At 73.8% G+C, this 57,671-nt stretch carries 28 protein-coding genes and 3 pseudogenes (1 of these 31 only partly in view); 23 read left to right on the forward strand and 8 right to left on the reverse strand.

Annotated features, from left to right (window positions below):
* Positions 1 to 397 precede the first annotated feature (397 nt).
* The gene (locus ACZ4K2_RS31525; protein WP_467478417.1) at positions 398 to 3,322 is read left to right on the forward strand and encodes a BTAD domain-containing putative transcriptional regulator; all 2,925 of its coding nucleotides are present in this window, start codon (positions 398 to 400) and stop codon (positions 3,320 to 3,322) included.
* On the opposite strand, the gene ACZ4K2_RS31530 is transcribed toward ACZ4K2_RS31525, so the two are convergent.
* Together ACZ4K2_RS31530 and ACZ4K2_RS31535 are read right to left on the reverse strand one after the other, a co-directional pair.
* On the reverse strand, positions 3,311 to 5,176 hold the full coding sequence (locus ACZ4K2_RS31530) for an FAD/NAD(P)-binding protein (RefSeq protein ID WP_467478419.1): 1,866 nt from the start codon (positions 5,174 to 5,176) through the stop codon (positions 3,311 to 3,313). The genes ACZ4K2_RS31525 and ACZ4K2_RS31530 overlap by 12 nt on opposite strands.
* The gene (locus ACZ4K2_RS31535; protein WP_467478422.1) at positions 5,173 to 5,658 is read right to left on the reverse strand and encodes a GNAT family N-acetyltransferase; all 486 of its coding nucleotides are present in this window, start codon (positions 5,656 to 5,658) and stop codon (positions 5,173 to 5,175) included. Before ACZ4K2_RS31535 ends, ACZ4K2_RS31530 begins: the two co-directional genes overlap by 4 nt.
* A gap of 195 nt (positions 5,659 to 5,853) precedes the next feature.
* Between ACZ4K2_RS31535 and ACZ4K2_RS31540 the strand changes: the two genes are divergently transcribed.
* The 5 genes from ACZ4K2_RS31540 to ACZ4K2_RS31560 are packed head-to-tail and all read left to right on the forward strand — an operon-like array spanning position 5,854 to position 12,447.
* Positions 5,854 to 6,810 (forward strand): amino acid ABC transporter permease, encoded by a 957-nt coding sequence (locus ACZ4K2_RS31540; protein ID WP_467478425.1) that lies wholly within the window; start codon positions 5,854 to 5,856, stop codon positions 6,808 to 6,810.
* Positions 6,811 to 6,818: 8 nt separating this feature from the next.
* Complete coding sequence (locus tag ACZ4K2_RS31545; RefSeq protein WP_467478576.1) at positions 6,819 to 7,571, forward strand: amino acid ABC transporter ATP-binding protein; 753 nt, start codon at positions 6,819 to 6,821, stop codon at positions 7,569 to 7,571.
* A 17-nt stretch (positions 7,572 to 7,588) separates the two neighbouring features.
* Positions 7,589 to 8,524: an ABC transporter substrate-binding protein gene (locus ACZ4K2_RS31550; protein ID WP_467478427.1), complete on the forward strand. Its 936-nt coding sequence runs from the start codon at positions 7,589 to 7,591 to the stop codon at positions 8,522 to 8,524.
* Entirely contained in the window at positions 8,524 to 9,597 is a 1,074-nt protein-coding gene (locus ACZ4K2_RS31555) for an LLM class flavin-dependent oxidoreductase (protein ID WP_467478429.1), read from the forward strand. Before ACZ4K2_RS31550 ends, ACZ4K2_RS31555 begins: the two co-directional genes overlap by 1 nt.
* Positions 9,598 to 9,630: 33 nt before the next feature.
* Positions 9,631 to 12,447: a helix-turn-helix transcriptional regulator gene (locus tag ACZ4K2_RS31560; protein ID WP_467478433.1), complete on the forward strand. Its 2,817-nt coding sequence runs from the start codon at positions 9,631 to 9,633 to the stop codon at positions 12,445 to 12,447.
* On the opposite strand, the gene ACZ4K2_RS31565 is transcribed toward ACZ4K2_RS31560, so the two are convergent.
* Complete coding sequence (locus ACZ4K2_RS31565; protein WP_467478436.1) at positions 12,414 to 12,806, reverse strand: winged helix-turn-helix transcriptional regulator; 393 nt, start codon at positions 12,804 to 12,806, stop codon at positions 12,414 to 12,416. The two genes, ACZ4K2_RS31560 and ACZ4K2_RS31565, sit on opposite strands and share 34 nt — an antisense overlap.
* Before the next feature lie 80 nt (positions 12,807 to 12,886).
* Between ACZ4K2_RS31565 and ACZ4K2_RS31570 the strand changes: the two genes are divergently transcribed.
* The 7 genes and pseudogenes from ACZ4K2_RS31570 to mhpA all read left to right on the forward strand — a co-directional run bounded on the left by ACZ4K2_RS31570 (position 12,887) and on the right by mhpA (position 37,977).
* A complete protein-coding gene (locus ACZ4K2_RS31570) occupies positions 12,887 to 13,687 on the forward strand; it encodes a shikimate dehydrogenase family protein (protein ID WP_467478438.1) in 801 nt (266 codons plus the stop codon).
* 151 nt (positions 13,688 to 13,838) lie between these two features.
* On the forward strand, positions 13,839 to 27,023 hold the full coding sequence (locus ACZ4K2_RS31575; RefSeq protein WP_467769988.1) for a type I polyketide synthase: 13,185 nt from the start codon (positions 13,839 to 13,841) through the stop codon (positions 27,021 to 27,023).
* A gap of 41 nt (positions 27,024 to 27,064) precedes the next feature.
* Positions 27,065 to 30,613 (forward strand): annotated as a pseudogene (locus tag ACZ4K2_RS31580) (type I polyketide synthase); the annotation flags it as partial.
* 270 nt (positions 30,614 to 30,883) lie between these two features.
* Positions 30,884 to 31,645: pseudogene (locus tag ACZ4K2_RS31585) on the forward strand (beta-ketoacyl reductase); the annotation flags it as partial.
* Between the two features lie 396 nt (positions 31,646 to 32,041).
* Positions 32,042 to 35,556, forward strand: a pseudogene (locus ACZ4K2_RS31590) (type I polyketide synthase); the annotation flags it as partial.
* A gap of 19 nt (positions 35,557 to 35,575) precedes the next feature.
* Positions 35,576 to 36,364: an arylamine N-acetyltransferase family protein gene (locus tag ACZ4K2_RS31595; RefSeq protein WP_467478443.1), complete on the forward strand. Its 789-nt coding sequence runs from the start codon at positions 35,576 to 35,578 to the stop codon at positions 36,362 to 36,364.
* Positions 36,365 to 36,444: 80 nt separating this feature from the next.
* Complete coding sequence (mhpA, locus tag ACZ4K2_RS31600) at positions 36,445 to 37,977, forward strand: bifunctional 3-(3-hydroxy-phenyl)propionate/3-hydroxycinnamic acid hydroxylase MhpA (RefSeq protein ID WP_467478578.1); 1,533 nt, start codon at positions 36,445 to 36,447, stop codon at positions 37,975 to 37,977.
* A gap of 176 nt (positions 37,978 to 38,153) precedes the next feature.
* Here the strand turns inward: mhpA and ACZ4K2_RS31605 are convergent, their stop codons facing one another.
* Positions 38,154 to 38,576 (reverse strand): YjbQ family protein, encoded by a 423-nt coding sequence (locus tag ACZ4K2_RS31605; RefSeq protein WP_467478444.1) that lies wholly within the window; start codon positions 38,574 to 38,576, stop codon positions 38,154 to 38,156.
* 129 nt (positions 38,577 to 38,705) lie between these two features.
* On the opposite strand from ACZ4K2_RS31605, the gene ACZ4K2_RS31610 reads away from it, so the two are divergent.
* Positions 38,706 to 39,782 (forward strand): NAD(P)-binding domain-containing protein, encoded by a 1,077-nt coding sequence (locus tag ACZ4K2_RS31610; protein WP_467478446.1) that lies wholly within the window; start codon positions 38,706 to 38,708, stop codon positions 39,780 to 39,782.
* 13 nt (positions 39,783 to 39,795) lie between these two features.
* Here ACZ4K2_RS31610 and mltG read toward each other — a convergent pair whose 3' ends face one another.
* Both mltG and ACZ4K2_RS31620 read right to left on the reverse strand, forming a co-directional pair.
* Positions 39,796 to 40,719 carry an endolytic transglycosylase MltG gene (gene mltG / locus ACZ4K2_RS31615; protein WP_467478448.1) on the reverse strand — a complete coding sequence of 308 codons (924 nt, stop codon included), beginning with the start codon at positions 40,717 to 40,719 and terminating at the stop codon, positions 39,796 to 39,798.
* A 43-nt stretch (positions 40,720 to 40,762) separates the two neighbouring features.
* On the reverse strand, positions 40,763 to 42,565 hold the full coding sequence (locus tag ACZ4K2_RS31620; RefSeq protein WP_467478451.1) for an ABC transporter ATP-binding protein: 1,803 nt from the start codon (positions 42,563 to 42,565) through the stop codon (positions 40,763 to 40,765).
* 114 nt (positions 42,566 to 42,679) lie between these two features.
* Here ACZ4K2_RS31620 and ACZ4K2_RS31625 point away from each other — a divergent pair, with 114 nt between their 5' ends.
* The 7 genes from ACZ4K2_RS31625 (at position 42,680) to ACZ4K2_RS31655 (ending at position 53,013) form a co-directional block, all read left to right on the forward strand.
* Positions 42,680 to 43,129 carry a MarR family winged helix-turn-helix transcriptional regulator gene (locus ACZ4K2_RS31625; RefSeq protein ID WP_467478453.1) on the forward strand — a complete coding sequence of 150 codons (450 nt, stop codon included), beginning with the start codon at positions 42,680 to 42,682 and terminating at the stop codon, positions 43,127 to 43,129.
* A 484-nt stretch (positions 43,130 to 43,613) separates the two neighbouring features.
* The gene (locus ACZ4K2_RS31630; RefSeq protein ID WP_467478455.1) at positions 43,614 to 45,188 is read left to right on the forward strand and encodes a M1 family metallopeptidase; all 1,575 of its coding nucleotides are present in this window, start codon (positions 43,614 to 43,616) and stop codon (positions 45,186 to 45,188) included.
* 309 nt (positions 45,189 to 45,497) lie between these two features.
* Positions 45,498 to 47,411, forward strand: coding sequence for an N-acetylmuramoyl-L-alanine amidase (locus ACZ4K2_RS31635; protein WP_467478458.1), 1,914 nt, complete (start codon positions 45,498 to 45,500; stop codon positions 47,409 to 47,411).
* A gap of 584 nt (positions 47,412 to 47,995) precedes the next feature.
* Positions 47,996 to 49,801 carry an ABC transporter ATP-binding protein gene (locus ACZ4K2_RS31640; protein WP_467478460.1) on the forward strand — a complete coding sequence of 602 codons (1,806 nt, stop codon included), beginning with the start codon at positions 47,996 to 47,998 and terminating at the stop codon, positions 49,799 to 49,801.
* Positions 49,798 to 51,618 (forward strand): ABC transporter ATP-binding protein, encoded by a 1,821-nt coding sequence (locus ACZ4K2_RS31645; RefSeq protein WP_467478462.1) that lies wholly within the window; start codon positions 49,798 to 49,800, stop codon positions 51,616 to 51,618. Before ACZ4K2_RS31640 ends, ACZ4K2_RS31645 begins: the two co-directional genes overlap by 4 nt.
* A 597-nt stretch (positions 51,619 to 52,215) precedes the next feature.
* Positions 52,216 to 52,686, forward strand: a complete 471-nt coding sequence (locus ACZ4K2_RS31650; protein ID WP_467478464.1) for a DUF5709 domain-containing protein — start codon at positions 52,216 to 52,218, stop codon at positions 52,684 to 52,686.
* Between the two features lie 63 nt (positions 52,687 to 52,749).
* Entirely contained in the window at positions 52,750 to 53,013 is a 264-nt protein-coding gene (locus ACZ4K2_RS31655) for a type B 50S ribosomal protein L31 (protein WP_467478467.1), read from the forward strand.
* A gap of 59 nt (positions 53,014 to 53,072) precedes the next feature.
* On the opposite strand, the gene ACZ4K2_RS31660 is transcribed toward ACZ4K2_RS31655, so the two are convergent.
* On the reverse strand, positions 53,073 to 53,867 hold the full coding sequence (locus tag ACZ4K2_RS31660; RefSeq protein ID WP_467478469.1) for a metal-dependent hydrolase: 795 nt from the start codon (positions 53,865 to 53,867) through the stop codon (positions 53,073 to 53,075).
* 145 nt (positions 53,868 to 54,012) lie between these two features.
* Between ACZ4K2_RS31660 and ACZ4K2_RS31665 the strand changes: the two genes are divergently transcribed.
* Entirely contained in the window at positions 54,013 to 56,526 is a 2,514-nt protein-coding gene (locus ACZ4K2_RS31665) for a DEAD/DEAH box helicase (protein ID WP_467478472.1), read from the forward strand.
* Between the two features lie 40 nt (positions 56,527 to 56,566).
* Positions 56,567 to 57,433 (forward strand): acyl-CoA thioesterase, encoded by an 867-nt coding sequence (locus ACZ4K2_RS31670; protein ID WP_467478474.1) that lies wholly within the window; start codon positions 56,567 to 56,569, stop codon positions 57,431 to 57,433.
* Here the strand turns inward: ACZ4K2_RS31670 and ACZ4K2_RS31675 are convergent.
* Positions 57,420 to 57,671, reverse strand: partial view of a DUF6397 family protein gene (locus ACZ4K2_RS31675; protein WP_467478476.1) — the final stretch only. The gene runs 1,131 nt beyond the window's last position; the window shows 252 of its 1,383 coding nt (coding positions 1,132–1,383); its start codon lies off the right edge, out of view — the gene reads right to left on this strand; it ends in the stop codon at positions 57,420 to 57,422. The two genes, ACZ4K2_RS31670 and ACZ4K2_RS31675, sit on opposite strands and share 14 nt — an antisense overlap.

Below are 57,671 nucleotides of genomic sequence, written 5' to 3' on the forward strand. Positions count from 1 at the left end.
CTGACGCACCGCCCGCACCCCGCCACCGCCCCGTACCGCGTCCTGCCGGGCCCGGTACGGGGCGGTGGGGGGGGGGGGGGCCGGGCGGCGGCGGGGCGCCCCCCCCCCCCCCCCCCCCCCCCCCCCCCCCCCCCCCCCCCCCCCCCGGCCGCTCCGCCCCCCTCGCGTGCCGCGACGCCGTCCCCCCGCCCCGCTCATGTGGTCCACGATGATTTTGAGCCAGTTGGCCGTGGACCGACAAGGGAACGCGCATGCGGCTTATTCTCGATGCAGGCATTCGTCGTCACGTACAGTCGCACCGGCGGGACTGACAGCCAGCTACAACCGAGCGGGGGTCCGGTGGTATGAGAAGCACTGGGGAGTATCGGTCATCGTCTTCCGGCGGACAGGGTGTCGGATGAGGTTCTCCATACTCGGGCCGCTGAACATCACCGACAAGGGACGTCCCGTCCCCCTGGGGAGCGTCAACCAGCGGGCGCTGCTCGGTTACCTCCTCATCCACGCGAACACCGTGGTGGCGACCAGCAGCCTCGTGCGGGCCCTGTGGCGGGAGGAGCCGCCGCCCACCGCGAGGAAGATCGTCCAGAACGCGATCTCCGGCCTGCGCCGCACCCTGGCCGAGCCCGACGGCGACCGCTCCAAGCTGCTGGTCACGCACGCGCCCGGCTACGTGCTGCGCGCGGACCCGGCGACGATAGACAACTGCGAGTTCCAGGAGCTGGCCGGGAACGGCCGGACCGCGCTGGCCGCCGGACGGTGGGACGAGGCCGACCGCCACCTGCGCAAGGCGCTGGCGTTGTGGAAGGGCCCCGCGCTGGCCGACCTCGTGGAGGACGGCTACGACTGGCCCGAGCTGACCGCCCTGCAGAACGCCCGGCACTCGGTGCTGGAGAACCGGATGGACGCGGCCCTCGCCGCGGGCCGCCACCTCGACGTCATCGCCGAACTGGAAGCCGTCGTCAGCACCGACCCCCTGCGCGAACGCCTCTGCCGGCAGCTGATGATCGCGCTGTACCGCTCCGGGCGGCAGGCCGAGGCCCTGCGCGCCTTCCGCCGCACCCGCGCCGCCCTGGTCGAGCAACTGGGCCTCGACCCCAGCCCGGAACTGCGGGAACTGGAGCGGGCGATCCTCGATCACGATCCCTCGCTGGTCAGCGGCGGCACGGCGATCCGCATGGCCTCGCAGGGCTCGCCGGCTCCCTCGCCCGCGGGCGGGGCCGAGGCCGCCGAGCCGTCCGGCCGGGGGGCCGCGCACGACACCGCGCCGGCCGCGGCCACCGCTGCCCGGCGGACGGCCGGTCCCTTCCCCGACCGTCCCGAGGAGGAGCACAAGCGGGTGACGGCCGTCTTCGTCCGCGCCGACACCTCGGGCTGCCGCGTTCCGCCCGAGGTGCTGGACCGCCTGCTCCAGCAGGCCAGTTCCGCCGTCCGGCAGCAGACGTGCTGGTACGGGGGACGGAGCCACGGCTCCGTGGGCCCGGTCATCCTGGCCCTGTTCGGCACCGCGCAGACCCAGGAGGACGACGTGCTGCGCGCGGTCCGGATGGCCCTGGACGTCGCCGACTACGCCGAGCAGGGGGTCCGTCTGCGGGTCGCGGTCGCCAGCGGGGAGGCCCTGGTCCTGCGGGCGCCCGCGACCGAGGCGGACGACGAGCCCGTGGACGTCGCCGGCGCCTTCATGGAGACGGGGCTCGGCCTGCTCCTGGAGGCCGCCCCCGGCGGCGTACGGGTCTGCGACAACACGCGGCAGGCCTGCGCGGAGCACTTCGGTTTCGTGACCACGGGCACGAGGCCCGGGCACGACGTGAGCGTGGCGCTGCGGCCCGCGCTGGCGAGCCGGACCCACCTGCCGTTCGTCCAGCGGGACCGCGAGCTGGAGCAGTTGCGCTGGTGGGTCGAGGAGGTCCGGCGCAGCAGGCGCCCGCACCTGGTGACCGTGCTCGGTGTGGCGGGCATCGGCAAGAGCCGGCTCATGCACGAGCTCCGCCGCGACGTCACCGAGCGGCCCGGGATGCGCTGCCTGGTGGGCTGCAACCGGGCGCTGGGGCCCAAGGAGCCGTACACCGCGCTGGCCAGTGTGGTGCGCTCCTACGCCGGGACGACGGACGACGACCCGGCGCCGAAGCAGAACGGCAGGCTCGACGCCGCGGTGACCGACCTCGTCGGCACCGGTCCGATCGCCGCCCAATTGGCCGAAAGGCTACGGCTGTTGTTCTGTGCGGTCTCCTCGGACGAGGAGAGCGGGCACGCGCTGACCGATCCGGAGCAGCGGCAGGCGGTGTTCGCCGCGTGGCGGAGGTTCGTGGAGGAGCTGGCGGTGCGCGAGCCGCTCCTCATCATCCTGGAGGACCTGCACCGGACCGACGACGCGCTGCTGGAGTTCGTCGGGGACCTCACCGAGAACGTCGGCAGCCTCCCCCTGCTCGTCGTCGTCACCGCCCGGCCGGAGCTGGTCAACCGCTCGCCGTACTGGGCGAGCGGGCGGCGCAACGCCACCACGATGAGCCTGGAACCGCTTTCCCGCACGGGCATCGAGGCCCTGCTGAGCAGCATCGCCCGCCCCGGACCGGGCGCGCACGGGGCCGAGTCGTACGCCACCCTGGCGGAACAGTCCGGCGGCAACCCGCTGTTCGCGCTGGAGTACGCCCGCATGCTGGACGGCTCGGCGGACGAGGACCCGTCGCGGTCGGCGTGTTCCCGTCCGCGGGCTTCCGGTGACAAGCCACCGGTGCCGCCCCGGGTGCACGACATCATCTCGGCGCGGCTCGACACCCTGCCGGCCGCCGAGAAGTCACTGCTCTACGACGCCTCCCTGTTCGGCAGCCCCTTCTACGAGCTGGAGCTGGCCGCGCTGAGCGACCGGGACCCCGAGGAGATCCAGGAGTGCCTCAGGTCGCTGGAGCGGCGCGAGTTCCTCCAGCGCTGCCGGCTGGGCCCTGAACTCGGCTCCATCGAGTACGACTTCGTCCACAAGGTCGTCGGCGCGGTCGCGTACTCGCGCATGTCCCACGCCCGGCGGGCGGAGAAGCACCGCAAGGCGGCGCAGTGGCTGGCGGACCACTCCAACCGGCCGCTGACGCTGCTGGTGCACCACTGCCGGCAGGCGGTGTGCCACACCCGGGACGCGAGCCTGCCCGTCGAGGACGCCTCCGCGCACGTCTGCGACATCCTCATCGGCGCGGGGCAGCAGGCGAAGCGGCGGCGGGTGCCGGGGGCGGCCCGGTACTGCTACCGCTCGGCGCTGGAGTTCTGCTCCACCGGGGACCCGCGGTGGCACTTGCTGCGGCGCCGGCTCTACGAGGACATGAAGTCACCCGTCTGACCCGGCCGCGGCCAGTGCGGCACGGGCCACCGCGTCGGTGAGGCGGGAGGAGACCGGGTCGGCGCCGGGGCGGGTGAAGTTCCCCCCGGCGAGGGCGGTGGTGAAGGGGCCGAGCGCGAACCTCCGCGGGTGCCGGCGGCCCGCCGCGTCCAGCACGGCACCGTCCCGGCCGTCCACCGCCGCCAGCCCGGTGCGGTGGCGGAACCCGTCCTCGGTGCCGCCGCTCTCCCACAGCCCGCCGCGCGCGTACAGGGACCTGAGCAGCGGGTCCCTGCTCGCGGGCAGGGCACCGACGGGCAGGCGGGCCTCGACCAGCGCGGTGGCGGTCACCGGAGCGCCGGGCACGGCGGGGCTGCCCGCCTCGAACCGGTCGCCGGCGGCGCGCACCCACATGCCGGGGCCGACGAACCGCACCACACCGGCCTCGGCGAGGGCGATCAGCTCGCGGATCCGGCGCGGCGGCGGGCCGCTGGCCAGGTGGTTGAAGAAGCCGGCCCACCATCCGTCCACGTCGGCCGCCCGCGAGCGGAGCGAGAGGCGCCCGCCGTCCAGCAGGGCGGGGAGCCGGCCGAACACCGACAACAGCCCGTGCACGGCGCCCAGGTGCGCGCTGTGGCGGGGGTCGGACCGGCGCTCCAGGGCGGTGCGCAGGTACCCGTGGACGCTGTGCCGCAGAGCGGTCCGGTCCGGGAACACCGTGCCGCCGAGGGGGCGGTCGAGGGAGGCGAGGTCGAGGACGTCCCCGGGGTCCACGACCGTCCGCCGCAGCAGAGCACGCAGCTCGGCGCTGTCCCAGGCGACCGCCGCGTACCGCCGTGCGAACTCGTCGGGGCCGCAGCGCACCCGGTCGGGGTGGGCGGTGAACAGTTCGTGGTAGTAACCCCAGCCGATCTCCTTGGCCGCGTGCGGCCACACGTCGCGGAAGAAGTCCAGCCGGCGGGGCGCCTCGCGCAGGATGCGCTCCGGATCGAAGAACCCGGCCGGCGGGGGCGGGGAGGGCAGCGCGTAGGCCGGCTTGGGCGGGAACGGCACACCGCGGCGGGAGCCGACGTACAGCACCGGCTCCTCGCCGCTGGGCAGGTACCGCAGGGTGTCCGGCCCGTCCTCGGTGTACCGGCCCCCGCGTCCCTCGGTGACCAGCACCATCAGGTCGACGAAGGCCAGGCCGAGGCCGCGCACGAGGACCCGGGCGCCGGGCCGCAGGACGGAGAGGTCCTGGTCGGCGGTGTAACCGGGCGGGAGGTGGCACAGTCCGTGGCGCTCGGCGTGGGCGGCCAGCGCCGCCTGCTCGGGTGAGAGTTCCACCTCCTGGTGGCCGACGGCGAGCACCACGGCGTCGGCCTCCACGGTCCGTCCGCCGGCGAGCACGACCCGCTGTCGCCCGCCGTGCTCGCGCACGTCGACCGCCCGGTCCCGGTGGTGGTGGAACCGGGTGCCGGGGGGCAGGCCGGCCACCGCCCGCTCGAACACCCAGGTGAGGTAGTGGCTCTGGAGGCGGCGGGTGGGGAAGGAGGTCTCGGACAGGTCCGCCAGTTCCCGGGTCACGCCGGGGTCGTCGACGTCCTGCCCCCGCTGCCGGGCCCAGTCGTGCAGCGAAGGGCCCGACCGGATCGGTCCGGCGCAGGTCACGTCGGCGCCGGTGAACATGGTGACGTGCGCGGCCATGGTGTTGAGCATCAGCAGGGGCGACTGGTCGTGCCGCCAGACCCGTCCCGGACCCGGCCGGCAGGGGTCGACCAGGTGCACCTCCAGGGGCCGGTCGCCGAGCAGTTCGGCGGCGTTGGCGCCCAGTCTTTCCAGTACGGAGACACCGCTCGGTCCGGCGCCGACGATCACCACCGTCACCGGCGTCACAGCGTCTTCTCGAAACACAGCGCGGGCTTGCCGTCGGCGGGCTCCGGGCGGCAGGGCACCCGGCGGTAGCCCGCGGAGCCGTACAGCCCGCTCGCCTCCGGCTGCCGGGGTCCGGTCGTCAGGCGGAGCCCGCGGTAGCCCAGCGCCCGCGCGGCCTGTTCCAGTTCGGCGAGGACGCGGCCGGCCAGCCCGAGTCTCCGGCGCCGCGGGTGGGTCCAGATCCGCTTCAGCTCCGCGGTCTCCCCGTCATGGCGGCGGAAGCCGCCGCCGGCCACGGTCTCGCCGTCGAGGGTCAGGACCAGGAAGCCGCCGTGGGGCGGGGCGAACTCGTCCCGGGCGGCGCGGCTCATCTCCTCGTGGGCCGAGGGCCCGTACCGGGCCAGGTACTCCTCGGTCAGGCCCTGGTGCAGCGCCGCGACCCGGGGGTCGTCGATCGGCACCCGGTGCACCTCGATCCGCGCCGCGTCCCACGTCGGTTCCATGCGCCCCAGTCGACCAACCGAAAATGCCCCGGTCAACCGCGCGGGAGCGCCCGGTAACCGTCCAGTGGGCGCGCCCATCGCCCGGTAACTCGGGGCGCACTGCCCGTCTGCGCCCGTTGAAAGGCGATCCGCGTTCTCTTTAGGTTCGTGAACGACCGGATCGGACCACACCATGTCGCAACGGGGGAAGTGCCGATGACATCTGCATCCTTTCGCGCCACCGACGATGTGGTGGACACATCGGGCCGCGCCGACGAGCTGCTGGCCCTGCGCCGGGTCCCCGCGCCGCGGCCCGGCCGCTGGCTCGCCAGCGCGTTCCTGCTGGTGCTCCTCGCCCAGTTCCTGCACGGGCTGCTGACCAACCCGGGCTGGGAATGGCCGGTGTTCCGGCAGTACTTCTTCGAGGACAGCATCATGCGGGCGCTCGGCCTGACGCTGGAACTCACCGCGTACGGCACCGCCCTGGGCTTCACGCTGGGGCTGGTGATCGCCCTGATGCGCCTGTCCGGCAGCCGGCTGCTGGGCTCGGTCGGCTGGCTGTACGTGTGGGTGTTCCGTTCCGTCCCGCTCATCGTCCAGCTGCTGTTCTGGTTCAACCTCGCCTACCTGTACGACCGGTTGTCGTTCGGGGTGCCGTTCGGGCCCGAGTTCACCTCCGTGCCGACCATGCACCTGGTCGGTCCCATGGGCGCGGCCGTGCTCGGACTGGCGCTCCACCAGGCGGCGTACGCGGCGGAGATCATCCGGTCCGGCATCATCTCGGTCGACCGCGGCCAGTTGCAGGCGGCCGCCGCCCTGGGCATCCCCCGCCGGCGCCAGCTCTCCCGGATCGTGCTGCCCCAGGCGATGCGGACCATCCTGCCGAACGCGTTCAACGAGCTGATCTCGCTGCTCAAGGGCACGTCGATCGTGTCCGTGATGGCCCTGGGCGACCTCTTCTACCAGACCCAGGTGATCTACGGCCGCAACGGCCGCGTGGTCGCGCTCGTCATGGTCGCGACGGCCTGGTACGTGATCCTCACCGGGCTGCTCTCCGTCCTCCAGTACTACGTGGAGAGGCGGTTCGCGCGCGGCGGATCCCGGGCCCTTCCGCCCACACCGTGGCAACGGCTGCGCGGCACGATCTCCGGCGCGGGGAAGGCGGCGCGGTGAACACCCCGATGGTCGAGATCGTCGACGTGCACAAGAGCTACGGCGCCACCAGCGTGCTCAAGGGTGTCGATCTGGTGGTGAACCCCGGCGAGGTCACGGTGCTGATCGGCCCCTCGGGCGCCGGCAAGTCGACCCTGCTGCGGATGATCAACCACCTGGAGAAGGCCGACCGCGGGCTGGTCCTGGTCGCCGGGGAGCTGATCGGGTACCGGCGCGCGGGCAACCACCTGCGCGAACTGCGGGAGAAGGAGATCCTGCGGCAGCGGACCAACATCGGGTTCGTCTTCCAGGACTTCAACCTGTTCGCCAATCTCACCGTCCTCGACAACGTGGCCGAGGCGCCCCGGTCCGCGCAGGGCCGTCCCGCCAAGGAGGTGTACCCGCTCGCCCGCGAACTCCTGGCGCGGGTCGGGCTCGCGGACAAGGCCCACGCCCATCCGCGGCAGCTCTCCGGCGGCCAGCAGCAGCGCGTCGCGATCGCCCGGGCCCTGGCCCTGGAGCCGAAGCTGCTGCTGTTCGACGAGCCGACCTCGGCGCTCGACCCCGAACTGGTCGGCGAGGTCCTGGACGTCATGAAGTCGCTGGCCGCCACCGGCACGACCATGATCGTGGTGACCCACGAGATGGGCTTCGCCCGGGAGGTCGCCGACCAGGTGGTGTTCATGGCCGACGGCCGGGTCGTGGAGCAGGGGCCGCCGCAGCGGCTGCTCAAGAACCCCGCGCACGAACGCACCCGCACGTTCCTCACCAAGATCCTGTGACCACACGGAGGAGAACAATGCGTCGTTTCCTGGCGGGTGGCTGGGTGTTCCTGCTCCTGCTGACCGGGTGCAGCGCCGGCAAGGAGACCGCGGCCACCGCGAGCTCCGGCCTCAACCTCAGCCCGCAGCAGAAGCGGATCACCGCCACCGAGGTCGACAAGGTCGCCGCGCTGGTCCCCGAGCGCGTACGCCGGAGCGGTGTCCTGCACATCGGTGGCACGATCGACAACACACCGCCGCTGAGCTGCTACGCGACCGACAACAAGACTCCCATCGGGTTCGAGCTCGACATCGCCGTCCTCGTCGCGGGGGTGCTGGGTCTGAAGCCGGACCGGGAGATCACCTCGTGGGAGAACATGTTCCTGGGCGTGGACAGCGGGAAGTACGACGTGGCGTTCTCCAACATCTCGGTCACCGAGGAGCGGATGAAGCGGTACGACTTCGCCAGCTACCGCCGTGACCGCCTCGGCTTCGAGGCGCGCAAGGGCAGCGACCTCAAGGTCCGCGGAGCGGCCGACCTGGCCGGCAAGAAGGTCGCGCTGGCCTCCGGGTCGACCCAGGAGAAGATCATGCTGAAGTGGAGCGCCGAGAACCGCGACGCCGGGCGCCCCGCGATCGACATCCAGTACTACCAGAAGGCATCCGACTACTACCTGGCGCTCCAGTCGGGGCGGGTGGACGCCTACGTCGGTCCCAGCTCCAGCGTCGTGTACCACGCGCGGACCGCCGGCCGCACCGAGCTGGTGGGCGTGGTGGACAGCGTGACGGACACCATCGACAGCCAGGTCGGCGCCATGAGCCGCAAGGGCGACGGGACGGCGAAGGCGGTCGCCGCGGCCGTGAACGAGCTGATCCGCGACGGCAAGTACCAGAAGGTGCTGGACCGTTGGGGACTGGGCGACCAGAAGATCCGCGAGTCGCTGGTCAATCCGTCGATCGGGGCGGGGGCGTGATGCGGACCCCGATGTACCTCGGGGCCGCGCTCGACGGCCTCGGCTCCCACCCGGCCGCCTGGCGCCTGACCGCCACCCCCGCCGAGGCGCTGTTCGACCCGGAACGCCTCGTGTCCCTCGTGCGGCTCGCCGAGCGGGGCGGACTGGACCTGGTCACCCTCGACGACCAGGTCCCCGCCACGCCGGAGCCGGGGCACGCCCACGGCGCCCTCGACGCCTGGCAGGCGCTCGCCGTGGCCGCCGGCCGGACCTCGCGCATCGCGCTGTTCCCGACCGGCGTGGCGCGGGGCGAACCGGCGGCGACGGCGGCCAGGGCGGTCACCCTGGACCGCATCGCCGGCGGGCGCGGCGGCTGGCGCCCCCGGGTGGCGCTCAGCGACGAGGAACGGCGCCGGGCCACCGCCGACCCGGAACGCTACGCCGCGTTCACCGAGGAACGCTTCGCCCACACCGACGAGTTCGTCGCCGCGGTCACCGCGTTCTGGGACAGCCGGCGGGAGGAGTCCGTGCTCGGCTCGCAGCCGGTCGAGCTGTCGGGACGCCACCTCACGGCGTCGGGGCACGCCCGGGTGCCGACGCCGCCCTCCGGTCCGCCGATGACGGCGGTGCTGGCCCACTTCAGCACGCCCTACCGGCTGGCCGCGCGCCATGCCGACGTCGTCTTCATCACCCCGTTCGGCCGCGCCGACGTCGACGCCGTCCGCGGGGAGCTGCACGGGCTGTGCGCGTCCCTCAGGAAGGAGCGGGCGCCGCTCACCGTCCTGGCCGACCTCGACGTGGTGGTCGCGCCGACCGAGTCCGAGGCGGTCGACCGCAGGGGCCGCCTCGACCGGTGGATACCCTTCGCATCCGATTGCGCCACGTTCACCGGGGCACCTGAACAATTGGCCGACCTCATGGAGGAATGGCACAGGGACGGCGGCGTCGACGGTTTCCGGATTCGTCCGGCGATGCTGTCCGAGGATCTCACCGCGGTGGTGGACACCGTGGTGCCCCGGCTACGGGAGCGGGGGCTGCTGGGAAACGCATCGGATATTCCACTGCGCACCCGGCTCCGTGGTGCCCCGGTCTGATTCCGCGTTGTCACGTTCATGTTGGGGGAAATCATGCTTTTACTGGAACGTGAGAAACACAAAACGCTTCTGAAGTCCCTCGTCGACGACTGCCTGACCGGCCGGGGACGGGTGCTGCTGATCGAGGGCGTGGCGGCGAGCGGCAGGACGGCCCTGCTGCGCCGGGCCGTCGCGGACGCGGAACGCGCGGGTCTGCTGGTCATGCGGGCCTCCTGCTCGCCGGTGGAGGAGGACCTGCCCGGCAGTGTCCTCAGCCAGCTCCTGCTCAGCATCCCGGCGCCGGGATCCCTGGCCGACCACGCGGTACCGGGCTACCACGAGTTCTGCCGGCAGATCCTGCGCCTGACGGCGCGCACACCGCTGATCGTCGCGGTCGACGACATCCACCACGCCGACGCCGAGTCGGCACGGAGCCTGCTGTACCTGGCCCGCAGGCTGGGAGCGGCCCGGGCGCTGCTGGTGGTGACCTCCCAGCGGGACGACGGCCAGGCGCCGCCCCTGTTCAGCGCCGAACTGCCGTGCGAGCCGGGGACCCACCGGCTGGAGGTGGAACCCCTCTCGGCGGACGGCACGGCCGCCCTGCTGGAGGAACGCCTCGGCGCGCGGCCCGACATCCCCCGGCTCGCGGCCGAGTTCCACCGGATCAGCGGCGGCAACCTCCGGCTGCTCGACGCGCTGGCCGAGGACGTCCGCCGCGGCGGCCGCACCGGCCGCGACCACGTCACCGCACGCGGGTACGGCGCGGCCGTCGTCGGGCTGCTGCGGCGCGGGGAGCCCGCCGTGCTGCGCACCGCGCAGGCGCTGGCCGTCCTGGGCGGGCGCGGCACCCCGGAGCGGGTCGCCCGGCTCACCGGCCTCGACCAGGAGACCGAGGCGGGCACCGGAGCCCTGACCGGGTCCGCGTCGGTGGAGCGCGCGATCGCCACGATGACGGCGACGGGGCTCCTGCGGGACGGCCGGCTGCCGCACCCGGCGGCCCGCGAGGCGGTCCTGTCCACCGTGACCGGTACCGAACGCGCCACCCTCAACCAGCGCGCGGCGCGGCTGCTGCACGGTCTCGGGGAACCGGCGCCGGCGGTGGCGCACCACCTCGCGCAGGCGCGCCGGCGGGTGGAGCCCTGGGCGGTGCCGGTGCTCGTCGAGGCCGCGGAACAGGAACTGCTCGCCGAGCGGAACGAACGCGCCTCCCGCTATCTGGAGCTGGCGCACGAGGCCTGCCCCGAGCCGGCCGGCCGCGCCGCCGTGCTGGCGAAACTGGCCGACGCGCGGTGGCGGGGCAGCCCGTCGGCCGCGGCCGGCCACCTGACGCCCCTGGTGGCGGCGGCGCGGGCGGGGGACCTGGGGAACGACTGCCTGCCCGACCTGGTGCGGCAACTGCTCTGGCACGGGCGGCACACCGACACCGTCCCGGTGCTCGGCCGGCTGCGCGAGGCGGCCTCCGCGGACGCCTCGCTGGCGCTGGAGGTGCGCCACCTCGACTCCTGGCTGGCCTTCTCCCACCCCCGCTTCGCGCACCGGCGGACCCAGGCTGCGGCCCGGGCGGCGTTCGGCGGTCCCCCGGCTCCCGGCCGGGCCCTGACGGCGCCGGCCGGGAACGACCCCTGGCTGGCGCTGGCCGGATCGCTGTGCGACCTGCTGGTGAGCGGCCGCAGCGGCGACCGGGCGAGCGCGCTGGAGCGGTCCCTGCGCGACCTGCGCGCCCGCGGCAACACGGCATGGGCCCACGAGACCGCGGCCCTGGCCCTGCTGGGCCTGCTCGACCTGGGCCGCTACGACCTGGTGCTCCAGCGGTGCGCCGCGCTGAGCGCCGCCGGCGGCGAGGACGAGGCGCCGACCTGGCACGCCGTGCTGGCGAGCCTGCGCGCGGAGGCGCTGCTGCGCCGCGGTGACCTCGATGACGCGCTGCGGGCGGCGCAGGAGGCCCTCACGCTGCTGCCGGCCCACGCCTGGGGGGTGGCCGTCGGGTTCCCGCTGGGCACGCTGATCACGGCGGCGGTGCGGTCGGGCGACACGGAGACGGCCGAACGGTACCTGGCGTTCTCACCGCCCGAGGCGATGTCCCAGAGCCGCTACGGCCTCTACTACCTGCACGCCCGCGGCACCTACCACCTCGCCGCCGAGCGGGCCTATGCCGCGCTCGCCGACTTCCTCGCCTGCGGCGACCTGGTCCCGGCCCTCGGGCTGGAGGCCGCCGCACCGGTCCCCTGGCGCACCAGCGCCGCCGAGGCGTGGCTGCGGCTGGGCAACGACGACCGGGCGCGGCGCCTGGTCCGGGAGGAGCTGGCCCGCTCGGACGCCTCCGGCGGCGACGGCAGTGCCCGCGGCCGGTCGCTGCGGATGCTCGCCGCGGTCAGCACCCCCGAGCGGCGGCCGCAGCTCCTGCTGGAGGCCGTCGAGCTGTTCGAGCAGTACGGGGAGCAGTACGAGCAGGCGCGGGGCCTCGCCGACCTCGGCTACGCCTACTCGGCCCTGGCCGACAACCGCCGGGCCCGCACGACGCTGCGCCGGGCCCGGTACCTCGCCACGTCCTGCGGGGCGGCACCGCTGGGCGAGGAACTGCTCGCCTTCCAGGGGGCCTCGGACACGTCGGCGCCCTGCGAGGACGACGGGAGCCGGCTCACGGAGGCGGAGCGGCGCGTCGCGCACCTGGCGGTGCTCGGCTACACCAACCGGGAGATCGCGGCGAAGCTCTACATCACGGCCAGCACCGTGGAACAGCACCTGACCAGGATCTACCGGAAGCTCGGCATCAAGCGCCGCCGGGACCTCCCGGCCGACCTGGGGACCACCACCCTGCACGGGCGGCCGCGGCACGCTCAGCGGCCGTCGACCAAGCGCTCCGCGTCGTAGGCGTGCCGCGCGGCCGAGATCGCCTCCCGGTGCCGGGTGGCCCAGTCCGTGAGCGAGAGGAGTGACTTATGCAGTTCCTGCGCCATGTCGGTGAGCCGGTACTCGACCCGGGGCGGCACCGTGGCGTACACCGTGCGGGTGAGCAGGCCGTCCCGCTCCAGGTTCCGCAGGGTGAGCGTGAGCATGCGCCTGCTGATGCCGTCGATCGACCGCTCCAGCTCGGTGAACCGCACCGGGCCGCGGGCCGCGGCGACGATGATCAGAATGCTCCACTTGCCGGCCACGCGGTCCAGCACCTCGCGCACCGGACATGCCTCGCCGACGATCTCGCGCGGCGCTTCCGTCTTCACCTGCGGCATGGGACAGCTCCTTCCCCCACCCCGCATGGTGCCAGCTCGGTGACCCCTGTTACAACCGCGTGCCCGGCCGGAGGCCGGAAGTGACCCGAACGCGGTTGTCGGGCTCGACCCGGCTGTACGCGGTCCTGGGCGACCCGGTGACCCAGGTCCGGGCGCCGGAGCTGGTCAACCCGGTCCTCGCGCGGCTCGGCGTCGACGCCGTGGTGATCCCCGTGCACGCCCCGGCGGAGCACCTCGCGGCCGTCGTGGGCGGCCTGGTCCGGGCGGGCAACGTCGACGGGCTGCTGGTCACCGTTCCGCACAAGGCCGCCGTGTGCGGCCTCGCGGACGAACTCGGCCCGGCCGCGGCGCTGAGCGGGACCGCCAACGCGATGCGGCGCGGCCCTGACGGCCGCTGGCTCGCCGACAACTTCGACGGGCTCGGCTTCGTGCGCGGGCTGGAGGCGGCCGGGCACCCCGTGCGGGGCAGCCGGGTGGTCCTGGTCGGCGCGGGCGGGGCCGGCAGCGCCGTCGCCGTGGCCCTGCTGCTGGCCGGTGCCGGACAGGTCTGCCTGCGGGACGTCGACGCGGGCCGGCTCGCCGGGCTGCTGGCGCGGCTCGGCTCCCGGTGGCCGCGGACCGTCCGGGCCGAGGCGCCGGGGGACCTGGAGGCCGCCGATCTCGTCGTCAACGCCACGCCGCTCGGGATGCGCCCGCGGGACCCGCTGCCGTTCGACCCCGTCGCCGTCCGCGGGGACGCGGTGGTGGCCGACATCGTCATGAAGCCCCACGAGACCGCCCTGCTGCGGGCCGCGGCGGCCGCGGGCCGGCGGGTGCACCACGGCATCCACATGCTGGAACAACAGGTGCCATGCTACCGGGAATTCTTCGGCTGGCCCTGAATTCGGTGAAAGCGTAGGGGGGACGATTTCTCCCGGCCCGCAGATCAGGGATTCCATAGGGGGTTTGTTAGGGGGGTCCGCTCTCCCGAATGCAGGCGAGACTCGAAGTCGCGCTCACGCGCTTCTCGCCGTGCCTAGGAGTGATTACCGGATGCTGCGCACAGAACTGATTCGGCCCCTGCCCGAGACCCTGATCGAACATGCCGCCCGACTCGGCGGGAAAATCGCCTTCGCCGATGCCCGACGTCAGGTCAGCTATGCCGAACTGGAGCTGCGGACGCGGTACATCGCGGGGCATCTGGCCGGGCTGCGCGTGCATCCGGGCGACCGCGCGGCGCTGTACCTGGGCAACTGCGTGGAGATGGTCGAGGGTTACCTGGCCCTCACCCGGGCGAACGTGATCGGCGTTCCGCTCAATCCGCATTCCACCGACGCCGAGCTGGAGTTCTTCCTCGCCGACAGCGGCGCCCGGGTGGTGATCACCGACGCCACCCGGGTCGAGCAGCTCAGGCGCGTGCTGGGCGAGGCCGAGCACCCCCGGATCGTCGTCACCGGCGACCGGCAGGTCCCGGCCGGGACGGTGGCCTTCGAGACCCTGGCCGGCTCGGAGCCGGAGGCCGGCGCCAGGGACGACCTCGGCCTGGACGAGGTCGCCTGGATGCTCTACACGTCGGGGACCACCGGGAAGCCCAAGGGGGTGCTGTCGACCCAGCGCAACTGCCTGTGGTCGGTGGCCGCCTGCTACGTACCGGTGCCCGAACTGACCGCCGAGGACCGGGTGCTGTGGCCCCTCCCGCTGTTCCACAGCCTGTCGCACATCGCGTGCGTGCTGGCGGTCACGTCGGTCGGTGCCACCGCGCGCATCACCGACGGCTACTCCGCCGACGAGATCCTGTCCGTGCTGCGCGAGGAGTCGCCTACCTTCCTCGCCGGTGTGCCCACCATGTACCACTACCTGGTGCAGGCCGCGCAGCAGCAGGGGGTGCGGGCCCCGGACCTGCGGGTCGGCCTGGTCGGCGGGGCGGTGACCACCCGGTCGTTGCGCGTCTCCTTCGAGGAGACGTTCGGCGTGCCCCTGCTGGACGCCTACGGCAGCACCGAGACCTGCGGCTCGATCACCATCAACTGGCCCACGGGGGCGCGGGTCGAGGGGTCGAGCGGGCTGCCGGTGCCCGGGCTCAACGTGCGCCTCGTCGACCCGGAGTCCGGGCGTGACGTGGCGGCCGACGAGGAGGGCGAGGTCTGGGTCAGCGGCCCCAACGTGATGGTCGGCTACCACAACCGGCCGGAGGAGACCGCGCTCGCGCTGCGCGACGGCTGGTACCGCACCGGGGACCTGGCCCGCCGCGACGAGGCCGGCTACTTCACCGTCACCGGCCGGATCAAGGACCTCATCATCCGGGGCGGCGAGAACATCCACCCGGGGGAGATCGAGGACGTGCTCCGGGCAGTGCCGGGGGTGGCGGACGTCGCCGTGGCCGGCAAGGCCCACGACATCCTGGGCGAGGTCCCCGTCGCCTTCCTGGTGCCGGGTCCGGAGGGACTCGACACGGACGCGCTGTTCGCCGCCTGCCGCGAACGGCTCTCCTACTTCAAGGTGCCCGAGGAGTTGTACGAGGTCACGCGCATCCCGCGTACCGGCTCGGGCAAGGTCACCCGGCGCCTGCTGCTGGACCGGCCCGCCCGGCTGCGGGCCGCCGGCAGCAGCACCTACGAGCACCTGTTCCGGGCCGACTGGCTGCCGCTGCCCCCGGTCGGGCACGGCGCCGCCGCGGACCCGGCCGGGCCGCGCTGGGTGGTCGCCGGGGAGGCCGACGCCGGCCTGGTCGCGGGCCTGGAGGCGGCGGGCGCCGAGGTGACGCACCTGGCCGACGGACTGCCGCCCGCCGACCTCGCGCCGGCGGACGTGGTGGTGGTGCCGGCGGGGCCGTCGGAAGCGGAACCGTCCGGTCTCGTCGCGGACGTGTCCTCCCGGGTCCGGACGTGGCTCGCGCAGGGGTGGCCTGCCCCGGCGCGGCTGGTCGTCCTCACCCGCGGCGGGGTCGGCACCGGTCCGGCCGAGACGCCCGACCCCGCGCACGCGGCCGTGGCTGGGCTGGTGCGCGGGCTGCGGTCCGGGCACGGCGACCGGCTCGTGCACGTGGACCTGGACGCCGCGGCCGGCTCCGGTGACGCGCTGCCCGCGGGTCTGCTGCGCGTCGTGGCGGCGGGGGACGAACCGCAGGTGGCCGTGCGGGCGGGCAGCATCGTCCGGCCGTCGCTGGAGCGGCTGGCCGTGCGCTCCGGCGGGGACACGGTGTTCGGTCCGGCGCGCACCGCGGTGGTGGCGGGCGCGGACACGGTGGCCGGGGCGGTCGTGGCGCGCCACCTCGTGACCGGTCACGGGGTCCGGCACCTGGTGCTGATCAGCGACCGGGGTGAGGACGACCTGTCCGTCGCGGGCCTCGCGGGTGAACTGACCGCGCTCAAGGCGACGGTGACGGTGGCCGCCTGCGATCTCACCGACCGCGCGGCGCTGCGGGCGGTGCTGACGGGCCTGCGCCGGCCGCTCGCCGGTGTGGTCCACGTCCCCTCCGGTCCGTTCCGGCTCGCGGCGGCTCAGGCGGCCGCGCTGGACGAGGTGACCGCCGCCGCCGAGGGGGCGGTCCTGGTGCTGCTTCCCTCGGCCGCGGGCACGCTGGGTACGGCGCACGAGCCGGAGGACGCCGCGGTGGCCGCGTTCTGCGACGCGCTGGCGCTGCGCCGGCGGGCCGAGGGCCGTGCGGGGCTGTCGCTGTCCCTGGGGCCGTGGGCCGACGAACCGGAGGCGGCACTGCCGTCGGGCGTGGGCATCCTGGCCCGGCGGGAGCTGCTCAGCGTGGTCGACGCCGCGCTGATGTCCGGCGAGGCGGCGGTCTGCTCGCTGCGGCTCGACCCGATGACGCTGCACGCCGGCGACGCCGTTCCCGCGGTGCTGCGCGGGCTGATCGACACCTCCGCGGGGGCGTCGGCGGACGCCGGGCGTGCCGAGGAGTTCCGGGCCCGGCTCGCCGGGCTGCCCGAGGCCGAGCGGCTGCGGACCCTCGTCTCCGCCGTGTGCGACGCGGCCGCGGAGACCGCCGGCCGGGCCCGGGACGCCGTGGTCCCGCAGCGGGCCTTCAAGGAGATCGGTTTCGGCTCGCTCCAGGCCGTGCAGTTGCGGAACCGCCTGGTGGAGGTGACGGGGCTGCCGCTGCCGACCACGCTGGCCTTCGACCACCCGACCCCGCGGGCGGTGGCGCGGTTCGTGCTGGAGGAGTTGTCGGGCGGTGCCGAGGAGGCCGCCGCCGTGGTGAGCGGCGGACCGGCCGAGGACGACCCGATCGTGATCGTCTCCATGGCGTGCCGGCTGCCGGGCGGCATCGCCTCCCCCGAGGACCTGTGGACCTTCGTCGACCAGGGCCTCGACGGGATCACCGCGTTCCCCGCGGACCGCGGCTGGGACGTGGAGGGCCTGTTCGACTCCGATCCCGAGCAGGCGGGCACGACCTATGTCCGCGAGGGCGGTTTCCTCCAGGACGCCACCGGGTTCGACGCGGACTTCTTCCGGATCTCGCCGCGCGAGGCGCTGTCGATGGATCCGCAGCAGCGCGTGTTCCTGGAGACCTCGTGGGAGCTGTTCGAGCGGGCGGGCGTCGACGTCACCTCGTTGCAGGGCAGCAGGACCGGCGTGTTCGCCGGTGTGATGAACCAGGACTACGGCATGAGCCTCGCGGGCTCGGACGACGACACGGAGGGGTACCGGAGCACCGGGACGGCCACCGCCGTCGTCTCGGGCCGGGTGGCCTACACGTTCGGGTTCGAGGGTCCCGCGGTGACCGTGGACACGGCGTGCTCGTCGTCGCTGGTGGCGCTGCACCTGGCCGCCCAGTCACTGCGCTCGGGCGAGTCCGACCTGGCGCTGGCGGGCGGTGTCGCGGTGATGGCCCAGCCGACGTCCTTCGTGGAGTTCTCGCGGCAGCGGGGGCTGGCGCCGGACGCCCGCTGCAAGGCGTTCGCGGCCGCCGCCGACGGCACCGGCTGGTCCGAGGGCGTCGCCCTCGTCCTGCTGGAACGCCTCTCCGACGCCCGCCGCAACAACCACACCGTCCTCGCCGTCGTCACCGGATCCGCCGTCAACCAGGACGGCGCCTCCAACGGTCTCACCGCACCCAACGGCCCCTCCCAGCAACGCGTCATCCGACAAGCCCTCGCCAACGCCCGCCTCCAGCCCCACGACATCGACCTCGTCGAAGCCCACGGCACCGGCACCACCCTCGGCGACCCCATCGAGGCCCAGGCCCTCATCAACACCTACGGCCGCCACCGCGACCCCGACCACCCCCTCCGGCTCGGCTCCCTCAAATCCAACATCGGCCACACCCAGGCCGCCGCAGGCGTCGCCGGCATCATCAAGACCGTCCTCGCCCTCCACCACCGCACCATGCCCCGCACCCTCCACGTCGACGAACCCACCCCCCACGTCGACTGGTCCGCCGGAACCGTCCAACTCCTCACCCAGCCCCACCCCTGGCCCCAGACCACCCACCCCCGCCGCGCCGCCGTCTCCGCCTTCGGTGTGAGTGGGACGAACGCGCACGTGATCCTCGAGGAAGCACCGGCCGCTCCCGACACCACCCCGGCCGGCGAGGAGACACCCCACGAGGACGGCCACGTCATCACCTGGCCCCTGTCCGCCGCCACCCCCCAAGCCCTCACCGCCACCGCCCAACGCCTCCTCCACCACCTCCAGCAACACCCGGACCTCACCCCCGCCCACATCGCCGACCAACTCACCCGCCGACCCCACCACCACCACCGCGCCGTCATCACCACCACCCACCCCGACGACCTCACCCGCGCCCTCACCGCACTCACCACCAACACCCCCGACCCCGCCCTCACCACCGGCACCCCCACCACCACCGGCAAAACCGTCTTCGTCTTCCCCGGCCAAGGCACCCAATGGGCCGGCATGGGCGCCACCCTCCTCGACACCCACCCCGTCTTCACCCACACCATCAACGCCTGCGACACCGCCCTCGCCCCCCACCAGGACTGGACCGTCACCGACGTCCTGCGTCAAACCCCCAACGCCCCCACCCTCGACCGCGTCGACGTCGTCCAACCCGTCACCTTCGCCGTCATGACCGCCCTCGCCCGCATGTGGCAACACCACGGCATCCACCCCGACGCCGTCATCGGCCACTCCCAAGGCGAAATCACCGCCGCCCACATCGCCGGCGCCCTCACCCTCGACGACGCCGCCCGCATCATCGCCCTCCGCAGCCAACTCATCGCCCGCCGCCTCGCCGGCCACGGCGCCATGATGTCCGTCCCCCTCCCCCACACCGAACTCACCCCCTGGACCACCCCCCACCAACACACCATCGACATCGCCACCATCAACGGCCCCACCACCACCGTCATCGCCGGCGACCCCACCGCCATCGACGAACTCCACACCCAACTCAACAACCACAACATCCGCGCCCGCAAAATCCCCGTCGACTACGCCTCACACACCCACCACGTCGAACAACTCCACCAAGAACTCACCCAACTCCTCACCGACATCACCCCCCACACACCCACCACCCCCATGTACTCCACCACCGACACCACCTGGATCACCGGCCCCCACCTCGACGCCGACTACTGGTACCGAAACCTCCGCCAAACCGTCCACTTCCACACCGCCACCACCACCCTCGCCGACACCGGCCACCACACCTACATCGAGATCAGCCCCCACCCCGTCCTCACCCCCGCCATCCAAGAAGCACTCACCCAACACACCACCCAACCCACCACCACCATCCCCACCCACCGCCGCAACCAACACGAACCCACCACCTTCCACACCGCCCTCGCCCACCTCCACACCCACACCCACCACACCCCCACCTGGCACACCCCACCCACCCCCACCACACCCCACACCCCCCTCCCCACCTACCCCTTCCAACACCACCACTACTGGCCGGAGCCCACGGCCCGGGACTCCGCCACCGCCGCCGATCCGTACGAGGCGCGTTTCTGGGAGGCGGTGGACCGGGCGGACGTGGCGGCGCTCGCCAGCACGCTGGACGTCACCGACGAACGGGACCGCGAGGTGGTCGCGTCCGCCCTGCCGGCCCTGACCAACTGGCGGCGGCGCGCGCGGCACGAGCACGCCGTGGAGTCGTGGCGGTACCGCGTCGTCTGGCGCCGGCTGGGGATCGTCACGTCGGACCGGTTCTCCGGCACGTGGCTCGCGGTCGTTCCGGCCGGTTTCGCCGAGGACGCCCGGGTGACCGGGACCCTGGACGCCCTGCGGGGTTACGGCGCGGACTGCGTGGTGCTGGAGACCGCGGACGACGACCGGACGGCGGTGGCCGGCCGGCTGGCGGCCGAGGGGGTGGCGGCCGCCGGGTACAGCGGTGTCCTGTCGTTCCTCTCGCTGGACGAGGGGCCGCACGCCGGCTTCCCGGCCGTGCCCAACGGGCTGATGCTGCTGGCCGCCCTGGTGCCGGCGCTGGCGGACCAGGGTGTCACCGCGCCGCTGTGGTCGGTGACCATGGGCGGGGCGGAGGCGGACGACGGTCCGTGGATCGGTCCGTCCGATGCGCTGACCTGGGGATTCGGGTTGGTGGCCGGGCTGGAGTACCCGCGGCTGTGGGGCGGTTCGGTGGATCTGCCCGCCGAGCCGGACGAGCGGGTGCTGCGGTACCTGGCCGGTGTGCTGCGCGGCCAGGGGGACGAGGACCAGGTCGCGATCCGTCCCTCCGGTGTGTTCGGGCGGCGGCTGGTGCGCGCTTCCTCGGACGGGCCCGCCGGGCCCGCCGGGTCCGCCGCCCGGCGGACGTGGACACCGCGCGGGACGGTGCTGGTCACCGGTGGTACCGGCGGTGTCGGTGGGCAGATCGCCCGCCGGCTGGCCGCCACGGGCGCGGAGCACCTGCTGCTGGTGAGCCGCGGCGGCGCGGACGCCGAGGGCGTGCGGGAACAGGTGGCCGCGCTGGAGGAGTTGGGCGCCGCCGTGACGGTGGCCGCGTGCGACGTGGCCGACCGGGACGCCTTGGCCGCCGTGGTCGAGGCCGTACCGGACGACAGGCCGCTGACCGCCGTCGTCCACGCGGCGGGCGCGGGCCAGCAGAGCGCGATCGCCGAGACCTCCCCGGAGGAGTTCTCCCGGGTCGTCGCGGGCAAGGTGCTCGGCGCCCGGAACCTGGACGACGTACTCGGCGACCGGCCGCTCGACGCCTTCGTGCTGATCTCGTCCAACGCCGGTGTGTGGGGAGGTGGCGGCCAGGGCGCCTACGCCGCGGCCAACGCCTACCTCGACGCGCTCGCCCGGCAGCGGCGGGCCCGTGGCCGCACGGCGACCTCGATCGCCTGGGGTTCCTGGGCGGGAGCGGGGCTCGGTGCGGTGGACGGTGCCGCCGAGCGGCTCGACCGGTTGGGTGTGGTCGCCATGGACCCGGAGCCGGCCCTGCGGGCGCTGGTGCACGCGGTGGAGCGCGACGAGACCGCGGTGTCGGTCGCGGCCATGGACTGGTCCCGGTTCGCCCCCGGTTTCACCGCCGCCCGGCCGAGCCCGCTGCTGGGCGAACTGCCCGAGGTGCAGGCGGCGTTGCGGGAGCTGGACGGTGCCGCGGGCGGCGACCGGTCGGGCTCGGACCTGGCCGGTCGGCTGGCCACGCTGTCCGAGGCGGACCGGGAGGCCGCGGTGCTCGACGCGGTGCGCACCCACGCGGCGGCCGTGCTGGGGCACCGCGACACCACGAACGTGGCCGCGGAGACCGCGTTCACGGACCAGGGTTTCGACTCCATGACGTCGGTGCAGTTGCGCAACGCCCTGGTCAAGGACTTCGGGCTGCGGCTGCCGACCACCCTGCTCTTCGACCACCCGACCCCGCGGGCGCTGGCCCGGTTCGTGCTGGAGGAGTTGTCGGGCGGCGCCGAGGAGGCCGCCGCCGTGGTGAGCGGCGGGCCGGCGGATGACGACCCGATCGTGATCGTCTCCATGGCGTGCCGGCTGCCGGGCGGCATCGCCTCCCCCGAGGACCTGTGGGAGCTGCTGGCCTCGGGCGGTGAGGCGCTGTCCGACTTCCCGACGGACCGCGGCTGGGACATCGACGCCATCTACGACCCCGAGCCCGGGCTGCCCGGCAAGACGTACACCCGCAGGGGCGGTTTCCTCGACGGCGCGGGGGACTTCGACGCCTCGTTCTTCAAGATCTCACCGCGTGAGGCGCTGGCGATGGACCCGCAGCACCGGGTCCTCCTGGAGAGTTCCTGGGAGGTCTTCGAGCGGGCCGGCGTCGACGTCACCGCGCTGCGCGGCAGCCGGACGGGGGTGTTCGCCGGTGGCTTCCACACGGGGTACACCATCGGCGCGGACCTGATCGGCGAGGGCGTGGACGGTTACACGTCGCACAACAACCTGCCGAGTGTGCTGTCGGGCCGGGTGGCCTACACGTTCGGGTTCGAGGGTCCCGCGGTGACCGTGGACACGGCGTGCTCGTCGTCGCTGGTGGCGTTGCACCTGGCCGCCCAGTCACTGCGCTCGGGCGAGTGCGACCTGGCGCTGGCGGGCGGTGTCGCGGTGATGGCGCGGCCGTCGACGTTCGTGGAGTTCTCGCGGCAGCGGGGGCTGGCCGCGGACGGCCGGTGCAAGGCGTTCGCGGCGGCGGCCGACGGCACCGGCTGGTCCGAGGGTGTCGCCCTCGTCCTGCTGGAACGGCTCTCCGACGCCCGCCGCAACGGCCACACGGTCCTCGCCACCGTACGGGGTACCGCCACCAACCAGGACGGCGCCTCCAACGGCCTCACCGCACCCAACGGCCCCTCCCAGCAGCGGGTCATCCGTCAGGCCCTCGCCAACGCGGGTCTGCGGCCGCGGGACGTCGACGCCGTCGAGGCGCACGGCACCGGTACCGTGCTGGGCGACCCCATCGAGGCGCAGGCGGTGATCAGCGCCTACGGGCAGGACCGCGAGCCGGGACGGCCGCTGTGGCTGGGCTCGCTCAAGTCCAACATCGGTCACACCCAGGCGGCCGCGGGCATGGCGGGTGTCGTGAAGTCCGTGCTGGCGATGCACCACGGCGCACTGCCGCGGACCCTCCACGTGGACGCGCCGACACCGCACGTCGACTGGTCCGCCGGTGAGGTGCGGCTGCTGACCGAGGAGGTGCCCTGGCCGGAGGCGGACCGTCCGCGCCGTATCGGCATCTCGGCGTTCGGTGTGAGTGGGACGAACGCGCACGTGATCCTCGAAGAGGCACCGGCCGCTCCCGACACCACCCCGGCCGGCGAGGAGACACCCCACGAGGACGGCCACGTCATCACCTGGCCCCTGTCCGCCGCCACCCCCCAAGCCCTCACCGCCACCGCCCAACGCCTCCTCCACCACCTCCAACAGCACCCGGACCTCACCCCCGCCCACATCGCCGACCAACTCACCCGCCGACCCCACCACCACCACCGCGCCGTCATCACCACCACCCACCCCGACGACCTCACCCGCGCCCTCACCGCACTCACCACCAACACCCCCGACCCCGCCCTCACCACCGGCACCCCCACCACCACCGGCAAAACCGTCTTCGTCTTCCCCGGCCAAGGCACCCAATGGGCCGGCATGGGCGCCACCCTCCTCGACACCCACCCCGTCTTCACCCACACCATCAACGCCTGCGACACCGCCCTCGCCCCCCACCAGGACTGGACCGTCACCGACGTCCTGCGTCAAACCCCCAACGCCCCCACCCTCGACCGCGTCGACGTCGTCCAACCCGTCACCTTCGCCGTCATGACCGCCCTCGCCCGCATGTGGCAACACCACGGCATCCACCCCGACGCCGTCATCGGCCACTCCCAAGGCGAAATCACCGCCGCCCACATCGCCGGCGCCCTCACCCTCGACGACGCCGCCCGCATCATCGCCCTCCGCAGCCAACTCATCGCCCGCCGCCTCGCCGGCCACGGCGCCATGATGTCCGTCCCCCTCCCCCACACCGAACTCACCCCCTGGACCACCCCCCACCAACACACCATCGACATCGCCACCATCAACGGCCCCACCACCACCGTCATCGCCGGCGACCCCACCGCCATCGACGAACTCCACACCCAACTCAACAACCACAACATCCGCGCCCGCAAAATCCCCGTCGACTACGCCTCACACACCCACCACGTCGAACAACTCCACCAAGAACTCACCCAACTCCTCACCGACATCACCCCCCACACACCCACCACCCCCATGTACTCCACCACCGACACCACCTGGATCACCGGCCCCCACCTCGACGCCGACTACTGGTACCGAAACCTCCGCCAAACCGTCCACTTCCACACCGCCACCACCACCCTCGCCGACACCGGCCACCACACCTACATCGAGATCAGCCCCCACCCCGTCCTCACCCCCGCCATCCAAGAAGCACTCACCCAACACACCACCCAACCCACCACCACCATCCCCACCCTCCGCCGCAACCAACACGAACCCACCACCTTCCACACCGCCCTCGCCCACCTCCACACCCACACCCACCACACCCCCACCTGGCACACCCCACCCACCCCCACCACACCCCACACCCCCCTCCCCACCTACCCCTTCCAACACCACCACTACTGGCTGAAGGCGGACGGCAAGGCCACCGACATCGGTGCGGTGGGCCTGGACGGCAGCGGGCATCCGCTGCTCGGCGCGGTCGTGCGGCTCCCGGAGTCGGATGCGGCCGTGTTCACCAACCGGGTCTCCCTGCGCACCCAGCCCTGGCTGGCCGAGCACGCCGTCTCCGGGACGGTGCTGGTGCCGGGCACCGCGCTGCTGGAGCTGGTGGTCCGCGCGGGTGACGAACTGGGGGCGACCGCGGTGTCGGAGCTGGTGGTCGAGGCGCCGCTGGCCATCGCCGCGACCGGCGCGGTGCACCTGCGCGTCTTCGTCGGCGAGGCCGACGACACCGGCCTGCGGCCGGTCACCGTGCACTCGCGTGCCGACGACGCCGACGCGGACGCGGCCTGGACCCGGCACGTCGCCGGACAGCTGCACACCGAGCCGCGCCCGGCGCCCGCCGCCGGCCCGGGGAGCTGGCCGCCCGAGGGCGCCGAGGCCGTCGCGGTGGACGGCTTCTACGACGGGCAGCGGGCGGCCGGGTTCGAGTTCGGCCCGCTGTTCCGGGGCCTGCGGGCCGTCTGGACGCGGGGCGAGGAGGTCTTCGCCGAGGTCGCGCTGCCGGACGACACCGACCTCTCGGCCTTCCTGCTCCACCCGGCGCTGCTGGACTCGGCCCTGCACGCCGCCGCCTTCCTGCCGGGCCGCCGCGGCGAGGACGCCCCGGCCCGGCTGCCGTTCGCCTGGAACGACGCGGTGCTGCACGCGACCGGGGCCACCGCCCTGCGGGTGCGGGTCGGCACGGTGGGTGGCGACGACGTCGCGGTGGAGGTGACCGACCCGACGGGCGCCCCGGTCGCCTCGGTCGGCAGGCTCGTCACCCGTCCCGTCGACGTCCACCGGGTCGGTGGCGGGGCCGGCGTCGCCGACATGCTGTTCGCCACCGAGTGGACCCCGCTCGCGGTGGACCGCGCGGCGGCGCCGACCGGGCCGGCCACGGACACCGTGCTGGACCTGACGGACTCCCCCGCGGCCGACGAGGACCTGCCCCGGCGGTCCAGGGACCTGGTCACCCGCGCGCTGGAGGCGATCAAGGCGCACCTGCGGGCCGCCGAGCCCGCCGCCCCGCTGGTGGTGCTCACCCGCGACGCGCGGCACGACCCGGCCATGGCCTCGGTGTGGGGGCTGGCCCGGGTGGCGCAGTCGGAGAACCCCGGGCAGGTGGTCCTGGTGGACGTGGACGACGCGGCCGATTCCCGGGCGCTGCTGCCCGCCGCGGTCGCGACCGGCGAACCGCAGCTGGCCGTGCGCGACGGCGCCGTCCTCGTACCGCGCCTCGCCCGGCTGCGGCCCGAGGGGACCGGACCGTCCGGACTGGACGCCGAGGGCACCGTGCTGGTCACGGGTGGCACCGGCACGCTGGGCGGACTGGTCGCCCGGCGACTGGTCACCCACCACGGCGTACGGCACCTGCTGCTCACCAGCCGGCGCGGCCCCGACGCCCCGGAGGCCGGGCGGCTGCGCGACGAACTCACCGCCCTGGGTGCCACCGTGACCGTCGCGGCCGCCGACATCGGCGACCGCGCGGCGGTCGCCGGTCTCCTCGCGGGCATCCCGGCGGCCCACCCGCTCACCGCCGTGATCCACAGCGCGGCCGTCCTGGACGACGGAGTGCTCACCTCGCTCGACGCGGAGCGGGTGGACAAGGTGTTCGGTCCGAAGGTCGACGGTGCCTGGAACCTGCACCTGCTGACCGAGCACCTGGACCTGTCGGCGTTCGTCCTGTTCTCGTCGGCCTCGGGCACGCTGGGCAACGCGGGCCAGGGCAATTACGCGGCGGGCAACGGGTTCCTCGACGGTCTGGCCGCCCACCGCCGGCGGCTCGGGCTGCCCGGGCTCTCGCTGGCCTGGGGCCTGTGGGAGCAGGCCAGCGAGATGACCGGTGCGCTGCTGGACGGCACGCGCGGGCACCTCAAGCGGGAAGTGCTCGCGATGAGCGACGAGGAGGGCCTGCTGCTCTTCGACGCCGCGCTGCACGGGGACGGCGCACCGCAGAGCCCCTCCGTCGTGGTTCCGGTCAAGCTGAGCGTCACCGCGCTGCGGCAGTCCGCGAACCCGCCCGCGGTGCTCGGGGACCTGGTGCCCCGCACGCGGCCCGCCGCACGGCAGGCCGCCGCCGAACCGTCGGACTCCTTCCTCGACCGGCTGCGCCGGGCCACCGCGGAGGAACGGGCGAAGCAGCTCCTCGACATGGTGCTCGCGCACACCGCGGCGACGCTGGGGCACGCGGCGCCGGGGGCGGTCGACGGCCGCCAGGCCTTCAAGGACCTCGGCTTCGACTCGCTGGCCGCGGTCGACCTGCGCAACCGCATCGGCGCCGGCACCGGCCTGCGGCTGCCGGCGACCCTCGTCTTCGACTACCCCACGCCCGCCGCGCTCGCCCGGCACGTCGAGGAGCAGCTCGGCCTCGGCGGGGGCGGATCCGGGGACGGGGACGGGACGGCCGCCGCGGTGCTCGCGGAACTGCACCGGCTCGACGCCTCGCTCGACCGGCTGCTGCTGGAGCCCGACGACCGCGCGGAGGTGGCGGACCGCCTGCGCAAGCTGGCGGCCAAGTGGCACGGCTCCGGTGCGGCGGCCGACCCCGACCTGGAGCTGGCCACCGACGAAGAGATCCTGCGGCTCGCGGAAGCCGAACTCGACCTGCCCCAGGGCCCGAACGCGTAAAGGACACCTCCGTGACCAATGACACGACGCTTCGTGACTACCTGAAGCGCACCCTCGTCGAACTGAGGCAGACCCGCGAGAAGCTGCGGGAGGCGGAGGCCGCCGCCCAGGAGCCGGTCGCCATCGTGGGCATGGGCTGCCGGCTGCCCGGTGGCGTCGCCACCCCCGAGGACCTGTGGCGGCTGGTGGACTCCGGGTCGGACGCCGTGGCGCCCTTCCCCGACGACCGCGGCTGGGACCTGGAGGGCCTGTACGACCCCGATCCCGGCGCGCCCGGCAAGGCGTACGTCCGCGAGGGCGGGTTCCTGCACGACGCCGCCGGGTTCGACGCGGAGTTCTTCGGCATCTCGCCGCGCGAGGCGCTGTCGCTCAACCCGCAGCAGCGGCACCTGCTGGAGGTGTCCTGGGAGACCATCGAGCGGGCCGGCATCGACCCGGCCTCCCTGCACGGGAGCCGGACCGGGGTGTTCGCCGGCGTGATGTACCACGACTACGCGCCTCCGCTGCGGGAGACCCCCGCCGAGGTCGAGGGCCTGCTGAGCATCGGCAACTCCGGCAGCGCGGCCTCGGGCCGGATCTCGTACACCCTGGGGCTGGAGGGTCCGGCGGTGACGGTGGAGACGGCGTGCTCGTCGTCGCTGGTGGCGCTGCACCTGGCCGCCCAGTCACTGCGCTCGGGCGAGTGCGATTTGGCACTGGCGGGCGGTGCGGCCATCATGGCGGCGCCCGACACGCTCGTCCATTTCTCCCGGCAGCGGGGGCTGGCGCCGGACGCCCGCTGCAAGGCGTTCGCCGCCGCCGCCGACGGCACCGGCTGGTCCGAAGGCGTCGCCCTCGTCCTCCTCGAACGCCTCTCCGACGCCCGCCGCAACAACCACACCGTCCTCGCCGTCGTCACCGGATCCGCCGTCAACCAGGACGGCGCCTCCAACGGCCTCACCGCACCCAACGGCCCCTCCCAGCAACGCGTCATCCGGGCCGCGCTCGCCAACGCCCGCCTCCAGCCCCACGACATCGACCTCGTCGAAGCCCACGGCACCGGCACCACCCTCGGCGACCCCATCGAGGCCCAGGCCCTCATCAACACCTACGGCCGCCACCGCGACCCCGACCACCCCCTCCGACTCGGCTCCCTCAAGTCCAACATCGGCCACACCCAGGCCGCCGCAGGCGTCGCCGGCATCATCAAGACCGTCCTCGCCCTCCACCACCGCACCATGCCCCGCACCCTCCACGTCGACGAACCCACCCCCCACGTCGACTGGTCCGCCGGAACCGTCCAACTCCTCACCCAGCCCCACCCCTGGCCCCAGACCACCCACCCCCGCCGCGCCGCCGTCTCCGCCTTCGGAGCCAGCGGGACGAACGCGCACGTCATCGTCGAGGAGGCGCCCGCACCGCCCGACACCAGCGACGGGACCGCCGACGACGACCCCGGCGCGACCGCCGTCGAGGTGATCGCCTGGCCCCTCTCCGCGCGGACGCCGGCCGCCCTCGCGGCGGCGGCCGGGCGGCTGGCCGACCACGTCGCGGCCGCCGAGGACACCGGCGCGGCCCGCACGGCCCACGCGCTCGCCGCGACCCGGGCCCACCTCGACCACCGCGCGGTGGTCGTCGGGACCGACCGGGAGGAACTGCTGGCGGGGCTGCGGGCGTTCGCGGACGGCGGGTCCCCCGAGTCCGTGGTGACGGGACGGGCGGGCGCGGGCAGGCTGGCGTTCGCCTTCTCCGGGCAGGGCAGCCAGCGGCTCGGCATGGGCCGGGAACTGCACCGGCGGCTGCCGCCGTTCGCGGAGGCGTTCGACGAGATCTGCGCGGAGCTGGACAAGCACCTGACCGTTCCGCTGCGGGAGGCCGTGTTCGCGGAGCCCGGCACGCCCGCCGCCGGTCTGCTCGACACCACCGCGTACACCCAGCCCGCGCTGTTCGCGCTGGAGGTCGCCCTGGCCCGGGTGCTGGCCGGGTGGGGGGTGCGGCCGGACGTCGTGGTGGGGCACTCCATCGGCGGGATCGCCGCGGCACATGTGGCTGGGGTGCTCTCCCTCACGGACGCGGCCGTCCTGGTCACCGCGCGGGGCCGGCTGATGCAGGCCCTGCCCGCCACCGGTGCCATGGTCGCGGTGGGCGTCGGCGAGGAGGCGGTACGGCCGCTGCTGGCCGGACTGGAGGACGCCGTGGCCCTCGCCGCCGTCAACGGGCCGGAGTCGGTCGTGCTCTCCGGGGACGAGGACGCGGTGCTCGCCCTCGCGGAGCGCCTGCGCGGGCAGGGGCACCGCACCAAGCGGCTGGCCGTCAGCCACGCCTTCCACTCGCCGCACATCGACGCGATGCTCGACGAGTTCGGGCGGGTGGCGGCCGGGCTGACGTACACCGCCCCCGTCGTCCCGGTGGTGTCCGACGTCACCGGTGAGCCCGCCGACCCGGCCGAACTCGCCAGTGCCGGGTACTGGGTCCGGCACGCCCGGGCCGCCGTCCGGTTCAGCGACGCCGTGCGCACCCTGGAGAGCACCGGGGTGACCACGGTCCTGGAGCTGGGCTTCGGTGACACCCTCGCCGCGCTGGTGGGGGACAACAGCGAGACGGTCGGCGCCGTTCCCGCGCTGCGCCGCGGACAGCCGGAACCGCTGTCCCTGGCCGGTGCCCTCGCCCGGCTGCACGTCCGCGGGCACGCGGTGGACTGGCCGGCGCTGTACCCGGCGCCCCGCGCGCACACGCCGCTGCCGACCTACCCGTTCGAGCACAGGCGGTTCTGGCTGGAGCCGGTGCGCACGACCGACCTCGGTGCCGTCGGCGCGGACCCGTCGGGGCACCCGCTGCTGGGCGCGGCGGTCGCGCTCCCCGAGTCGGACGGTGTGGTGTTCGCCCACCGGCTCTCCCTCGCGACCCATCCGTGGCTCGGGGAGCACGCCGTCGCCGGGTCCGTGGTGGTCCCCGGTGCCGCCCTGGTCGAGGCGGCCGTCCGGGCGGGCGACGAGGTGGGGACCGGCACCGTCGACGAGCTGGTGATCGGGACGCCCGTGGTGCTCCCCGGTGACGGCGGGCTCCAGCTCCGGGTCACCGTGGGCGCGAAGGACGCCGACGGGCTCCGGCCGGTGGCCTTCCACTCCCGGCCCGACGGCGACCGGGACGCGCAATGGACCCGGCACGCGACCGGGTTCCTGTCCGCGACCCCGGTGACCGGCGCGGAACTGCGCGACTGGCCGCCCGCCGGGGCGGAGCCGGTGCCCCTGACCGGGTTCCACGAGCGGCTGGAGGAGAGCGGCCTGGAGCTGGGCCCGCTGTTCCGCGGGGTGCGGGAGGTGTGGGCCAAGGGCGACGAGGTGTTCGCCGAGGCGGAGTTCCCCGGCGACGGCGTGGAGGGCTTCCTGCTGCACCCCGCGCTGCTGGACTCGGCGCTCCAGGCGGCGGCGGTCGCCTCCGCGGCCTGGGAGCGGGGGACCGTCCTGCCGTTCGCCTGGAAGTCGTTCGCCGTGCACTCCTCGGGCGCCACCGCGCTCCGGGTGCGGATACGCACCGGCGACGGCGGCATGGAGCTGGACCTCACGGACGCCACCGGCTCCCCCGTGGCGACGGTCGGCGCGCTGGCCACCCGGCCGCTGGACCCGGACCGCATCGCGGCGGCCGGCCGCTCCGACGACCGGCCGCTCGGCCTGGACTGGGTCGTGGCACCGCTGCCGGAGGACGGGGCCGGGGCCGGGGCTCCGGAACGCGTCCTGGACCTCACCGGGCCGGTGACCGGCGGACCCGTGCCGCAGGCGCGCACGCTGGGTGCCCGCGCGCTGGAAGCCCTCCAGCGGAAGCTGGCCGAGCCCGGCGGGAGCCCGCTGGTGGTGCTGACCCGGGACGCCCGGCGGGACCCGGCGGCGGCCGCCGTCTGGGGCCTGGTCCGCTCCGCCCAGCTCGAACACCCGGGCGAGTTCGTACTCGCGGCCGTCGACGAGGACTCCCGCGACCTGCTGCCGGCCGCCCTCGCCACCGGCGAACCGCAACTGGCGCTGTCCGCCGGAACGCTGCGCGTCCCCCGGCTCTCCCGGACCCCGGCCGTCCCGTCCGGCCGGGACGGCCGCACCGGCGGGGGCCGCCCGCTGGACCCGGACGGCACCGTACTGATCACCGGCGGCACCGGCGCCCTGGGCGCGCTCGTGGCCCGGCACCTGATCACCGAGCACGGTGCCCGGCACCTGCTGCTGACGAGCCGGCACGGGCCGAGCGCCCCGGGCGCCTCCGAACTGCACGCCGAACTCACCGCGCTCGGCACCTCGGTGACGATCGCGTGCTGCGACGTCTCCGACCGGCAGGACGTGGCCCGGCTGCTGGCGACGGTCCCCGCCGACCATCCGCTCACCTGCGTCGTCCACACCGCCGGGGTCCTCGACGACGGCGTGGTCTCGGCCCTGACGCCGGGCCGGATGGACACCGTGTTCCTCCCGAAGGCGGAGGGCGCCTGGCACCTGCACGAGCTGACCCGCGGCGCCGACCTGGCCTCGTTCGTGCTGTTCTCCTCCGCGGCCGGCACGCTCGGCAGCGCCGGCCAGGGCAACTACGCCGCCGCCAACGCCTTCCTGGACGGTCTCGCCGCCTACCGCTGCGGGCTCGGTCTGCCCGCGGTCTCGGTGGCGTGGGGGCTGTGGGAGCAGGACAGCGAGATGACCCGGTCGCTGCGTGACGGCGGCCCGGGCCACCGCGACCGGTACGTCCTGGCGCTCCCGGCGGAGCAGGCGCTGCGGTCGTTCGACGCGGCGGTGGCCTCGGGGGCCCCGACGGTCCTCGCGGCGAGGTTCGACCTGGCCGCGGTGAAGCGGACGCCCGACGCGCCCGCGGTCCTGCGGGGCCTGGTGCCGCAGGACCGTCCGACGGCACGGCAGGAGCGGGCGTCGGAAGACTCCCTCGTACAGGGGCTGGAGCGGCTGACCGCCCCGCAGCGGCTGCGCCGGCTGGTCGACCTGGTCCGTACGCAGGCCGCGCACACGATCGGGCACGAGGGCGCGGACGCGATAGACCGGGAGCGCTCCTTCAAGGAGATGGGGTTCGACTCGCTCGCCGCGGTCGAGCTGCGCAACCGGATCGCCGCGGCGACCGGCGTCCGGTTCCCGGCCACGCTGATCTTCGACTACCCCAACCCCGCGGTGGTCGCCGGGCGGTTGTACGAGCAGCTCTTCCCCGAGCCGGTGGACGAGGAGATCGACGGCCCGCGCGAGGAGCGGCTGCGCGCGGTGCTGGCCTCGGTGCCGCTGGAGCGGCTGCGGGAGCTGGGCCTGCTGCCCGAGCTGCTGCGGCTGGCGGACGAGGCCGACGTGCCCACGTCCGCCGGTTCCCCGGCCGGGGAGCCCGCGAGCGAGATCTCGACCATGAGTGTGGAGAACCTGGTCGCCAGGGCCCTGGGCGAGCGCGACCGCTGACGGTCATCGACGATGCGGAGAAGAGCATGAACACGCACGACAACACGGTCGTCGAGGCACTGCGCGCGTCGCTCCTGGAGAACGAGCGGCTGCGGCGGGAACTCACGGCGGCCACCGACCGGGCCGGTGAGCCCATCGCGATCGTGGGCATGGTGTGCCGGCTGCCCGGCGGCGTCCGGTCCCCCGAGGACCTGTGGGAGCTGCTGGAGGAGGGCGGCGACGGCATCACCCCCTTCCCCGAGGACCGCGGGTGGGACGTGGAGCACCTCTACGACCCGTCGCCGGACGCCCCCGGCAAGAGCTACGTCCGCGAGGGGGGTTTCCTGCACGACGCGGGTGACTTCGACGCCAGGTTCTTCGGCATCTCCCCGCGCGAGGCGCTGTCGACCGACCCGCAGCAGCGGCTGTTCCTGGAAGCGACGTGGGAGGTGTGCGAGCGGGCCGGGATCGACGCGAACTCCCTGCGGGGCAGCAACACGGGCGTGTTCGCGGGCGTCATGTACCACGACTACGGGACCGGGCTCGCGAGCACCCCGGCCGAGGTCGAGGGGTTCCAGGGTGCCGGTGTCGCGGGCAGCCTCGTCTCGGGCCGGACGTCGTACTGCTTCGGTTTCGAGGGGCCGTCCGTGACGGTCGACACGGCGTGCTCGTCGTCGCTGGTGGCGGTGCACCTGGCCGCCCAGGCGCTGCGCTCGGGCGAGTGCGACCTGGCGCTGGCCGGCGGTGTGGCGGTCATGGCCACGCCGAACACCTTCGTGGAGTTCTCCCGGCAGCGCGGGCTCTCCCCCGACGGGCGCTGCAAGGCGTTCGCGGCCGCCGCCGACGGCACCGGCTGGTCCGAGGGCCTGTCCCTGCTCCTGCTGGAGCGGCTGTCCGACGCGCACCGCAACAACCATCCCGTCCTGGCCGTCGTCCGGGGCAGCGCGGTGAACTCGGACGGCGCGTCCAACGGCCTGACCGCGCCCAACGGCCCCTCCCAGGAACGGGTGATCAAGCGGGCCCTGGCCGCGGCGGGCCTCACCGTCGCGGACGTCGACGCGGTCGAGGCGCACGGCACCGGCACCAGGCTGGGCGACCCCATCGAGGCGCAGGCCGTGATCAACACCTACGGCCGGGGCCGGAGCCCGCAGCGGCCCCTGTGGCTGGGCTCCCTGAAGTCCAACGTCGGCCACACGCAGGCCGCCGCCGGTGTCGCCGGGATCATCAAGACGGTGCTGGCGATGCGCCACGGCACGCTGCCGCGGACCCTGCACGTCGACGAGCCCACACCGCACGTCGACTGGTCCGCGGGGACCGTGCGGCTGCTGAGCGAGGCGCGGCCCTGGCCGGAGACCGGACGGGCCCGGCGCGCCGCCGTGTCGGCGTTCGGTGTCAGCGGGACCAACGCGCACGTCGTCATCGAGCAGGCCCCGCCCGCCTCCGGCGCCGGCGAGGACGCGGAGCCGTCGCCGGAGCGGGACGCCCCGGCGCCCTGGGTGCTCTCGGCGAGGACACCGGCCGCGCTGGCCGCGCGGGCGGAGCAGTTGGTGCGGCACGTGGAGGCGCACCCGGAGCTGGACCCCGCGGCCCTCGGCCGTGCGCTGGCGACGACCAGGGCGGGGCTGGAGCACCGGGCCGCCCTGATCGGCGGCGACCGTACGGAGCTGCTGGCCGCCGCCCGCGGCCTCGCGGAGGGCAGGCCGTCCCCGCGCGCGGTGACCGGCAAGGTGGTGCCGGGACCGCTCGCGTTCCTCTTCTCCGGCCAGGGCAGTCAGCGTCCGGGCATGGGCCGCGAACTGCACGCCGCCTTCCCGGTCTTCGCCGCGGCCTTCGACGCGGCGTGCGAGGAACTGGACGCCCGGCTGCCGCGTCCCCTGCGCGAGGTGGTGCTCGCGGACCCCTCCGCCGAGGAGGCCGCGCTGCTGGACCGCACGGAGTTCACCCAGCCGGCCCTGTTCGCCTTCGAGGTGGCCCTCGTGCGGCTGCTGGCCTCGTGGGGGATCGAGCCGGATATCGTCGCCGGGCATTCCATCGGGGAACTGGTCGCCGCGCACGTGGCCGGGATGCTGTCGCTGGGCGACGCGGCGGCCCTGGTCGCGGCCCGCGCACGGCTGATGCAGGCGTTGCCGGCCGGCGGGGCCATGGTGGCGGTGGCCATCGGTGCCGAGCGGGCCGCGGAGGTCCTGGCCGGCCACGAGCACGAGCTGAGTGTCGCCGCGGTCAACGGGCCCTCATCGGTGGTGCTGTCGGGGGCGGAGGAGCCCCTGCTGGCCCTCGTCGAGCGGCTGCGGGCCGACGGCCACCGCACCAAGCGGCTCCGCGTCAGCCACGCCTTCCACTCCCCGCTCATGGAGCCCATGCGGGAGGAGTTCACCCGGGTGGCCCGCGGACTGTCCTACGGCACGCCGGACATCCCGCTGGTCTCCAACGTCACGGGGCGGCTCGTGGAACCGGATGAGCCGGCCGCGCCGGAGTACTGGGCACGCCACGTGCGCGCGGCCGTCCAGTTCGACGCCACGGTGCGCACCCTGGAGGCCGAGGGCGTCCGCACGTTCCTGGAAGTGGGGCCCGCGGACACGCTCACCGCCATGGTCCAGGAGAGCCTGACCGGGCTCGGCGACGCGATCCCCTCCGTACGGCGCGGGCAGTCCGAGACGTCGTCCCTGCTCACGGCGCTGGGACGGCTGCACGTCCGCGGCCACGACCTCGCCGTCGCGCCGCACCGCGACCACATCCCCCTGCCCACCTACCCGTTCGAACGCAAGCGTTACTGGCTGGAGAGGACCGTCATGCCCCAGGAAGACCTGGCCGTCACCCCGCAGGAACCGGTCGAGGAGGCCGCCGCCGAGTCACCGGGGCAGAGCCTGGTGGACCGGCTGGCCGAGCGCCCCGCCGAGGAGCGCAGGAAGGAGCTGACCCGGTTCGTCGTCGAGCTGGCGGCCGCCGCGCTCGGGCACGAGACGACGGACGAGTTCGACGAGGAGACCGGCTTCTTCGACGTCGGGTTCAGCTCGCTGACCGCGGTGGAGGTCCGCAACCGGATCAACGACCTGTGCGGTCTGGAGACCGGCCCGATGCTGCTGTTCGACCACCCGACCCCCGCCATGCTCGCCGCGCACCTGGACGAGCTGCTCTTCACCCCCCAGAACACCTGACCCGGAGGCGGAACCAGACATGTTCGTACTCGACACCTACCTCAAGCACCTCGGCTACACGGGCTCGCTGGAACCGACCGCGGAGACCCTGCGCGAGCTGCACAAGCGGCACATGATGACGGTGCCGTTCGACAATTCCCGCAACGCCCCCAAGGGGCTGGCGATCTGGGACGACGTGGACGCCGGGGCGGACGTCTTCTTCGAGGCGCTCATCACGGAGCGCAGGGGCGGCATCTGCCACGAGCACAGCGGCCTCTTCCGCGCGGTGCTCACCGAGCTGGGCTACGACGTGACGGTCATCTCCTCGGGCGTGCGCGGCGCCGACGGGAAGTTCGGTCCCGACCTGGAGCACATGCTCAACCTGGTGCGGATCGGTGACGAACTCTGGCTCGCCGACGTCGGGTTCGCCGGCCCGTCGTTCATCGAACCGGTGCGGGTGTCCGAGGAGGTGCAGTCCCAGTTCGGCTTCGACTACCGCGTCCTGGAGGACGGAGCCCACCTGGTCCTGGAGCGGCGCACCGCGGGCGGCGAATGGCTGGCCGTGTACCGCTTCACCACGACCGAGCGCGAACTGGCCGAGTGGAAGGCGATATCCAGCGGCGAGAACGACGACCCGTTCTGGCACTGGGCGGGCGAGATGATCGCGGCGGGCACCCTGATCTACGGCCGCGCCTACGAGACGGGCCAGCTGCTGCTGGTCGGGCGGCGCTACCTCAAGGCGGAGAACGGCCGGGACGAGACGCGGGTGCTGGCGAAGACCGACGAGTACCAGGCCGTCATCCGGCACGTCCTGCTCCAGGACGACTGAGGGGCGGCCCGACCATGGACGTGGAAACGGACGTGCTGATCGTCGGCGACGGCCCCGTGGGGCAGACGCTGGCGATCCTGATGGCCCGGCGGGGCTGGCAGGTCACCGTGGTGGACCGCTGGCCCGAGCCGTACACGCTGTCGCGGGCCGTGGCCTTCGACAGTGAGGCGGCCCGCACCCTGGCCGGGCTGGGCCTCGGCGACTACATCGCCGCGGAGACCGAGCCCTCGGGCCGGTACATGTGGCAGAACGCGGACGGACGGGTCCTGCTGGACATCCAGGGATCGTCCACCGGCTGGTGCCACTGGCCCGACTCCAGTTCGATGTTCCAGCCCGGACTGGAGAGCGCGCTGACCGCCCGGGGCGCGCAGTTGCCGACGCTGCGGGTGCTGCGGGGGATGGAGGCGGTCGGTGCCACCGACCACGGCAGCCATGTCGAGCTGACCTGCGTGAGCCGTGCGGGCGAGCGGTCTGTGCTGACGGCCCGCTGGCTCGTCGGCTGCGACGGCGCGAACAGCTTCGTCCGCGAGTGCATCGGCCCCGCCATGCACGACCTCAACTTCTCGCACGACTGGCTGATCTGCGACGTGGTGCTGCACGAGGCCCGTACCTTCGACCCGAACAACCTGCAGATCTGCGACCCGGCCCGGCCGCGGACCGCCGCGTCCGCCGGGCCGGGCCACCGGCGCTGGGAGTTCATGCGGCTCGAAGGCGAGTCGGTCGAGGAACTCGACACCGAGGAGAGCGCCTGGCGGCTGCTGAAGATGTTCGACCTCAACCCCGACAACGCCACCCTGTTGCGGCACGCCGTCTACGCCTTCCAGGCCCGGTGGGCGGAGCAGTGGAGGTCGGGGCGGCTGCTGATCGCGGGGGACGCGGCGCACGTCATGCCGCCGTTCGCCGGTCAGGGCATGTGCTCGGGCATCCGGGACGCGGCGAACCTGTCCTGGAAGCTCGACCTGGTGCTGAGCGGCAAGGCCGGCGACCACGTCCTGGACACCTACGTCGCCGAGCGCGCCCAGCACGTGCGGCACGGTGTGCGGATGTCGGTGGACCTCGGGAAGGTGATCTGCCAGCTCGATCCGGCCGCGGCCGCCGACCGCGACGTGGCGATGACGGCCGCGCGGGAACGCGGCGTGGGCACGGGCGCCCCCCAGGCCCCGGTGCACCCGCTGCGGACGGGGCTGCTGCACCGCGGCGGCGGGGCGGCCGGCGGCCGGCTGGCCGGGCGGCTCAGTCCCCAGGGCCGGGTGCGGCGGGGCGCCGAGACCGGGCTGTTCGACGACGTCGTCGGCACCGGCTTCGTCCTCCTCTGCGCGGAGGACCCCCGTCCGTACCTCGACACCCGCACCGAGGAGCTGCTCGGGGAACTGGACGTGCGGGTGGCCACGGTCGTCCCCGGTGACGCCCCGGTCACGGGTGCGGACCCGGACGTCGTGGCCGACACCGACAACCTGTACCTGCCGTACCTCGCCGAGGCCGGGGCCCGTGCGGTACTGGTCCGGCCCGACCACTACGTGTACGGCCAGGTGGGGGCGGACGAGGACTACGTGGCCCTCTTCGACGACCTGCGGCAGCGGCTGTCGGCCACGGCACCGCTGCCGGCGCCCTGACGGAGCGCAGGACCGGCGGCCCCGCGGAGCACGGGGCCGCCGTGAAGCCCGCGGGCCGCGCGGCCCGTGGGCTTCACGGTTCCGGTCACGGCGACGGTCACCCGGCGCCCACGCCGGTGCCGGGGCGGGCGCCTTGCCCGACGGCCCGCCCCGGTACCGGTCAGCCACGGTGCCGGTCAGCCGAGGAAGCTCAGCCGAACCCGGCGGTCGGGGTTGTCCTTGTTCGTGTCCACCAGGCACACCGACTGCCAGGTGCCCAGTTCCAGGCGGCCGCCGATCACCGGGAGGGTCGCGTGCGGCGGGACGACGGCGGGCAGGACGTGGTCGCGGCCGTGCCCGGGGCTGCCGTGCCGGTGCTGCCAGCGGTCGTCGGCCGGGAGCAGGGTGTGCAGGGCCGCGAGCAGGTCGTCGTCGCTGCCGGAGCCCGTCTCGATGACCGCGATCCCGGCCGTGGCGTGCGGAACGAAGACGTTGAGCAGGCCGTCGCGGCCGGACGCCGCCTCCCGCAGGAACTCCTCGCAGTCGGCGCTCAGGTCGACGACACGCTCCCGGGAGCCGGTGGAGACGTGCAGCATGCGTGTGGTGAAGGCATCGGACATGTCCCCATCCTGACCCCTGCGCCGGTTCTCACACGCGCCGGCGCCCCCGTTCCCCCGGTCCCCGCGGCCCGCCGGCCGGTCCGGGACGCCCGCGGGAAGATCGGCGCACCGCATCCTGTTGGGCCAGGCGTGAACGCAGCACGCGAGGTCGAGGTCGTCGTCATCGGCGCGGGTCAGGCCGGGCTGGCCGCCGCCCATCACCTGCGGCGGGCCGGCTTCGGGCCGGACCGGGACTTCGTCGTCCTCGACCGCTCCCCGGGGCCGGGCGGTGCCTGGCAGTTCCGGTGGCCCTCGCTGACGTTCGGCAAGGTGCACGGCATGCACGCCCTGCCCGGCATGGAGCTGACGGACGCCGACCCGGCGCGGCCCTCGTCCGAGGTCGTCGCGGAGTACTTCGACCGGTACGAACGCGCCTTCGACCTGCGGGTGCGGCGCCCCGTGGAGGTGCGCGCGGTACGCGAGGGCGCCGGGGGGCGGCTGCTCGTGCAGACGTCGGACGGCGACTGGTCGGCCCGGGCCCTCATCAACGCGACCGGCACCTGGGACCGGCCGTTCCGGCCCCGCTACCCCGGTCAGGAGACCTTCCGCGGGCGGCAGCTGCACACCGCGCGGTACCGCGGGCCCGAGGAGTTCGCCGGGCAGCGGGTCGTCGTCGTGGGCGGTGGCGCCTCGGGCACCCAGCACCTCCTGGAACTCGCCCCGTACGCCGCCGAGACCACCTGGGTCACCCGGCGGCCGCCGGTCTTCCGCGAGGGGCCGTTCGACGAGGACGCGGGCCGTGCGGCCGTCGCGCTGGTGGAGGACCGGGTCCGCCAGGGGCTGCCGCCGCGCAGCGTCGTCTCGGTCACCGGGCTCCCCCTGAACGACGCGATCCGGCGCGGTCTCGCGGACGGCGTCCTGGAACGGCTGCCGATGTTCGACCGGATCACCCCGGAGGGCGTGGAGTGGCGGGACGGCCGGAAGGTGGCCGCCGACGTGATCCTGTGGGCGACCGGTTTCCGGGCCGCGCTCGGTCACCTCGCCCCGCTGCGGCTGCGCGAGCCGGGCGGCGGCATCCGGGTGGACGGCACCCGCGCGGTCGCCGATCCGCGGGTCCACCTCGTCGGCTACGGGCCGTCGGCCAGCACCATCGGGGCCAACCGCGCCGGACGCGCGGCCGTACGGGACATCAGGCGGCTCCTGGCCGGGGAGCCGGCCGCCGCGTGACAGCCCACCGGGCTCAGCCCCCGACGGCCTCCGAAGGTCCCGGGAGTTCCGGGGGTCCGGGGGGTCCCGGGGGTCCCTGCAGGCCGCCGTCCGACGGCTGCGCGGGCGCGCTCTGGTGGAGGGCCTCGAAGTCGGCCACGTTCCGCAGGTGCTCGTCGTAGTCGGCGGTGAAACGGGTGTCCCCGGGGCTCACCGTGACGAAGTACAGCCAGTCGCCCGGCGTCGGGTCGAGGGCGGCGCGCATCGCCTGCTCGCCTGGGTTGTCGATCGGGGTCGGCGGCAGTCCGGTGTGCTGGTAGGAGTTGTACGGGCTGGTGATCTGGGTGTCGCTCCGGCTGCTGCGCACCATGTTGCGGTTCAGCGCGTAGTTGAGGGTGGAGTCCACCTGGAGCGGCATCCCGCGCGCCAGCCGGTTGAAGACCACCCGGGCGATCTTGCCCATGTCCGCCGCAGAGTCGGCCTCGGCCTGGACGATGCTGGCGACGGTGACGGCCTGGTAGACGTCGGTCCCCTCGCGCTGCGCCCCGGCCGCGACCGGCGCGCGGTCGTAGCGCTGCCGGGCGGTGTCGACCATGGCCCGCAGCAGCGACTCCGGGGTCGCGCCCTCACGGACCGGATACGTCGCGGGGAAGAGGTAGCCCTCCGGATTGCCCCCCGCCTGGTGCGGCAGTTGCAGGGCCGCCTTGTCGAGGGACTTGCCCGTGCTGCCCGCGGGCAGTCCGAGGGCCTTGTCGATCGCGTCGTAGACCTGGCTGGCGCGCCAGCCCTGCGGGATGACCAGCATGGCGGGTTCCTCCGCCTGCTCGCCGTCGACCGCGAACGTCAGCAGCGGCACCGCCACGGCGGTGCCGGCCACGACGGCGCCTGCCACGACGACGGCGAGCCTGCCCCGGCGCGTCAGTCGGATCCTGCTCCGTGACGGAGTGTTCGTCTGCATGCGGGCACGGTAATACGCATATCGTCGCGAACCCGGCATATATTCAGTTTGTCGGCTGCAGTCGCGCGTCCCTGCGCACCAGGGCCGCGTACCGGCCGTCCCGCTCCAGGAGTTCCTCGTGCGTCCCGCGTTCGGCGACGCGGCCGGAGTCCAGCACCACGATCTGGTCGGCGCCCCGGACGGTGGACAGCCGGTGGGCGATGGTGATCGTCGTACGGTCGGCCGACAGCGCGTCGATGGCCTCCTGCACGGCGGCCTCCGTGCGGGTGTCGAGCGCGCTGGTCGCCTCGTCCAGGATGAGGACCGGCGGGTCGCGCAGGATGGTGCGGGCTATCGCCAGGCGCTGCTTCTCGCCGCCGGAGAACCGGTGGCCGCGTTCGCCGACGACCGTGTCGTAGCCGTCGGGCAGCGCGGTTATGTGGTCGTGGATCTGGGCCGCCTTCGCCGCCGCGTACAGCTCCTCGTCGGTGGCGTCCGGTTTGGCGAAGCGCAGGTTGTCGGCGACCGAGGCGTGGAAGAGGTACGTCTCCTGCGAGACGACGCCGACCGCGCGCGCGAGGGTGTCGAAGTCGAGGTCGCGGACGTCCACGCCGTCCAGGGTGACCCGGCCGCCGGTGACGTCGTACAGCCGGGGCACCAGGCAGCCCAGTGTGGACTTGCCGGCGCCGGTCGGGCCGACGACGGCGAGGCTGCGGCCGGCCGGCACGGTGATGTCGACGCCGTCGAGGACCGGACCGCCCTTGCCGTCGTACCGGAACTCGACGTCCTCGAACCGGACTTCGCCCTTGACCTGGCCGAGCCGGACCGGGCGCTCGGGCTCGGTGATGTCGACCGGCAGGTCAAGGTACTCGAATATGCGCTGGAAGAGCGCCAGCGAGGTCTGTATCTGCACCCCGGTGGCGAGCAGGCTCACCGCGGGGCGGAACAGTCCCTGCTGGAGCGAGACGAAGGCGACGATGGTACCGAGGGAGACCTCGGGGCCGCCGAAGCGGAGGGCGAGGCCGGCGGTCCAGTAGATGACGGCCGGCATCGCGGCCATGACGATCGTGATCACGGCCATGCGCCAGCGCCCGGCCATGTTCGACCTGACCTCCAGGTCGACCAGGCGCTCGGACTCCGCGGCGAAGGACGCGGTCAGCGAGTCGGAGCGGCCCATGGTGCGGCCGAGCAGGATGCCGCTGACCGACAGCGACTCGGTGACGGTGGCCGCCATGGCGGCCATCTGCTTCTGCCGCTGGGTGGTGATCTTCTTGCGTTCGTTGCCGACGCGGCGGCTGATCCACACGAACACCGGCAGCAGGAGCAGGGAGACGATCGTCAGCCGCCAGTCCAGCGCGACCATGGCGACGACCGTCGCGACCACACTGGTGACGTTGGAGACCAGGGAGGTGGCCGTGGAGGTGACGGTGGCCTGCATGCCGCCGATGTCGTTGGCGATGCGGGACTGCACCTCGCCGGTGCGGGTGCGGGTGAAGAAGGCGAGCGACATGCGCTGGAGGCGGCCGTAGACGGCCGTGCGCAGGTCGTGCATGACCCGCTGGCCGACGGTGGTCGAGATCAGCGTCTGGAGCACGCCGAAGACGCCGGCCAGGACGGCGCTGAGGACCATGCCGAGCGCGAGCAGGCTCAGCAGGCCCGTGCGCCCCTCGGGGATCGCGACGTCGAGGATCTCCCGCAGCAGGAACGGTGTGGCCACCGAGACCAGCGAGGAGGCGCCGACGAGGAGGCCGACGAGGGCGAGCCGCCCACGGTAGGGACGGAAGAGCCGCAGGATGCGGCGCACCTGCCGGGGCTGTTCGCCGGCGTCGGCAGGTGGGGTCCAGGAGAGTTCACGGTCGGGATGCATGGGCTCCTACTGAGGGGAACGGGTGCCGGCCCGGGAGCGGCCGACGCCGTCGAACGGATCGTAGCTCATTGTTACCTATACTCACAATGAACGGCATCCTGATATTGTTCCCGCATGACCACCCCCGATCCCGACGGACTGCTCGCCGAGCAGTTGCTACGGCTCACCCGCCGGGTGCACCGCATCCAGAAGCGCCATCTCCAGGAGCGTGAACTGGGCGTGACCCCGGCCCAGTCCCGGCTGCTGCGCACCCTCGCGCACTACCCGTCGCCGCCGCGCATGGCCGACCTCGCCCAGCGCCTGGAGGTCGTGCCCCGTGCGGTGACGACGCTGGTCGACGGGCTGGAGGCGAACGGCAAGGTGCGGCGGGCGGCGGATCCGGCGAACCGGCGCGTGACCCGGATCGAGCTGACGGACGAGGGGCGGGCGACCCTGCGCGAACTGCGCGGCGCCCGGCACTCCGCCGCCGAGGAGATACTGGCGCCGCTGACGGACAAGGAGCGCCAGGTGCTCGGCGTCCTCCTGGACGCGCTGATCGACGGGAACCCGGACCAGCCCTGCTGAACGGCCACGCCTCCGCGAGAGGAGGCGGCCCGGACTGCGCCCCCGTGGGCGGCACGCCCCGCCGTCGCCGCCGGTGACGACCGCGACCCTCCGCCGTCACCGGCGTCCAGGGCCCTCCACCAGCACCTCCGGGACCACGGGCGGCGTCCGGCCGCGGCAGTCGTCCGGAGGGACGAGGGGGCACGTGCTCGGCCGACCTGCCGACCACGCGCCACCGCTCCCGCGCAACGTCGGCCGAGCAGGCGCCGCCCGCGGCAGGTGTCGTCCAGCCGCGGTCAGGTGAGACGCCGGCCGCCTTCGCGCGCCCGCGTCCCGGACGGCACCCGTACGGCCGCGCACGAGCGGCCGACGCGGGGATGATTAGTGATATAACCTCACCTTCCTGGCATAGTGCGGGCATGGAGATCACGACCGCCGGCAGTCCAGCGGGGCACACGACCGCGAGCCCGGCCCCCCGGCCCCGCGCCGTCGACGGACCGTTCCGGTGAGGGCGCCGTCCGCTCCACGGCCCCGGCGCCTCCTGCGCGCACGGCGCACGGTGCTCGTCCTCACGGTCGGCGGAGCCGTCGCGCTCGCCGGAACCGTCGTGGTGACGGGAACCGACCTGTTCACCGGGGACGCCCGGGTCGGCGGCCCGGGGCCGCGTCCGGACCGCGCCGCCCCCGGCGCCTCCGCCGCCCCGGACGGCCAGGCACCCTCCCCCGGCGCGCCGGGCATCGGCGATCCGCTCATGCCGCTCGCCGGCAACGGCGGCTACACGGTCGGCCGATACACGCTCGACTTCGACTGGCGGGCGCCACGGACGCCCTTCGAGGCCGGCGCCACCATCAGCGCCACCGCCACCCAGGCCCTCTCCCGCTTCGACCTCGACTTCGCGGGCAATGCGCTGCACCACGTCACCGTCGACGGCACACCGGCCGCCGCCGAACGCCACGGTGACGAACTCGTCGTCACGCCCGCGAAACCGGTGCCACGCGGCCGGACGTTCACCGTCCACGTCGCCTACACCGCCGACCCGACCCAGGGACGCCACCGCGACGACGCGATCCAGGACTACGGCTGGGTGCCCACGCCGGACGGCACGGTTCTCTGCGCACAGCCCGACGGCGCCAAGATGATCTTCCCGGCGAACGACCACCCGAGCCTGCGCGCGCCCGTCACGTTCCGGATCACCACCCCGCCGGACCTGAGCGCGGTGGCCAACGGCCGGCTCGTCGGCACCGCACGGCGGCCCGACGGCCGCGTCCGCTGGACGTACGACTCCGAGCAGCCGATCGCGGCGCAACTGGTCCAGATGGCGATCGGGAAGTTCACGTTCGTCGACGGCGAGGGCCCGCGCGGGCTGCCCGTCCGGGACGTGGTGGCGGAGGATCTGGTCGCGGACACCGCCGAGTACCGCTCGCTCACGCCGGAGCACCTGGCGTGGCTGGAGCGGCGGCTCGGCCCGTACCCGTTCCGCCGCTACGGGGTGCTCGTCGGCGACACCGACCAGCCGGTGGCGCTGGAGACCCAGTCGCTCTCCGTCGTGCCGCCCCAGGAGCTGCAGGGCGACCGGGTGAACGCCGAACGCAACCTCGTGCACGAACTGGCCCACCACTGGACGGGCGACAGCGTCGCCGTCCGGCGCTGGTCCGACCTGTGGCTGAGCGAGGGTCACGCCCGGTACTACGAACGCCTGTACTCCGGCGAGCACGGCGGCGTGAGCATGGAGTCGGCGATGCGGGCGGCGTACGAGCAGCACGACCAGTGGCGCCACGACGAGGGCGCGCCCGCCGAGCCCACCGCGCAGACGCTGTTCAAGGTGATGCGGTACGACGGCTCCGCGCTGGTGCTGTTCGCGCTGCGGGAGAAGGTCGGCGAGGAGACCTTCGGCCGCATCGAGCGGGCCTGGGTGACCACCTATCAGGGCCGGGCCGCCGGTACCCGGGACTTCGTCGCGCTCGCGTCCCGGGTCGCGGGCGAGGACCTAAAGCCCTTCTTCACGCCGTGGTTGTACGGCGCGCACACACCGCCCATGCCGGGCCACCCCGACTGGCGGGTCGACCCGGTCGAGGACTGAGCGCGCGCACGGCCCCAGTTGGTTGCCCCGGGCAGCGGAGTTACTGCCGCCGACCGGGTGGCCTCTGCGGGGTGGCTGGTCCACCCCGGTGACGCTCGCCACGACACGGCGCCCGAGGCACGGAAACGTACGAGGGGTGGCACGACGGGCAACTCCTCTGCCCCGGTGGCGAACGAGCGTGGTTGGGAGAGCCTCTGCATGAAAAGAAGAAATGTTTCTGCACATGTCCCCGGTACCGCCCGGAGGTGCCGCCGCACGGCTTGCCTCATCGCGGGGGCGGCTCTTCTGCCACCGCTGCTGATCCTGCCGATGGCCGGCGTCGACGACCCGTCCGACCGGCGTCTGCAACACGCTTTCACGGACGCCTCGCGGGAGTTCCACGTGCCCCGCAGTGTGCTGATGAGCGTGGCGTACATGCAGTCGCGCTGGGACGCCCATCCGGGCGCGCCCAGCGTCGCGGGCGGTTTCGGGCCGATGCACCTGCTGGACACCGATCTCGTCAGGCCCCCGACGCCGTCGTCCGACCCGCCCGAGGCGGACGGCGTGCCGAGCGCGGGGGCCGCGGGGCCGGCCGCCGGGGAGGCCGCGGACCCCCCGGCCCGCCATGCCGTGCAGCCCGCGGACCTCCAGCACGCGGCACGGCTGATCCGGGCCCCGGCCGGACGGCTGCGGACGGACGCCGTCGCCAACGTACGCGGTGGAGCGGCCCTCCTCGCGGCCACCCAGACCCAGCTCGGCAAGCCCCTCAGCAACGACCCCGCGGACTGGTGGGAGGCGGTGGCCCGGTTCCCCGGCACCCGTGACGTCGCGTCAGCCGCGGCGTATGCCGCCGACGTCTTCGCCGTGATCCGCCGGGGCGCGCACCGCACCACCGCCGAGGGCCAGGACGTCTCCCTCCCCGCCGCCCCGGGTGTGAAGCCGCGCCACCGCGCCACCGTCCCGCAGGGCCCGCAGCGACCACCGCAGGTCGAGTGCCCGGCCGACCTGACCTGCGACTGGCTCGGCGCGCCCTACGTGGAGATCGACAACGGCACCGACGGCACCACGTACGGCAACCACGACCTGGCCGACCGGCCCCGGGACCAGCCCATCGAGTACATCGTCATCCACGACACCGAGGCGACGCTGAACAGCATGTTCCAGACCGTGCAGGACCCGACGGAGGCGTCCTGGCACTACTCGGTCCGCTCCAGCGACGGCCATGTCACCCAGCACGTCCGGACCAAGGACGAGGCCTGGCACTCCGGAAACCAGTTCGTGAACGCCCGTTCGATCGGCATCGAGCACGAGGGCTTCCTTACTCAGCCGGGCACCTGGTACACGGAGCGGATGTACCAGACCTCGGCGCGTCTGGTGCGGTACCTGGCGAAGAAGTACTCGATCCCGCTCGACCGGCAGCACATCTTCGGCCACGACAACGTGCCGGCCCCGACGGCCGGCTCCATCCCCGACATGCACGACGACCCCGGCCCCTTCTGGGACTGGCGGCACTACTTCGACCTCCTGGGTGCCCCTCTGCGGGCGACGGCGGGACCGGACAGCGACATGGTGACCATCCTGCCGGACTACACCACGAACAAGCCGCGGTTCACGGGCTGTACCCGCGATGGTTCACCGTGTCGGGCGCACGGCTCCAGCGCCGTCCGCCTGTACACCGAGCCGCGCGTCGACGCGCCGCTCATCCAGGACCCGGGCCGCAGGCCGGAGGGCGACGACTCCACCGAGGACGTGAACGACCTCGGATCGCGCGTCTCCGCCGGTCAGACCTTCGCCGTCGCCGACCGCAGCGGCGACTGGACGGCCATCTGGTTCCAGGGGCGCAAGGCCTGGTTCGAGAACCCCAAGGCACACCCCACCGCCGTCGGCGCGGCCGGGCACATGGTCACCCCGAAGGACGGGCTGGACGAGGTCCCGGTGTTCGGACGCGCGCTGCCGGAGGAGGAGGCCTACCCGGAGGGCATGGACGAGCCGAGCGAGTCGCCGCTGCCGTACGGCCTGCAGGCGGGCCAGCGGTACGTGACGCAGTCCGGCGTCGGCAGCTCCTACACCGCCAAGTCGTTCGGCTCCACGCCCAACCCCGTGGTGTGGGGCCGCGAGAAGTACTACGAGATCCAGGTCGGCCACCGGCTCGGGTACGTCCGGGCGAGCGACGTGGACGTCATCGACTCGTCCACCGCCGCCGCGGGACCCCAGGGACAGGAGGCCCCCGCGGACGGACGATGACACCGCGGCGGCCCACGGCCGTGTCCCGCCCGGCGAGGTCGTCGCCGGGCGGGTCCGGCGGGCCGGTCGTGGCCGTTCACGGCGGCGAGGCGGCGACCGGGGCGCGGCCGCCTCCACCGTCGTGCTCGACATCCGGCGGGGCGGGCACCGGCGGCGTTCGTACGGGGCGGGTGGGCGTGCGTCCGGGTCGCGGGCTCCCTGGACGCCGTGTCACCGGGCGGGGTGCGGGGCTTCGGTGGCACAGGCGGTGAGCAGGAGGAGAAGCATCAGGAGAAGGGCGGGCGCCTCAGGTCGCCGTCGCGTCCGTCGTGCGCCGCGCGCCGGCGTACCGCACCCGCCCGGGCCGGCGGCGTGAACCGGTGGACCGCGGTTCTCCCGGTCGGCCACCGCTCCGGACGGTCCGCCGCGCCGCGCTCCGCGGACGGAGCCGTCCCGGGCGTGGCCGGAAGGCGGTGGAATCACCGGTCGGCCGGAAAAACGGTTTGAAATTCACCACTGCGCGACGCGAACCTTTCACGGCTTGCTGCCGCTCGCGCGGCCGTCCGGTCATTCCCTTCTCCCTTGACACGAGCCACTGGGACGTCATGCAGATCCAAGACCTTCCGTATCCCGACCCGGGCGTGCCCGACGCACGTTCGGGTCCCCGATTCCTGTGGTGGCTCTGGCGCAACCAGCTGGGCGGACAGCTGCGGTCACTCGCCTGGGGCCTGTTCCATTTCGTCTCCGTCTCCGCCCTTCCCTTCTGCGTCGGCCTGGCCGTGCAGGCCGCGGTCGACCGCTCCGGCACCCGGCTGGCCCTGACGGGTGTTCTGATGCTGCTGTGCGGGGTGGGCATCGCCGTCGGCGACACCTTTCTGCACCGCGCCTCCATCACCAACTGGATCACCGCCGCCGCCCGCCTCCAGCAGTTGCTGGCCCGCAAGGCCGCTCACCTGGGTTCAGCCCTGACCCGCCGGGTGGCCGCCGGCGAGGTGGTGGCCGTCTCCACCGGCGACGTGGAGAAGATCGGCTGGTTCGTCGAGGCGCTCTCCCGGTTCACCGCCGCGGCGCTGACGGTCCTGGCCGTCGGCGTCGGCCTGGTCGTGTACCAGCCGTCCCTCGGCCTGGTCGTCGCCGTCGGCCTGCCCGTCGTGGCGCTCGCGGTGCTGCCGCTGCTACCCCGGGCGACGCGCCGGGCCGACACGCAGCGCGAGAAGGCGGGCCGGGCCACCGAGCTGGCCTCGGACACCGTGGCCGGGCTGCGCGTGCTGCGCGGCATCGGCGGCGAGGAACTGTTCCTGGACCGCTACCGCCGGGCCTCCCAGGAGGTGCGGCACGCCGCCGTGCGCAGCGCCCGGATGTGGTCGCTGATCTCCGCGGTGCAGGTGCTGCTGCCGGGGCTGCTGCTGATCGCGGTCGTCTGGCACGGCATCGGCCTGGCCCGCCAGGGCCGGATCACGGTCGGTGAACTCGTCACCGTGTACAGCGCGGTCATGATGCTCAACTACCCGCTGCGGCACTTCGAGGAGATCGCCATGGCGTACTCCTTCTCCCGCCCGTCGGCCGTCCGCGCCGCGCGCGTGCTGTCGCTGGAACGGTCCACGGCCACCGACGGCACCCGCGAGGCCCAGGTGCCCGGCGGCGACCTGTACGACCCCGTAACCGGTCTGCTCGCGCCCGCCGGGCGTCTGACCGCGGTGGTGTGCGGTGACCCGGACGCGGCGGGCAGGCTCGCCGAGCGGCTGGGCGGCCACCCGGCGGAGCCGGACCGGTCGGTGCTGCTCGGCGAGGTGCCCCTGGACGAACTCCCCCTCGACAGCGCCCGGACCGCCGTCCTCGTCCAGGACAAGGACCCGGTGCTGCTCTCCGGCACGCTGCGCGAACTGCTCGACGTGCCCTCCTCCGGTGCCGTGCGCGCCGCCGACGCGCTGGCCGCCGCGCAGTGCGGGGACGTGCTGGACACGCTCGCGCAGGGCTCGCTGGGCACCGCGGACCCGCTGGACGCCCGGATCACCGAGCGCGGACGCTCGCTCTCCGGCGGGCAGCGCCAGCGTCTGGCCCTGGCCAGGTCCCTGATGACCGATCCGGAGGTGCTGGTGCTGGACGAGCCGACGTCCGCGGTCGATTCGCACACCGAGGCCCGGATCGCGGACGGGCTGCGCCGGCTGCGGTCGGGGCGGACCACGGTGGTGTTCACCTCATCGCCGCTGCTGCTGGACCGCGCGGACCGGGTCGTCCTGGTCGACGACGGCGAGGTCGTGGCGGTCGGCGCGCACCGCGAACTGGTGGACGGCGATCCGCGGTACCGAGCGGTGGTCACGCGGGAGACCGACGAGGAACGGGCCGCGGCCGGGGACAGCGTGCTGCTGGGCGCGCTCCAGGAGCTGGAAGAGATCGAGGAGAGCGCATGATCGGCGTTGCGCCACCGGCGTACGACCCGGCGGCCCCGACGACCGCCACCACCCTGCCCGTGGGGGCCGCCGCCACCGTGCGCGCCTACGTCACCGAGTTGTTCCGCCGGCACCGCCGGGCCTTCCTGCTGCTCATCGGCGTCAACACGGTGGCCGTGATCGCCTCCATGGCGGGCCCCTACCTGCTCGGAGGCCTGGTCGAACGGGTGTCGGACAGGGCCGGGGCACTGCATCTGGGCCTGACCGCCGGGCTGTTCGTGCTCGCGCTCGCCGTGCAGGCCGTGTTCGTCCGGCAGGTGCGGCTGCGGGGTGCGGTGCTCGGCGAGCGGATGCTGGCCGACCTGCGCGAGGACTTCCTCGTCCGGTCCGTCGGGCTGCCGCCCGGCGTGCTGGAGCGGGCGGGCACCGGCGACCTGCTCTCCCGCATCACCACCGACATCGACCGGCTGGCCAACGCCATGCGCGAGGCCGTGCCGCAGCTCGCCATCGGCTTCGTGTGGGCGCTGCTGCTGCTCGGCGGCCTGGTCGTGACGGCTCCGCCGCTGGCCGCCGCCGTGCTGCTGGCCGTGCCGGTCCTGGTGGCCGGCTGCCGCTGGTACTTCAAGCGGGCCCCGTCCGGCTACCGCTCGGAAGCCGCCGGGTACGCCGCCGTCGCCGCCGCGCTCGCCGAGACCGTGGACGCCGGTCACACCGTCGAGGCGCACCGCCTCGGCGCCCGCCGCGTGGCCCTGTCGGAACAACGGATCAAGGAGTGGACCCAGTGGGAGCGCTATACGCTCTGGCTGCGCTCCGTGCTCTTCCCCGTCATCAACACGGTCCACCTCCTCGTGCTCGGCTCGGTCCTGATGGTCGGCGGCGTGTTCGTGCTGCACGGCTGGATCGGGGTGGGTCAGCTGACCACCGGGGCGCTCATCGCCCAGATGCTCATCGATCCGGTGAACCTGATCCTGCGCTGGTACGACGAGGTGCAGGTCGCCCAGGTGTCGCTGGCCCGCCTGGTCGGGGTGCGGGACATCGAGCCGGCGGCCGGAGACGCCTCGGTGGCTCCCGACGGCCGGGCCGTGCACGCCGACCGGGTGCGCTTCGGCTACCTGGAGGGCGTCGACGTGCTGCGCCGGGTCTCGCTCGACGTCGCCCCGGGCACGCGGCTCGCCCTGGTCGGTCCGTCCGGCGCGGGCAAGTCCACCCTCGGCCGGCTGCTCGCCGGGATCTACGCTCCCCGCGACGGCCGGATCACCCTGGGCGGGGCGGAGCTGTCCCGGATGCCCGCCGAGCGCGTCCGCTCGCACGTCGCCCTCGTCAACCAGGAGCACCACGTCTTCGGGGGCAGCCTGCGCGACAACCTCCTGCTGGCCCTCCCGTACTCCCGGGTCGGCCCCGCAGGAGAGGGCACCGCCGCCGACACCCACGACGCCGAGCTGTGGGCGGCCCTGGGCGCGGTGGACGCCGACGGGTGGGCGCGGGCGCTGGACGACGGCCTGGACACCGAGGTCGGCTCCGGCGGCCTCGCGCTGACCCCGGCGCAGGCCCAGCAGATCGCACTGGCGCGACTGGTGCTGGCGGATCCGCACACGCTGGTCCTGGACGAGGCGACCTCCCTGCTCGACCCGCGGGCGGCCCGCCATCTGGAACGCTCCCTGGCGCGAGTCCTGGACGGCCGCACCGTGGTGGCCATCGCCCACCGCCTGCACACCGCCCACGACGCCGATGTGATCGCCGTCGTGGAGAACGGCAGGATCAGCGAGCTCGGCAGCCACGACGAGCTGGTCGCGGCGGAAGGCGCCTACGCGGCACTGTGGAGGTCCTGGCACGGGTGAGCGCCTGCCGCGGGTGCCGGTGCCCTCGCGGGTACCGGCACCCGCGAGGGCACCGGCGGCCTCCCGGACCCGCGCGGCCTGCCAGGGTTGCGTAGCCTGCCGGGCTTGCGTGGCGTCCCGGCCCTGCATGGTCTGTCGGCCGTGCGTGGCCTGCCGGGCTTGCGCGGTCTCTCCGGCGCGGGTGGGCCGAGCAGCGGCGCGGCGGTTCCCGCTGGTCCCGGGAGGCGGGCCCGTCGCCGGGGCCCGGCCGCCTGGAGCAGGCGGGTGTCCATTCCGGGGGCGCAGGCGTCCGTCCGGGGTGGGCGGCCGGCGAGCCGCGGCGGGCGACCGGCCATCCGGAGCCGGCGGCCGGCCGTCCGGGGCGGGTCCGCGTCCGGTGGGCGCAGTGCTGCCGGGGCCCGGGAAGCACCGCCCGTTCCGGGAGGCGTGCCGTTGCGCGGTGCCGAGCAGGGGTGGAACTCTGGGAAGCGGGGGCATCGGCTCGGAGCACGCCCCGGAACCGGGCGGTTCACGGTGTGTGAACCCCGTGCCGTGTACTCCGGCGGCCCGCCGCCCGCCGGGGTGGCATCCGGCCGTTCTCACCACTTGGAGGCACCCGTGGACAGCGCCGACGGCTGGGGGGACGACGTCTACCAGCCCGACCCCTCGGAGATCGCCGAGGACACCGGGGTGCTCGACGTCGAGGACACACTGGACTTCGACGGCGTCGCCGAACCGCTCGACCGCGGCTGGTCCCCTCCCGAGCGGCCGTGGGCCGTCGAGCACATCGGCGTGACGGCGTCCGAACGCCAGACGGGCGAGACGCTCGACCAGCGGCTGGCCGAGGAACTGCCCGAGCCCGCCGCTCCCGACGGTGACGGCATCGGCGACTGCGAAGGCACGGACGGCGAGCTTCTGGACAACGAGGTCGGCCATCACCGCTCCGGCCGGCTGGTGGCCCCCGACGAGGGAGCCCACGAGGACGAGGAGGCCGCACTCGTCGCCACCGACGTCGGCATCGACGGAGCCGCCGCCTCCGCCGAGGAGGCCGCCATCCACATCGTCGACGAGGACACCCTGCCCGGCTGACGGTCCGGCCGGCCGGCCCCGTCCGGACTCCCCCGTCCCGACCACCCCGCACGAGGAGCCGCCATGCAGCAGGACAAGCATCCCGACTACCACCCCGTGGTGTTCCGGGACCGGGCCGCCGGATACGCCTTCCTGACCCGGTCGACCGCAACGAGTGAGCAGACCATCGAGTGGGACGACGGCCGGACCTACCCGGTGGTCGACGTGGAGATCTCCTCGGAGAGCCACCCCTTCTACACGGGCAAGGCCCGCACGGTCGACACCGAGGGACGCATCGCCCGCTTCGAGCGCCGGTACGGCGCGGCGGACGCCGGCGACGCGACCTGATCCCGGGGGCGCCCCGGGGCCGGGGCCCGTGGACGTCCGCGGCTCGTGCACGACCTTCCTCAGATCACGTTGAGTGCCGCCGCGCAGCCCACTCCCCCGAGCAGCATGAACACCGGCATCAGGACCTTCAGCTCGACCCAGCTGCCCGCCCGGAACCGCATCACCTTCGGGGGCCCCAGCGGGTACCAGCGCTTGCGGCCCACCGGGATCGGCCACAGGATCGGGCAGCCGGACACGGTCAGCGCGTCCCCGATGTCGTGCACCAGCGCGCCCAGCACGATCGGCAGCCCCAGCCACAGGTACTCCTGCCCGGGCTCGGTGAACAGCCAGCCGGAGCCGTTGCCCGGCTGGTCCAGCACTCCCGCGAGGATCCACGCGCTGGTCGCCGCGAGGAGCCAGACCAAGACGTCGCTGCTGGAGCCGCGGGCCGCCCGCCACAGCAGTCCTTCGATCGCGAGCACCATGTGCACGAACAGGATCGCCAGCACCGCCCAGCGGCCCCCGGTGATCGCCGCCGCGGAGCAGCCGCTGCCGATCAGTACGGCCCACAGCCAGGTGTGCGTGAGCGTGCGGTGCCCACCGGACCGGCGCGGGTCGCCCTTCTTCCTGGTCGCCTTGTAGACCGCGTACGACAGCTTGTCCACGATCTCGCAGAGCCCGCGGGAGATCGGTCCGAAGGACCGCGAGATGGTGGCCGCCTTGTGGTCGAGGTCCGGGGCGAGCGCGGCACCGGCGGTGATCAGGGCACCGACGAGGAGGACCGGCCAGGGCATCGCGTGCCCCGCCGCCGCTGCCGCGGCTCCGACGCCCAGCCAGGCCGCGGCTCCCGACAGTGAGTGTGCTGGTCCCATCATGGCCGCTTCCTGCCCCATTCCTCGTGCGCCGCTGTCCAGTTGTCCCGGTGCGCTGACGCTGCATCGGCGACACAGCGTAGCGGCCGTGATCTTCGTACCCGCAGCCGATTCCCCGCTCGGGGGGTGGGCCAGGCAAGATGGGGGCGTGACCCTCATCGATCAGCTGCCGCCGACCGCCGACCCCGATGCCCTGTACGAAGCCTTCGAGTCGTGGGCGCAGGAGCGCGGCCTCACCCTCTACCCGCATCAGGAGGAGGCGCTGATCGAGGTGGTGTCCGGGGCGAACGTGATCGTCTCGACACCGACCGGGTCCGGCAAGAGCATGATCGCCGCGGGCGCGCACTTCGCCGCGCTGGCCCGGGACGAGGTCACCTTCTACACGGCGCCGATCAAGGCGCTGGTGTCGGAGAAGTTCTTCGAGCTGTGCAAGATCTTCGGCACCGAGAACGTCGGCATGCTCACCGGCGACGCCTCCGTGAACGCCGACGCGCCCGTGATCTGCTGCACCGCCGAGGTGCTGGCGTCGATCGCGCTGCGCGACGGCAAGGACGCGGATGTCGGCCAGGTCGTCATGGACGAGTTTCACTTCTACGCGGAGGGTGACCGCGGCTGGGCCTGGCAGATCCCCCTGCTGGAACTCCCGCAGGCACAGTTCATCCTGATGTCGGCCACTCTGGGTGACATGTCCTTCTTCGAGAAGGATCTCAGCCGTCGTACCGGTCGGCCCACCTCGGTGGTCCGCTCGGCGACCCGCCCGGTGCCCCTCTCCTACGAGTACGAGCTGACCCCGCTCACGGAGACGCTCACCGACCTGCTGGAGAGCCGGCAGGCCCCCGTGTACATCGTGCACTTCACGCAGGCGCAGGCCGTGGAGCGGGCGCAGGCGCTGATGAGCATCAACATGTGCACCCGCGAGGAGAAGGACAAGATCGCCGAGCTGATCGGCAACTTCCGCTTCACCACGAAGTTCGGCCGCAACCTCTCCCGTTACGTACGGCACGGTATCGGCGTGCATCACGCCGGCATGCTGCCCAAGTACCGTCGACTGGTGGAGAAGCTCGCCCAGGCCGGTCTGCTGAAGGTCATCTGCGGCACGGACACGCTCGGCGTCGGCGTCAACGTGCCGATCCGCACCGTGCTGTTCACGGCGCTGACCAAGTACGACGGCAGCCGGGTGCGCACGCTGCGGGCGCGCGAGTTCCACCAGATCGCGGGCCGGGCCGGCCGCGCCGGTTTCGACACCGCGGGACTCGTGGTCGCGCAGGCGCCGGAGCACGTCATCGAGAACGAGAAGGCGCTGGCGAAGGCGGGCGACGACCCGAAGAAGCGGCGCAAGGTGGTGCGCAAGAAGGCGCCGGAGGGCTTCGTCGGCTGGACGGAGAACACCTTCCAGAAGCTGATCGAGTCGGATCCGGAGCCGCTGACCTCGCGTTTCCGGGTGACGCACACGATGCTGCTGTCGGTGATCGCCCGCCCGGGCAACGCGTTCGAGGCGATGCGCCACCTCCTGGAGGACAACCACGAGCCGCGCAGGCAGCAGCTCCGGCACATCCGCCGGGCCATCGCGATCTACCGCTCGCTGCTGGACGGCGGGATCGTGGAGAAGCTCGACGCGCCGGACGCCGAGGGCCGCATCGTCCGGCTGACCGTCGACCTCCAGCAGGACTTCGCGCTGAACCAGCCGCTGTCCACGTTCGCCCTGGCCTCGTTCGAGCTCCTCGACCCCGAGTCGCCGTCGTACGCCCTCGACATGGTCTCCGTCGTCGAGTCCACCCTGGACGACCCGCGGCAGATCCTCGTCGCCCAGCAGAACAAGGCGCGCGGCGAAGCCGTGGCCGCGATGAAGGCGGACGGCGTCGAGTACGAGGAGCGCATGGAGCGCCTCCAGGACGTCACGTACCCGAAGCCGCTGGAGGAGCTGCTCTTCCACGCCTACGACACCTACCGCAAGAGCCACCCGTGGGTCGGTGACCACCCGCTGTCGCCGAAGTCGGTGATCCGGGACATGTACGAGCGGGCCATGTCCTTCACGGAGCTGGTGTCCTTCTACGAGCTGGCCCGTACCGAGGGCATCGTGCTGCGCTACCTCGCCGGTGCCTACAAGACGCTCGACCACACCATCCCGGACGACCTGAAGTCCGAGGACCTCCAGGATCTGATCGAGTGGCTGGGCGAGATGGTGCGCCAGGTGGACTCCAGCCTGCTGGACGAGTGGGAGCAGCTCGCCAACCCGGAGGTGATGACCGCCGAGGAGGCCCGGGAGAAGGCCGACGAGGTCAAGCCGGTCACCACCAACGCCCGTGCCTTCCGCGTGCTGGTCCGCAACGCCATGTTCCGCCGGGTGGAGCTGGCCGCCCTCGACCAGGTGGAGGAACTGGGCGAGATGGACGCAGACGCCGGCTGGGACGCCGACGCGTGGGGCGAGGCGATGGACAAGTACTGGGACGAGTACGAGGACCTGGGCACCGGCCCGGACGCCCGCGGGCCGAAGCTCCTCGTCATCAAGGAGGAGCCGGAGAACGGCCTCTGGCGCGTCCGTCAGATCTTCGACGACCCGAACGGCGACCACGACTGGGGCATCAGCGCCGAGATCGACCTCACCGCCTCCGACGCAGAGGGCCGGGCGATCGTCCGGATCACCGACGTCGGCCAGCTGTGAGTCGGTCACGGCCACCGGCAAGCCAAGGAGAATCCCACCGATGACGAATCCGGCCGAGAGGCTGGTCGACCTGCTCGACCTGGAACAGATCGAGGTCAACATCTTCCGGGGCCGCAGCCCGGAGGAATCCTTCCAGCGGGTGTTCGGCGGCCAGGTGGCGGGCCAGGCACTGGTCGCCGCCGGACGCACCACGGACGGCGACCGTCCCGTGCACTCGCTGCACGCGTACTTCCTGCGCCCGGGCCGGCCCGGCGTACCGATCGTGTACCAGGTGGAGCGGGTCCGTGACGGGCGCTCCTTCACGACGCGCCGGGTCACGGCCGTGCAGCAGGGCCGCACGATCTTCAATCTGACCGCCTCCTTTCACAAGCCTGAGGAAGGACCATTCGAGCACCAGCTGCCGCCGGCCCGCGAGGTGCCGCACCCCGAGACGCTGCCGACGGTCACCGAGGAGATCCGCAAGCAGCTGGGCGCGCTGCCGGAGCAGCTGGAGCGGATGGCGCGCCGCCAGCCGTTCGACATCCGCTATGTCGACCGGCTGCGCTGGGACGCCGAGGAGATAGCGGGAGCCGAGCCGCGCAGCGCCGTGTGGATGCGGGCGGTGGGTCCGCTGGGCGACGACTCCCTGGTCCACACCTGCGCGCTGACCTATGCCAGTGACATGACCCTGTTGGACGCCGTCCGCATTCCGGTGGAGCCCCTGTGGGGGCCGAGGAGCTTCGACATGGCTTCGCTGGACCACGCCATGTGGTTCCACCGGCCGTTCCGCGCCGACGAGTGGTTCCTGTACGACCAGGAGTCCCCGATCACCACGGGCGGGCGCGGGCTGGCCCGCGGGCGCATCTACGACCTGCGGGGGCGGCTGCTCGTCTCGGTCGTCCAGGAGGGCCTGTTCAGGGCTCTGTAGCACCCGGCGTCAGCGCGGCGACCGGGTGCCCGCCCTGGCCCGCGGCCGCCGCGGGCCTCGCGGACTGTCGGCTTCTGCGCCGCAGCCAGGCTCGCACTCCACGGGACGGCCGCGGCGCAGCGGGCTGTACCGGCCGGCGGCTCCGGGCGACCAGGACCGCTCCCGGTCGCCCGGCCGACTCCTCGAACGGGCCGCACGGGCCCGGGGGACGGGCAGATGTCGCAGGATGCGGCGCGGG

The organism is Streptomyces sp. NPDC025833, assembly GCF_055558055.1.

Bases quoted from the DNA above. Each gene is read 5' to 3' on its own strand.
- ACZ4K2_RS31625 (WP_467478453.1), top strand. From the start codon at position 42,680: ATGACCACCCCCGATCCCGACGGACTGCTCGCCGAGCAGTTGCTACGG.
- ACZ4K2_RS31560 (WP_467478433.1), top strand. From the start codon at position 9,631: ATGCTTTTACTGGAACGTGAGAAACACAAAACGCTTCTGAAGTCCCTC.
- ACZ4K2_RS31550 (WP_467478427.1), top strand. From the start codon at position 7,589: ATGCGTCGTTTCCTGGCGGGTGGCTGGGTGTTCCTGCTCCTGCTGACC.
- ACZ4K2_RS31540 (WP_467478425.1), top strand. From the start codon at position 5,854: ATGACATCTGCATCCTTTCGCGCCACCGACGATGTGGTGGACACATCG.
- ACZ4K2_RS31525 (WP_467478417.1), top strand. From the start codon at position 398: ATGAGGTTCTCCATACTCGGGCCGCTGAACATCACCGACAAGGGACGT.
- ACZ4K2_RS31535 (WP_467478422.1), bottom strand. From the start codon at position 5,658: ATGGAACCGACGTGGGACGCGGCGCGGATCGAGGTGCACCGGGTGCCG.
- ACZ4K2_RS31545 (WP_467478576.1), top strand. From the start codon at position 6,819: ATGGTCGAGATCGTCGACGTGCACAAGAGCTACGGCGCCACCAGCGTG.
- ACZ4K2_RS31645 (WP_467478462.1), top strand. From the start codon at position 49,798: ATGATCGGCGTTGCGCCACCGGCGTACGACCCGGCGGCCCCGACGACC.
- ACZ4K2_RS31635 (WP_467478458.1), top strand. From the start codon at position 45,498: ATGGCCGGCGTCGACGACCCGTCCGACCGGCGTCTGCAACACGCTTTC.
- ACZ4K2_RS31670 (WP_467478474.1), top strand. From the start codon at position 56,567: ATGACGAATCCGGCCGAGAGGCTGGTCGACCTGCTCGACCTGGAACAG.
- ACZ4K2_RS31605 (WP_467478444.1), bottom strand. From the start codon at position 38,576: ATGTCCGATGCCTTCACCACACGCATGCTGCACGTCTCCACCGGCTCC.
- ACZ4K2_RS31565 (WP_467478436.1), bottom strand. From the start codon at position 12,806: ATGCCGCAGGTGAAGACGGAAGCGCCGCGCGAGATCGTCGGCGAGGCA.
- ACZ4K2_RS31575 (WP_467769988.1), top strand. From the start codon at position 13,839: ATGCTGCGCACAGAACTGATTCGGCCCCTGCCCGAGACCCTGATCGAA.
- mltG (WP_467478448.1), bottom strand. From the start codon at position 40,719: ATGCAGACGAACACTCCGTCACGGAGCAGGATCCGACTGACGCGCCGG.
- mhpA (WP_467478578.1), top strand. From the start codon at position 36,445: ATGGCCCGGCGGGGCTGGCAGGTCACCGTGGTGGACCGCTGGCCCGAG.
- ACZ4K2_RS31555 (WP_467478429.1), top strand. From the start codon at position 8,524: ATGCGGACCCCGATGTACCTCGGGGCCGCGCTCGACGGCCTCGGCTCC.
- ACZ4K2_RS31595 (WP_467478443.1), top strand. From the start codon at position 35,576: ATGTTCGTACTCGACACCTACCTCAAGCACCTCGGCTACACGGGCTCG.
- ACZ4K2_RS31620 (WP_467478451.1), bottom strand. From the start codon at position 42,565: ATGCATCCCGACCGTGAACTCTCCTGGACCCCACCTGCCGACGCCGGC.
- ACZ4K2_RS31640 (WP_467478460.1), top strand. From the start codon at position 47,996: ATGCAGATCCAAGACCTTCCGTATCCCGACCCGGGCGTGCCCGACGCA.
- ACZ4K2_RS31660 (WP_467478469.1), bottom strand. From the start codon at position 53,867: ATGATGGGACCAGCACACTCACTGTCGGGAGCCGCGGCCTGGCTGGGC.
- ACZ4K2_RS31655 (WP_467478467.1), top strand. From the start codon at position 52,750: ATGCAGCAGGACAAGCATCCCGACTACCACCCCGTGGTGTTCCGGGAC.